This window comes from Streptomyces sp. NBC_00859 (assembly GCF_045161865.1).
Lineage (GTDB): Bacteria > Actinomycetota > Actinomycetes > Streptomycetales > Streptomycetaceae > Streptomyces.
The window spans coordinates 7206030-7263081 of sequence record NZ_CP108826.1; the positions used below are offsets into that span (position 1 = coordinate 7206030).

Annotated in this window: 53 protein-coding genes and 2 pseudogenes (1 of these 55 running past the window's edge); 32 read left to right on the forward strand and 23 right to left on the reverse strand. The window is 70.2% G+C overall.

Annotation, left to right across the window (positions count from 1 at the left end; translation table 11 throughout):
• Positions 1-118 precede the first annotated feature (118 nt).
• Entirely contained in the window at positions 119-1198 is a 1080-nt protein-coding gene (locus OG584_RS31745) for an NADH:flavin oxidoreductase/NADH oxidase (protein WP_405782974.1), read from the reverse strand.
• Positions 1199-1334: 136 nt separating this feature from the next.
• Between OG584_RS31745 and OG584_RS31750 the strand changes: the two genes are divergently transcribed.
• A complete protein-coding gene (locus tag OG584_RS31750) occupies positions 1335-1679 on the forward strand; it encodes an ArsR/SmtB family transcription factor (RefSeq protein WP_405782976.1) in 345 nt (114 codons plus the stop codon).
• Between the two features lie 13 nt (positions 1680-1692).
• On the opposite strand, the gene OG584_RS31755 is transcribed toward OG584_RS31750, so the two are convergent.
• The 4 genes from OG584_RS31755 to OG584_RS31770 all read right to left on the reverse strand — a co-directional run bounded on the left by OG584_RS31755 (position 1693) and on the right by OG584_RS31770 (position 5011).
• A complete protein-coding gene (locus tag OG584_RS31755; protein ID WP_405782977.1) occupies positions 1693-2307 on the reverse strand; it encodes a TetR/AcrR family transcriptional regulator in 615 nt (204 codons plus the stop codon).
• Between the two features lie 210 nt (positions 2308-2517).
• Positions 2518-3207, reverse strand: a complete 690-nt coding sequence (locus OG584_RS31760; protein ID WP_405784390.1) for an HAD family hydrolase — start codon at positions 3205-3207, stop codon at positions 2518-2520.
• A gap of 50 nt (positions 3208-3257) precedes the next feature.
• The gene (locus OG584_RS31765) at positions 3258-4193 is read right to left on the reverse strand and encodes a M56 family metallopeptidase (protein ID WP_405782979.1); all 936 of its coding nucleotides are present in this window, start codon (positions 4191-4193) and stop codon (positions 3258-3260) included.
• Positions 4194-4411: 218 nt separating this feature from the next.
• Entirely contained in the window at positions 4412-5011 is a 600-nt protein-coding gene (locus tag OG584_RS31770) for a DUF5134 domain-containing protein (RefSeq protein ID WP_405782981.1), read from the reverse strand.
• A 182-nt stretch (positions 5012-5193) separates the two neighbouring features.
• On the opposite strand from OG584_RS31770, the gene OG584_RS31775 reads away from it, so the two are divergent.
• Positions 5194-5760 carry a GNAT family N-acetyltransferase gene (locus tag OG584_RS31775; protein WP_405782983.1) on the forward strand — a complete coding sequence of 189 codons (567 nt, stop codon included), beginning with the start codon at positions 5194-5196 and terminating at the stop codon, positions 5758-5760.
• Positions 5761-5790: 30 nt separating this feature from the next.
• Here OG584_RS31775 and OG584_RS31780 read toward each other — a convergent pair whose 3' ends face one another.
• A complete protein-coding gene (locus OG584_RS31780; RefSeq protein ID WP_405784392.1) occupies positions 5791-6441 on the reverse strand; it encodes a glycerophosphodiester phosphodiesterase in 651 nt (216 codons plus the stop codon).
• A 439-nt stretch (positions 6442-6880) separates the two neighbouring features.
• On the opposite strand from OG584_RS31780, the gene OG584_RS31785 reads away from it, so the two are divergent.
• The 3 genes from OG584_RS31785 to OG584_RS31795 are packed head-to-tail and all read left to right on the forward strand — an operon-like array spanning position 6881 to position 10112.
• Positions 6881-8281, forward strand: coding sequence for a DUF6421 family protein (locus OG584_RS31785; protein WP_405782984.1), 1401 nt, complete (start codon positions 6881-6883; stop codon positions 8279-8281).
• Entirely contained in the window at positions 8278-9054 is a 777-nt protein-coding gene (locus OG584_RS31790; protein WP_405782985.1) for an SDR family NAD(P)-dependent oxidoreductase, read from the forward strand. The genes OG584_RS31785 and OG584_RS31790 overlap by 4 nt, the downstream gene beginning before the upstream one ends.
• Positions 9033-10112: a threonine aldolase family protein gene (locus OG584_RS31795; protein ID WP_405782986.1), complete on the forward strand. Its 1080-nt coding sequence runs from the start codon at positions 9033-9035 to the stop codon at positions 10110-10112. The genes OG584_RS31790 and OG584_RS31795 overlap by 22 nt, the downstream gene beginning before the upstream one ends.
• 201 nt (positions 10113-10313) lie before the next feature.
• On the opposite strand, the gene OG584_RS31800 is transcribed toward OG584_RS31795, so the two are convergent.
• On the reverse strand, positions 10314-11042 hold the full coding sequence (locus OG584_RS31800; RefSeq protein WP_405782988.1) for a lysophospholipid acyltransferase family protein: 729 nt from the start codon (positions 11040-11042) through the stop codon (positions 10314-10316).
• 333 nt (positions 11043-11375) lie between these two features.
• Here OG584_RS31800 and OG584_RS31805 point away from each other — a divergent pair, with 333 nt between their 5' ends.
• From OG584_RS31805 to OG584_RS31825, 5 genes are all read left to right on the forward strand, one after another.
• Positions 11376-11702, forward strand: coding sequence for a TlpA family protein disulfide reductase (locus OG584_RS31805; RefSeq protein WP_405782990.1), 327 nt, complete (start codon positions 11376-11378; stop codon positions 11700-11702).
• Between the two features lie 211 nt (positions 11703-11913).
• Entirely contained in the window at positions 11914-12471 is a 558-nt protein-coding gene (locus OG584_RS31810) for a flavin reductase family protein (RefSeq protein ID WP_405782992.1), read from the forward strand.
• A gap of 199 nt (positions 12472-12670) precedes the next feature.
• Positions 12671-13456 carry an electron transfer flavoprotein subunit beta/FixA family protein gene (locus tag OG584_RS31815; RefSeq protein ID WP_405782994.1) on the forward strand — a complete coding sequence of 262 codons (786 nt, stop codon included), beginning with the start codon at positions 12671-12673 and terminating at the stop codon, positions 13454-13456.
• Positions 13457-13531: 75 nt separating this feature from the next.
• Positions 13532-14494: an electron transfer flavoprotein subunit alpha/FixB family protein gene (locus OG584_RS31820; protein ID WP_405782996.1), complete on the forward strand. Its 963-nt coding sequence runs from the start codon at positions 13532-13534 to the stop codon at positions 14492-14494.
• A gap of 154 nt (positions 14495-14648) precedes the next feature.
• A complete protein-coding gene (locus tag OG584_RS31825) occupies positions 14649-15947 on the forward strand; it encodes a DUF6986 family protein (protein ID WP_405782998.1) in 1299 nt (432 codons plus the stop codon).
• A 105-nt stretch (positions 15948-16052) separates the two neighbouring features.
• Here OG584_RS31825 and OG584_RS31830 read toward each other — a convergent pair whose 3' ends face one another.
• Positions 16053-17135 (reverse strand): LacI family DNA-binding transcriptional regulator, encoded by a 1083-nt coding sequence (locus tag OG584_RS31830; protein ID WP_405783000.1) that lies wholly within the window; start codon positions 17133-17135, stop codon positions 16053-16055.
• Positions 17136-17219: 84 nt separating this feature from the next.
• On the opposite strand from OG584_RS31830, the gene OG584_RS31835 reads away from it, so the two are divergent.
• Positions 17220-18179, forward strand: coding sequence for an ROK family protein (locus OG584_RS31835; protein WP_405783002.1), 960 nt, complete (start codon positions 17220-17222; stop codon positions 18177-18179).
• Here the strand turns inward: OG584_RS31835 and OG584_RS31840 are convergent.
• Positions 18169-20199, reverse strand: a complete 2031-nt coding sequence (locus tag OG584_RS31840; protein ID WP_405783004.1) for an NPCBM/NEW2 domain-containing protein — start codon at positions 20197-20199, stop codon at positions 18169-18171. The two genes, OG584_RS31835 and OG584_RS31840, sit on opposite strands and share 11 nt — an antisense overlap.
• A 267-nt stretch (positions 20200-20466) precedes the next feature.
• Between OG584_RS31840 and OG584_RS31845 the strand changes: the two genes are divergently transcribed.
• From OG584_RS31845 to OG584_RS31865, 5 genes are all read left to right on the forward strand, one after another.
• A complete protein-coding gene (locus OG584_RS31845; RefSeq protein WP_405783005.1) occupies positions 20467-21753 on the forward strand; it encodes an ABC transporter substrate-binding protein in 1287 nt (428 codons plus the stop codon).
• 22 nt (positions 21754-21775) lie between these two features.
• Positions 21776-22690 carry a carbohydrate ABC transporter permease gene (locus OG584_RS31850; protein ID WP_405783007.1) on the forward strand — a complete coding sequence of 305 codons (915 nt, stop codon included), beginning with the start codon at positions 21776-21778 and terminating at the stop codon, positions 22688-22690.
• Complete coding sequence (locus OG584_RS31855; RefSeq protein WP_405783009.1) at positions 22687-23604, forward strand: carbohydrate ABC transporter permease; 918 nt, start codon at positions 22687-22689, stop codon at positions 23602-23604. Before OG584_RS31850 ends, OG584_RS31855 begins: the two co-directional genes overlap by 4 nt.
• Positions 23605-23765: 161 nt before the next feature.
• Positions 23766-25256, forward strand: a complete 1491-nt coding sequence (locus OG584_RS31860) for an FG-GAP-like repeat-containing protein (protein WP_405783011.1) — start codon at positions 23766-23768, stop codon at positions 25254-25256.
• Positions 25257-25460: 204 nt separating this feature from the next.
• Complete coding sequence (locus tag OG584_RS31865) at positions 25461-26498, forward strand: NUDIX domain-containing protein (RefSeq protein ID WP_405783012.1); 1038 nt, start codon at positions 25461-25463, stop codon at positions 26496-26498.
• Positions 26499-26506: 8 nt separating this feature from the next.
• On the opposite strand, the gene OG584_RS31870 is transcribed toward OG584_RS31865, so the two are convergent.
• Positions 26507-27871 (reverse strand): dipeptidase, encoded by a 1365-nt coding sequence (locus tag OG584_RS31870; RefSeq protein ID WP_405783014.1) that lies wholly within the window; start codon positions 27869-27871, stop codon positions 26507-26509.
• 168 nt (positions 27872-28039) lie between these two features.
• On the opposite strand from OG584_RS31870, the gene OG584_RS31875 reads away from it, so the two are divergent.
• Entirely contained in the window at positions 28040-29356 is a 1317-nt protein-coding gene (locus tag OG584_RS31875) for a geranylgeranyl reductase family protein (RefSeq protein WP_405783016.1), read from the forward strand.
• Positions 29357-29781: 425 nt separating this feature from the next.
• Here the strand turns inward: OG584_RS31875 and OG584_RS31880 are convergent, their stop codons facing one another.
• Entirely contained in the window at positions 29782-30375 is a 594-nt protein-coding gene (locus OG584_RS31880) for a TetR/AcrR family transcriptional regulator (protein WP_405783018.1), read from the reverse strand.
• 110 nt (positions 30376-30485) lie between these two features.
• On the reverse strand, positions 30486-31808 hold the full coding sequence (locus OG584_RS31885; protein WP_405783020.1) for an MFS transporter: 1323 nt from the start codon (positions 31806-31808) through the stop codon (positions 30486-30488).
• A gap of 430 nt (positions 31809-32238) precedes the next feature.
• Between OG584_RS31885 and OG584_RS31890 the strand changes: the two genes are divergently transcribed.
• Complete coding sequence (locus tag OG584_RS31890; RefSeq protein WP_405783022.1) at positions 32239-33537, forward strand: sensor histidine kinase; 1299 nt, start codon at positions 32239-32241, stop codon at positions 33535-33537.
• Entirely contained in the window at positions 33534-34199 is a 666-nt protein-coding gene (locus tag OG584_RS31895; RefSeq protein ID WP_405783024.1) for a response regulator, read from the forward strand. Before OG584_RS31890 ends, OG584_RS31895 begins: the two co-directional genes overlap by 4 nt.
• Before the next feature lie 64 nt (positions 34200-34263).
• Here OG584_RS31895 and OG584_RS31900 read toward each other — a convergent pair whose 3' ends face one another.
• Positions 34264-35001, reverse strand: a complete 738-nt coding sequence (locus tag OG584_RS31900) for a maleylpyruvate isomerase family mycothiol-dependent enzyme (RefSeq protein ID WP_405784393.1) — start codon at positions 34999-35001, stop codon at positions 34264-34266.
• Positions 35002-35031: 30 nt separating this feature from the next.
• Positions 35032-36258, reverse strand: coding sequence for an MFS transporter (locus OG584_RS31905; RefSeq protein ID WP_405783026.1), 1227 nt, complete (start codon positions 36256-36258; stop codon positions 35032-35034).
• Positions 36259-36346: 88 nt separating this feature from the next.
• On the opposite strand from OG584_RS31905, the gene OG584_RS31910 reads away from it, so the two are divergent.
• Positions 36347-37561, forward strand: coding sequence for an ROK family protein (locus tag OG584_RS31910; protein WP_405783028.1), 1215 nt, complete (start codon positions 36347-36349; stop codon positions 37559-37561).
• Between the two features lie 28 nt (positions 37562-37589).
• Here OG584_RS31910 and OG584_RS31915 read toward each other — a convergent pair whose 3' ends face one another.
• From OG584_RS31915 to OG584_RS31930, 4 genes are all read right to left on the reverse strand, one after another.
• A complete protein-coding gene (locus OG584_RS31915; RefSeq protein WP_405783030.1) occupies positions 37590-38501 on the reverse strand; it encodes a phosphotriesterase in 912 nt (303 codons plus the stop codon).
• On the reverse strand, positions 38495-39076 hold the full coding sequence (locus OG584_RS31920; RefSeq protein ID WP_405783032.1) for a DUF4865 family protein: 582 nt from the start codon (positions 39074-39076) through the stop codon (positions 38495-38497). The genes OG584_RS31915 and OG584_RS31920 overlap by 7 nt, the downstream gene beginning before the upstream one ends.
• 134 nt (positions 39077-39210) lie before the next feature.
• Positions 39211-39771, reverse strand: a complete 561-nt coding sequence (locus tag OG584_RS31925; protein WP_405783034.1) for a TetR/AcrR family transcriptional regulator — start codon at positions 39769-39771, stop codon at positions 39211-39213.
• 373 nt (positions 39772-40144) lie between these two features.
• Positions 40145-41377 (reverse strand): MFS transporter, encoded by a 1233-nt coding sequence (locus tag OG584_RS31930; RefSeq protein ID WP_405783036.1) that lies wholly within the window; start codon positions 41375-41377, stop codon positions 40145-40147.
• 206 nt (positions 41378-41583) lie between these two features.
• Between OG584_RS31930 and OG584_RS31935 the strand changes: the two genes are divergently transcribed.
• From OG584_RS31935 to OG584_RS31955, 5 genes and pseudogenes are all read left to right on the forward strand, one after another.
• Positions 41584-41937, forward strand: coding sequence for an ArsR/SmtB family transcription factor (locus OG584_RS31935; RefSeq protein WP_405783038.1), 354 nt, complete (start codon positions 41584-41586; stop codon positions 41935-41937).
• A 471-nt stretch (positions 41938-42408) separates the two neighbouring features.
• Positions 42409-44016 (forward strand): MFS transporter, encoded by a 1608-nt coding sequence (locus OG584_RS31940; RefSeq protein ID WP_405783039.1) that lies wholly within the window; start codon positions 42409-42411, stop codon positions 44014-44016.
• A gap of 257 nt (positions 44017-44273) precedes the next feature.
• Positions 44274-44462: a 4-oxalocrotonate tautomerase DmpI gene (gene dmpI / locus OG584_RS31945; RefSeq protein WP_405783041.1), complete on the forward strand. Its 189-nt coding sequence runs from the start codon at positions 44274-44276 to the stop codon at positions 44460-44462.
• Between the two features lie 669 nt (positions 44463-45131).
• Positions 45132-45773 carry a ScbR family autoregulator-binding transcription factor gene (locus tag OG584_RS31950; protein WP_405783042.1) on the forward strand — a complete coding sequence of 214 codons (642 nt, stop codon included), beginning with the start codon at positions 45132-45134 and terminating at the stop codon, positions 45771-45773.
• 455 nt (positions 45774-46228) lie between these two features.
• Positions 46229-46552 (forward strand): annotated as a pseudogene (locus OG584_RS31955) (transposase); the annotation flags it as partial.
• A 108-nt stretch (positions 46553-46660) separates the two neighbouring features.
• On the opposite strand, the gene OG584_RS31960 reads toward OG584_RS31955, so the two are convergent.
• Positions 46661-47815, reverse strand: a complete 1155-nt coding sequence (locus OG584_RS31960) for an IS701 family transposase (protein WP_405783044.1) — start codon at positions 47813-47815, stop codon at positions 46661-46663.
• Positions 47816-48035: 220 nt separating this feature from the next.
• Here OG584_RS31960 and OG584_RS31965 point away from each other — a divergent pair, with 220 nt between their 5' ends.
• From OG584_RS31965 to OG584_RS31975, 3 genes are all read left to right on the forward strand, one after another.
• The gene (locus OG584_RS31965; protein ID WP_405783045.1) at positions 48036-48632 is read left to right on the forward strand and encodes a TetR family transcriptional regulator; all 597 of its coding nucleotides are present in this window, start codon (positions 48036-48038) and stop codon (positions 48630-48632) included.
• A 150-nt stretch (positions 48633-48782) separates the two neighbouring features.
• Positions 48783-49466 (forward strand): sensor histidine kinase, encoded by a 684-nt coding sequence (locus OG584_RS31970; RefSeq protein ID WP_405783047.1) that lies wholly within the window; start codon positions 48783-48785, stop codon positions 49464-49466.
• Positions 49459-50136, forward strand: coding sequence for a response regulator (locus OG584_RS31975; RefSeq protein WP_405783049.1), 678 nt, complete (start codon positions 49459-49461; stop codon positions 50134-50136). The genes OG584_RS31970 and OG584_RS31975 overlap by 8 nt, the downstream gene beginning before the upstream one ends.
• Before the next feature lie 68 nt (positions 50137-50204).
• Here the strand turns inward: OG584_RS31975 and OG584_RS31980 are convergent, their stop codons facing one another.
• The gene (locus OG584_RS31980; protein ID WP_405783050.1) at positions 50205-51623 is read right to left on the reverse strand and encodes a PLP-dependent aminotransferase family protein; all 1419 of its coding nucleotides are present in this window, start codon (positions 51621-51623) and stop codon (positions 50205-50207) included.
• Positions 51624-51703: 80 nt separating this feature from the next.
• Between OG584_RS31980 and OG584_RS31985 the strand changes: the two genes are divergently transcribed.
• A complete protein-coding gene (locus OG584_RS31985) occupies positions 51704-52951 on the forward strand; it encodes an MFS transporter (protein ID WP_405783052.1) in 1248 nt (415 codons plus the stop codon).
• Positions 52952-53092: 141 nt separating this feature from the next.
• Positions 53093-53941: an NAD-dependent epimerase/dehydratase family protein gene (locus tag OG584_RS31990; protein ID WP_405783054.1), complete on the forward strand. Its 849-nt coding sequence runs from the start codon at positions 53093-53095 to the stop codon at positions 53939-53941.
• A 110-nt stretch (positions 53942-54051) separates the two neighbouring features.
• Here OG584_RS31990 and OG584_RS31995 read toward each other — a convergent pair.
• Positions 54052-54174 (reverse strand): annotated as a pseudogene (locus tag OG584_RS31995) (3-deoxy-7-phosphoheptulonate synthase); the annotation flags it as partial.
• Between the two features lie 244 nt (positions 54175-54418).
• Here OG584_RS31995 and OG584_RS32000 point away from each other — a divergent pair.
• Positions 54419-54709 carry an SHOCT domain-containing protein gene (locus OG584_RS32000; RefSeq protein WP_405783056.1) on the forward strand — a complete coding sequence of 97 codons (291 nt, stop codon included), beginning with the start codon at positions 54419-54421 and terminating at the stop codon, positions 54707-54709.
• Positions 54710-54768: 59 nt separating this feature from the next.
• Here OG584_RS32000 and OG584_RS32005 read toward each other — a convergent pair whose 3' ends face one another.
• Both OG584_RS32005 and OG584_RS32010 read right to left on the reverse strand, forming a co-directional pair.
• Positions 54769-55266, reverse strand: coding sequence for an ATP-binding protein (locus OG584_RS32005; RefSeq protein ID WP_405783057.1), 498 nt, complete (start codon positions 55264-55266; stop codon positions 54769-54771).
• 140 nt (positions 55267-55406) lie between these two features.
• Entirely contained in the window at positions 55407-55718 is a 312-nt protein-coding gene (locus tag OG584_RS32010; protein ID WP_405783058.1) for a hypothetical protein, read from the reverse strand.
• Between the two features lie 222 nt (positions 55719-55940).
• Here OG584_RS32010 and OG584_RS32015 point away from each other — a divergent pair, with 222 nt between their 5' ends.
• On the forward strand, positions 55941-57052 hold the 5' portion of the coding sequence (locus tag OG584_RS32015) for a PLP-dependent cysteine synthase family protein (protein WP_405783060.1). 22 nt of this gene lie beyond the right edge of the window; 1112 of the gene's 1134 nt are visible here — the first part of the coding sequence; its start codon is at positions 55941-55943; its stop codon lies off the right edge, out of view.

Sequence of the window (57052 nt, forward strand, 5' to 3'; positions counted from 1 at the left end):
GAACCGGGCCGTCCGGGTGAAACGGCAGACGGCCCCTCCCCGCAGGGGGAAGGGGCGTCGCTGCGCCGGCGCCGAAGCCGCCCGGCCCGGCAGGGTGCTGCCGCTGCCGGGCGGGCGTTCAGACGGAGCGGTGGTACTGCTCGGGTACGTGCACGTCGGCGCCGAGCTCACGCGCGGCGAGCCGGGCCCAGGAAGGGTTGCGCAGCAGTTCACGGCCGAGCAGTACCGCGTCCGCCTCGCCGTTGGCCAGGATCTTCTCGGCCTGCCCGACCTCGGTGATCAGGCCGACCGCGGCGACGGCCAGCGGTGTCTCTGCCTTGACCCGGGCGGCGAAGGGCACCTGGTAGCCGGGGCCGACCGGGATGCGGGCGCCTGCCGCGTTGCCGCCGGTCGACACGTTCAGCAGGTCGATGCCGTGCTCCGTGAGCAGCGGGGAGAGGCGCACCGTGTCGTCGGCCGTCCAGCCGCCCTCGTCCAGCCAGTCGGTGGCAGAGATCCGGAAGAAGAGAGGCAGCTCCTCGGGCCACACCGCCCGTACGGCGTCGACGACTTCGAGCGCGAAGCGGGTGCGGTTCTCGAAGGAACCGCCGTACTCGTCGGTGCGGTGGTTGCTGTGCGGCGAGAGGAACTCGTTCACGAGATAGCCGTGGGCGCCGTGGATCTCGGCGACCTGGAAACCGGCGTCGAGCGCACGCCTGGCGGCGTCGGCGAACTGGCCCACTATCTCCCGGATCTGAGCGGTGGTCAGCTCGTCGGGTACGTGCTCGCCCTCGGCGAAGGGCAGCGGGCTGGGGGCGACCGGCTGCCAGCCGCCCTGGTCGGCTCCGACCGGTCCGCCACCGTTCCAGGGGCGGTCCGTCGATGCCTTGCGGCCCGCGTGGGCGAGCTGGATGCCGGGGACCGTGCCCTGCCCCTTGAGGAAGTCCGTGATCCTGCGGAGCCCCTCCACCTGGGCGTCGTTCCAGATACCCAGGTCGGCTGGGCTGATCCGGCCCTCGGGGCTGACCCCGGTCGCCTCGACGATGATCAGTCCGGTGCCGCCGGCCGCGCGTGCGGCGTAGTGCGCGAAGTGCCAGTCATTGGCGACGCCGGTGCCGGGCCCCGCGGTGGCCGCCGAGTACTGGCACATGGGCGGCATCCACACGCGGTTGGGGAAGGTCAGTGACCGCAGGGTGTACGGCTCGAAAAGGGCGCTCACGACAGGCTCCATTCACAACGGCGTCGGGACTTCTCGTACGATACTCATCGTAGTACGGCGAATGTCAAACTACGATGGGTGTCGTACAATGGAGCCGTTCCCGAACCTGTCCGGGCCCGAATGAAGGAGAGCCGCCGTGGCGACCGCAACGAGCAGCCGTGCACTCGCTCATCCGGCGCGCGACGAGATCCGCCTGGACGGGGTGCTGCATGCGCTGGCCGACCCCATGCGGATGTGTGTGGTGCGCGAAATGGCCTCGGACGGCGGAGAGTTGTCCTGCTCGCGGTTTGTCCTTCCGGTGGCCAAGTCGACGACCACGCATCACTTCAGGGTGCTGCGCGAGAGCGGTGTGATCCGGCAGATCTACCGGGGCACCGCGAAGATGAATGTGCTGCGCAGGGACGACCTGGACGCGCTCTTCCCCGGTCTGCTGGACGGTATCCTCGCCGCGGCTGCTGCGGAGGCGGCGCGGCAGGAGTGAACGCCTGTGGCCGTCAGTGCGCCGGCTCGGCACCGTCGCCCGGCGGCACTCCCAGCTGCCAGTCGAGCCCGTACCGCTGGAAGAGTTCGGCCCGCAACCGTGCGTGCGGCATGGGCGCCCCGGGCAGCAGCTGCGCGAAGACGGTGCCCATGAGCTGGGCGCGCAGCAGCGGATAGGCGGTGTCGGGGTCGGCCGATCCGTACCGCACCACGGCGGAGCGCAGGACCCGGGCGAGCTGCTGCTGCTCGGGGCACTGTACGAACCCTTGCTCCTGGAGTATTCCGGCCATATGCGTCCGTATCAGCACGGGGTGGCCAATGGCGAGCCCCATGACGGCGTCGATCGCGCGGGCCAGCAGCTCCTTCCCGTCGTCGGTGCGGGGCTCGCGTTCCAGGGCCTCGGTGAGCGTGCGGTGCATCAGCCGGTGCACGGCGGACTGCAGCAGATACCGCTTGCCCGGAAAATAATATGAGACGAGGCCACGGGCGGATCCGGCGCGATCGGCGATGTCCGCCAGCGTCGTCGCCTCGTATCCGCGCTCACCGACAAGATCCACTGTGGCCTGCAGGAGTCGCTCGCGGGAACGCCGCCGCAACTCCTCATTGACCGATTGGCTGCGCGGGGACATGCTTACTCCTGCGTTGACTGGCTCTCAGCCAACTATAATCAGCGCATCCCGCGAAGGGCTCCGTCAGGGGTCCGCCTGCGGGCTTTCATCCGGACCGGGCGACGCGGGGGATCGTCCGGTCCGGATGTTTTGCTGGGTACGCTTCCATATTCTGACGATTCGGGGCGTTTGCCCGTTCGCGGGTTGAGCGGTTCCGGCAAGTGCGCTGCATCAGCCGGTGAGACCGAGAACCGGACGGAGCGCGTCCGGGCGCTCGGCGGCCGGGAGGTGGTCCACGAAATGGACCGCGCAGCCGAGATTCGCCGCGCCGGCGTCGGTGCGGCGGTCGTCGCCGACCATCAGCGTCTCGCGGGGATCCTGTCCGAGAGCCTCACAGGCGGCACCGAAGAGCCGCACATCGGGCTTCTGGACGCCGTACTCGTACGACAGGATGTACTCGTCCACGTACGGATCGGCCCCGTGGGCCCGGAACACCGGCCGAAGGTCCCAGCCGATGTTGCTCACCACTGCGACCCGGATCCCGCGGCCGTGCAGGGTGCTGAGCACCTCGGTCGTGTCCGGGTAGGGGGTCCAGGCGTCCGGTGTCATGTGGCGTGCGTAGAGAGCTTCGTGGAGCGCCGGATCGGGCAGCTCGACCTGGCGGGCGAGCCCGGTGAAGGCGGCGCGGTGGCCCGCGGCGCTCTCGTCGCGTGATGCCCACAGGCCGGCGAGCGAGGGCGGCACCCGGCGCGGCGCCGGCCCGCCGGGGAGTGCCCCCGACTCCGCCAACTCCGCCACGCGGAGTTCGAATTCCTCTGGAGCCAGCGTCACACCGGCCTCGTCGAGGGTGGCACGCAGCCATGTCGCGACAGACTCGATCCGGAAGAGCGTTCCGGAGAAGTCGAAGAGAACAGCCTTGATCGTCATGTGGGGGATCCTTTCGTATCCGGTCGCCGTTCCGTGCACCGCTGCTATCCGAGTGCGCGCAGTCCCGGGACGAACGCCACCAGCAGCGGGACGACCGGCACCAGCGAAGCGGCGGCGGTGAGCCGCATCCTGCGTCCGGCAGTGAGGCGGGGGGCCGCGCTCAGCAGCCGGTCGACGCGCTGTGGAAGCTCCGCGTCCGGTGTCGGGCAGGGCCCGAACACCCCGCGGTGTTCATTGAGTTGAACCAGCGCCAGCGCGATGGTCAGCCTGCCGAAGCGCCGCGACGCCACATCGTCGGCGGCCAGTTCCACGAGCCGGTGCATCTCGTTGCGGAAGGCGGCGAAGACCGGAATCTGCGGGAAACCCGCGGCCAGCGCGGCCGAGCAGTGCAGCAACCAGTCGTGGCGGGCCCGCGCGTGGCCCTGCTCATGGGCCAGTACCGCATCGAGCTGACGGCCTTTCAGTCCCCGGAGCGCTGCTGTGGTGATGACCAGTTGGGGCGCCGTTCCGGACAGCCACCAGGCGTCGGGGCGTTCGCCCTCCAGTACGACGAGACGCTCGCCACCCGGTTCCTCGCCCGGCAGTACGGGGGAACGCACCAGCAGTTCCCTGCGACTCTTCCGGCGTGCGGCCCGTGCGCGGCGGATCTCCCGGGTGAGCATGGCAGCCGTCCAGAGGCCACCGGCGGCCAGTACCGTCGCTGTGGCCGCCGACCACTGCGTGTACGCACCGAGGGCGTACGCCTCCACCACGGCGTGCGGGGCGGGCGCGAAGACGTTGCCCCGCACGAGTTGCCAGGCCGCTGCCGCGCTGAACGTCATGGCCAGCGCGAAGCACAGAAGTACGGCGGCCACCGCGCACTGCCACACCCACAGCGCCACCACGGGCTCCCGCTCGGGCCATTGTGCGCGCGCCAGAAGCCGGGGTGCCGCAACAGCAGCCACGGCTCCGAGTAGCAACAGCGCTAGGGAGACCACCATGGTCGTCAGTTTATGGAGTCCGCGTGTCGCCGGGGTATGGCCTGGCTCCGCAAGTGACGCAGGACACGGTCGGACTCTTCTGCCCCGCGCGGTGAAGACCTGGAGCGGCCGGGAGCCTGACGGGTGGCGGAGGAGGGGGCGCAGCGTCGCGGGGGCCGGTGAGGCGCCGAGACATGCAGACCTGAAGGGCACGGGCCGGAAGGCCCGAAGGGCACGGGTCAGAGAGTCAGGAGCATCGCGAACATGGCGATGCCCATGGCGAGTCGGCACGCGAGCGCCAGTTCCGGACGCGATCCCCAGCCGATGGGGCCGCCGGAGGCTCCGCCCGCCATACCGCCGCCCGCCACCGCGGCCGGTGCGGGGGCCAGGGTGGCGCCCGCGCGAAGGACGTACACGGCGTAGTAGGCGAGCAGCGCACCGGTGACCAGCGGCACCCCACCCGCCGAGTGCTCGGCGTGGTCCATGGCTCCGCCGTGCGCTCCGTCCCGGCTCATCCCCGGCCCCATCGTGAGCGCCATGTAGACCATGGCGAGGGAGCCGACCAGGTGGTGCAGATGCCGGGCGCTCGTGCGCGCCTGCCAGAGCGCCCGGAGGCCGCCTGCCGCGAAGACTGCGGCGAGGACCGTCCACCCCCACGCCGGAGGTACCACCACGGCGGCGGGCAGAGCCATGGCCGCCATTCCGAACCCCATCACGGCCTCGCTCCCGGCGGCCTTCCGCGCCTGCTGCGACGTGCTGCGCATCCTCAGCAGGCAGTAGGCGCCGGTAGCCGAGCCGAGTGCCACCAGTAACCAGCCGGACATCGCAGATCCGTGCACGGCGTGCCTCCCCGTTCGACGCGTCAGTCCCTCGGTCGACGCATCGATTCCCCAGCCGGGCGGAGCGCACGCGAGCGCAGGGGGGCACGGGGGAGCGCGTCGCGGGCGCGTTACTGTCTGGTCAGCACCGGCCGGACAGCTCCGGACCGCCCGGTACCGCCTCAGACGGGAGACACCGCCCCATGGACACCGCCCCCGACCGGCTCATCTTCAGGGACGCGGCAGAGACCGACGTACCTGCGCTCGTCGCATTGATCGAGTCGGCCTACCGCGGGGAGACCAGCCGGACCGGCTGGACCACGGAGGCGGACATCCTGGACGGCCGGCGCACGGACCCCGACGGAGTGCTCGCCGTCATCAGGGCGCCCGCCGGCCGGCTGATGGTGGTGGAGCGCGACGGTGAGCCGGTGGCCTGCTGTCAGCTGGAGCGCCGCGGCCACGCGGCCTACTTCGGCATGTTCGCGGTGAGTCCGGCCCTGCAGGGCGCCGGTATCGGCAAGCGGATCATCGCGGAGGCCGAACGCCGGGTGCACGCCGACTGGGGGGCCGACGAGATGCACATGACGGTCATATCGGTACGGGGTGACCTCATCGCCTGGTACGAGCGGCGTGGCTACCGCCGTACGGGGAGGATGTACCCCTTCCCGTACGGCGACGAGCGGTTCGGGATCCCGCTCCGCGACGACCTGCAGTTCGAACTCCTGGTCAAGCCGCTCCCGGCGGCGTCCCCGGGCGCGGGAACGGAGTAACGGGGGCCGGGGGCGAGCACTCGGGACCCCTCAGGCCGTGAACCGTCCGGAGCGCCGGATCTCCGGGTAGTCAGTGGTCGCTCCGTCCAGATCCAGCGCCCGGACGAGCCGCAGGTGCTCCTGTGTGTTCACCACCCAGCCGAGCACCTTCAGGCCTTCCGCGTGGGCCTGCTCGACGGTCTCCAGAGTCAGTCTGCGGATGTTCAGCGCCACCGTCGCCGCACCGACGGCCGTGGCGCGGGACACCACGTCGGCGCCCCAGCGGCTCGCGATGAGTACGGTCCGCACACCCGGCACGAGAGCGGCGATCTCGGCGACCGCCTCGTCGTGGAACGAGGAGACCTCCACTCGTCCCGCCAGGTCGCGGCGCAGCATCACTTCGGCGAGTGCCCGCGCCGCCGCGGCGTCCTTGATCTCGGCCTGGATCGGTGAGCCGATCGCGTCCAGGACCTCTTCGAAGACCGGGACACGCTCACCCTGGCCGGCGTCCAGCTCCCGCAGCTCGGCGAGCGTCCGGTCGGCGATCGCCCCCTTGCCGTCGGTCGTGCGGTCCACGTCGGTGTCGTGCATGACGACGAGTGCGCCGTCCTTGCTCAGGTGCAGGTCCAGCTCGATGGCGTCCATCCCCGCCTGTTCCGCGTGGCGGAAGGACCGCAGGGTGTTCTCCGGCTCGACGCCCATGACCCCGCGATGTCCGATGATGAGGAGACTCAAGGTTCTCTCGCTTCCGTCGACGGCGGCTTTCGCGTGGCATTGCTACCCACATGGCAGAGGCGCAGCCCAACGGCCCTGCTCCGTCCTCCGTCCGGACCGCGCGTGCCCACCGTACGGACCGGTCCGTACGGCGTCGGGCCCGGTGCCGGGCGGTGACGGCGCCGGGCGCCCGTGTCCAGCCGCGCGCGTGTGTGTTCGCGGACCCCTCGGCCCACATTTTCAGGCGGGGTTTTTCCGGGCCCCGTGGGGTGAAAGCGGCCCCGTGCCGGGCATACGACAGGAAGATTCGCTGCGATCAAGGGGGCTTGGCGGGACAATCTGCTGTACCCGCCCTTGAGCGGGCGATCCCCACCCGGATACGGTGTCCCAGCGGTTTGACGGCAATTTCTGCTGCGGAGGAAGTGACATGACGAAAATTCTTGTGCAGGACATGGTCGGCGGCGATATATCCGGCACCCGGCGCGTGGTCGAGCACCCGGCCTGGCCCGTGCTCAAGAACGCCGTCGAGGAGATCCGGCCCTGGCAGGCGAAGGACGGGTCCATCGACTTCGAAGCCGACGGAGCCCCTTCCCGCGCGGCCGTCGACGCCGCGTTCGCGCTCGTGACGGGCGCGATCGAGGAGCTGTCCCCGCTGCTGCCGCACGACGCCGCCTACCACAGGGCGCTCGTGTCCGACCTCCGCAAGTGGGCCGCCGACGGATTCGGCGTCCCGGACTTCCTGGACTCACTGCTCGCCTTCCACCCCGCCGATCTGCGCGCCGACGGTCTGCAGCACCTGGTCGTCTTCGCGATGTACACGCAGAACGGCAACCCGGACCGCAACCTCGAAGCGGTCGTGCTGCGGATGGTCTGGCCCGAGTGGCTCTCCGATCTGGAGGCCACGCGCTACGACAACCCGCTCTTCTGCGGCATCACCTTCGAGGACTTCACGTCCGGGTACGACACCAACTCCGCGGTGCTCTTCCCCGAGACGATCGCCGTCCGCGAGGCTCCCGACCGGTTCACCTGGGGCGGCATCTTCTGCGACCGCGAGGCTGCGCGCTTCCGGGCCGTCACCGAGGCCGCCGTGCGGGTGCTGCGGCTCGAACTGCCCGACGACATCCGGGAGATGGTCTCCGACCAGGAGCGCTGCCAGCAGGCGTTCGTGCTGTGGGACATGGTCCACGACCGCACCCACAGCCATGGGGACCTGCCGTTCGACCCCTTCATGATCAAGCAGCGTCAGCCGTTCTGGATGTACGGCCTCGAAGAGCTGCGCTGCGACCTGACCGCCTTCCGGGAGGCCGTGCGTCTGGAGGCCGACGGTTTCGGGCAGGGCCGCGACGTCCAGTACGCCGTCCTCTTCGACCGCATGTTCCGCTTCCCGGTGACCGGCGAGCGCGTACGCAACTACGACGGCCTCGGCGGCCAGCTGCTCTTCGCCTATCTGCACCAGCACGATGTGGTGCGCTGGACGGACAGCACGCTGAAGATCGACTGGGAGCGGGCCCCGGAGGTCACCAAGCAGCTCTGCGCGGAGATCGAGGACCTGTACCGGGCCGGTATCGACCGCCCGAAGCTGGTCCACTGGTTCGCCGCCTACGACCTGGTCTCCCGCTACCTCGCCCCGCACCCGGGGTCGCGCTGGGCCAAGGGCCCGGACGCCCTGGATCTGAGCCAGCCGCCGCGTAAACTTGTGGATGACGTGCTTCCGGACGAGTTTCCGCTGAGCATGTTCTATGAGGCGCTCGCGAAGAAGCTCAAGAACGTGGTCGCCTCGACCAAGGGCATCACCGCGGCGGGCGCCCCCGAGCGAGAAGCCGCATGAGCGCTCGCACGCAGGAGGCGAAGACGATGAACAAGGGATCGTTGGACGGAGCTGTGGTCGCCGTGGCCGGGGCCGCGGGCCCGGCGGGCCGCGCGGCACTGCTCAGGCTCGCCGAGGCCGGGGCGACCGTGGTCGGCGCCGATGCCGACGTGGCACGCCTCGCCGAGGCGGTGGACGCGGCGCGCTATGCGCACGGCGGTGCCACCGTGACCGGCGAGACGGTGGACCTGCTCGACCTGGAGGCCACCCGGGCCTGGGCAGACCGGACGGAGGCCGAGTTCGGCCGCGTCGACGGTCTGGTGCATCTGGTGGGCGGATGGCGCGGCAGCGCCACCTTCCCGGAGACCGACATCGCCGACTGGAACCTGCTGGAGAAGCTGCTGGTCCGTACCGTGCAGCACACCTCGCTGGCTTTCCACGACGTGCTGCTGCGCAGCGACCGGGGCCGCTACGTCCTGGTCAGTGCGGCCGGGGCCTCCAAGCCCACCGCGGGCAACGCCGCCTACGCGGCGTCGAAAGCCGCGGCGGAGGCCTGGACGCTCGCACTCGGCGACGCCTTCCGCAAGGCGGGCGGTGAGGAGGGCCCGCAGACGGCCGCTTCCGTACTGGTGATCAAGGCCCTGGTGCACGACGCGATGCGCGCCGAGCGGCCCAATGCGAAGTTCTCGGGCTTCACCGACGTCGCGCAGCTGGCCGAGGCCATCGCCGGCGTCTGGGACAAGCCCGCCGGAGACGTGAACGGAAAGCGCCTGTGGCTGACACCCGCCCCGTGAAGACCGATGCCGTACGCCACCACGATCCGCAGGTGCGCGGCTTCGCCAGTGACAACTACGCCGGAGCGCACCCGGAGATACTGGCCGCCCTCGCCGTCGCCAACGGCGGGCACCAGATCGCGTACGGCGAGGACGCGTACACCGACCACCTGCAGCGGCTGATCCACAGCCACTTCGGCCAGAGCGCCGAGGCGTTCCCGGTCTTCAACGGCACCGGGGCCAACGTCGTGGCGCTCCAGGCACTCACCGACCGGTGGGGCGCCGTCGTCGCGGCCGAGTCGGCGCACATCAACGTGGACGAGGGCGGTGCACCGGAACGGGTCGCCGGGCTGAAGCTGCTCACCGTCCCCACGCCCGACGGCAAGCTCACGCCCGAGCTGATCGACCGCCAGGCGTTCGGCTGGGACGACGAACACCGGGCGATGCCGCAGGTCGTGTCGATCACCCAGAACACCGAACTCGGCACGGTCTACACGCCCGGGGAGATCCGGGCGATCTGCGAGCACGCCCACGGACACGGGATGAAGGTCCATCTCGACGGTGCCCGGATAGCCAACGCGGCGGCGTCGCTCGACGTACCGATGCGTGCCTTCACCAACGCGGTGGGCGTCGACATCCTCTCCTTCGGGGGCACCAAGAACGGCATGCTCTTCGGTGAGGCCGTCGTGGTGCTGAACCCCGACGCCGTACGGCAGATGAAGCATGTGCGGAAGATGTCGATGCAGCTCCCGTCCAAGATGCGCTTCGTGTCCGTGCAGCTGGAGGCCCTGCTCACCCGCGATCTGTGGCTGCGCAGTGCCCGGCACGCCAACACCATGGCTCAGCGCCTGGCCGCGGGGGTGCGCGATACGGACGGGGTCGAGATCCTGCACGACGTCCAGGCCAACGCGGTGTTCGCACGCCTGCCGCACGACGTCAGCGAGCGACTGCAGAAGCGCTACCGCTTCTACTTCTGGGACGAGCCGGCCGGTGACGTGCGCTGGATGTGCTCCTTCGACACGACGGAGGAGGACGTGGACGGCTTCCTGCTGGCCCTGAAGGAAGAGCTGGCCCGCTGAGCGGCCCGTTCTGCCGGCCGCGGCACGCATCCGCCGCGCCGGGGCTGTGCCCACAACCTTCTGCTGCCGACGGGTCGACCCGGTATTCCACGGTCTGAGCGGAGCAGCAACGGGCGTCCAGGAAGACGGCCCGCACGAGGCCCCGCACCTGCCCGGAGAGACGTTTCAGCTTCAGCCGGGCAGGAACGGGGCTTCCGGGTGTCAGCCGGCTCCGGCTTCGCGTACCTGCGCGGGAGTCGGCGCGGTCCCGCCGAGGTGGGCCGGGATCCACCAGGTGTCCGCCGCGTTCTTCGGGCGTACCGGATAGGCGCGCTGCGCCGCTTCCAGCAGTTCCTGCATGCGCTCGCGGAGCCTGCGCGTGATCGCGCCCGCGTACTCGTCGGTGGGCGCGTCCATGGGCTCGCCCACCCGGACCGTCACCGGGATGTGGCTGCGCTTGAGGTTGCGCGGCCTTCCCTTGGTCCACAGTCGCTGAGTGCCCCAGAGCGCCATCGGGATCAGCGGCACGCCGGCGTCCTGGGCCAGCCGTGCGGCGCCGGACTTGAAGCTCTTGAGCGTGAAGGACTCCGAGATGGTGGCCTCGGGGAAAACTCCGATGATCTCGCCGGACCGCAGTGCCGTGAGAGCGTGCCGGTAGGCGGCCTCACCCTGCTTCCGGTCCACCGGAATGTGCTTCATGCCACGCATCAGCGGCCCGGAGATCTTGTGGCGGAAGACCGACTCCTTCGCCATGAAGCGCACCAGGCGCTTCTGCGGGAGAGCGGCCAGACCGTCGAAGATGAAGTCCAGATAGCCGATGTGATTGCTGACGAGCACGGCCCCGCCCGAGCGCGGGATGTTCTCGGAACCCTGAGTATCGATCTTGAGGTCGAGCGCCTTGAAAAGCCCCCGGGCGGCGCCGATGACCGGTCGATAGACGAGTTCTGCCATCTGGAGAAGACCCTTCTGTGCCCGGGGACGTGCCCCCCGGCGGAAGTTACGCTGCCGTAGGTTTTCGGCATGGGCAGATCGTGCCCCATGCCGACCAGAGTAGCCACCCCTGGTGGCGCGGGACCGGGAGATTCTCGTCACGTCGTGCGTAAACCGACCGCACCGCTCCCGAGCAGCCCATACGCCGCTCGGAGAGCGTCCGGCGCGGCCGGGTGCGCGGCGGCCGCGGGAATCATCCCGGCCGCTGGGGCGCTGCACACGGACGGAAGAGCGGCGTGGCGGGTGGCGGTACGTGCGGCCGGGCCTGCGGCGGTTGAGCGAGGGGAGTGCGACGTGCACGGGCGCGACGGTGAAAGGCGGCTCGGCGCCGCGGAGTTGGGTGAGGAGCTGGGGGAGCGGGCGACACTCGTCCAGTTCTCCAGCGCCTTCTGCCGGCCCTGCAGGGCCACCTGGCGGACGCTGCAGGATGTGGCCGCCATGGTGGAGGGCGTCACTCATGTCGACATCGACGCCGAAGCCCGGCTCGCGCTCGTACGGGAGCTGGGAATCGTCAGCACCCCCACTGTGCTGGTGCTCGACGCGGGGGGCCGGATCGTCCGCCGAGCGGCGGGGCAGCCGCGCAGGGCCGACGTCATCGCGGCCCTGGGACAGGCGGTCTGACTGCCCGTGAGTGATCTCCCACATTCCGGAACGCCCTTGACTGGACATCCCCCGAATCGTCAACCTGACGCTATGTGGCAGCTCTCTCCTCCTGACGGCCGGCGCCTCCACCGCAGGGTCCATGTGGACCTCGCCAGGAACGCCAGCGCGCGGTGTCCGGGTGCCTGAACACCCCGGGCCCTGTTCGTTCACACCGCAGAAGGACACCACGATGACGCCACCCACGACACCGACGACCCGGACCAGGACGACTGGGACCGACACCGCGGCCGGGGCGGATCTCGCGGCCGACCCGCTCGCCGCCCCCGCCCTGCTCCGCTCCGCCTTCCGCCGCCACGCTGCCGGTGTCGCGGTGATCACCGCGGCCGGGGAGGGGCCGGTGGGCTTCACCGCCACCTCGGTCAGCTCCGTCGCCGCCGAGCCGCCGCTGATCTCCTTCGGAGTCGGGACCGGTTCGTCGAGCTGGCCGGTGGTGGCCACGGCGGAACACATCGGTGTGCACATACTCGGCGAGCATCAGCAGGAGCTCGCCGCCACTTTCGCGCGCAGCGGCGCCGACCGGTTCGCCGCGCCCACCGGCTGGCGCGCCGGTCCCGAGGGCGTGCCGCTGCTGGACGGCGTACTGGCCTGGCTGGTCTGCCGGGTGGTGGCACGCGTCCCTGCCGGGGACCACCGCATAGTGATCGCCGAGGTCGTCACCGGTGACCCGGCCGGCGCCGGCCGGCCGCTGCTCTACCACCAGGGGCGCTTCAACGCGCTGCGGGACTGAGGATCTCCCGGAATCCCGGTTACGGAGCGTTGCTCACGTCACAGTTCAAAGCGCTTGCTCAGCGGGTACATTCTGGATGTACTGACGAGTAATATTTCGTTGGGGGCGTCGGAACCCCCAACCGGAAATCGCCCCATCAGGCGCCTATGCTGCGAGCAACAAGGCAGCCCGGAAAAGACGATGCAGTAGGAGAGCCGGCGTGAGCTTGAGGATCGTTGTCTGTGTGAAGTACGTGCCCGATGCCACTGGTGACCGGCATTTCGCCGATGACCTGACGCTGGACCGTGATGATGTCGACGGGCTGCTGTCGGAGCTCGACGAGTACGCGGTGGAGCAGGCGCTCCAGATCGCGGGCGAGGCCGACGACGCGGAGATCACTGTCCTCACGGTCGGTCCGGAGGACGCGAAGGACGCGCTGCGCAAGGCGCTCTCGATGGGCGCCGACAAGGCGGTCCATGTCGAGGACGACGATCTGCACGGCACCGACGTGATGGGCACGTCACTGGTCCTCGCGAAGGCCATCGAGAAGACCGGGTACGACCTGGTCGTCTGCGGTATGGCCTCGACCGACGGCACCATGGGCGTACTCCCGGCGCTCCTCGCGGAGCGCCTGGGCGTCCCGCAGGTCACGCTGCTGTCGGAAGTGTCGGTCGACGGCACCACGGTCAAGGGCCGCCGTGACGGCGACACCGCCAGCGAGCAGCTGGAGGCATCGCTGCCGGCCGTCGTGTCCGTGACGGACCAGTCGGGCGAGGCCCGCTACCCGTCCTTCAAGGGCATCATGGCCGCCAAGAAGAAGCCGGTGGAGTCGCTGGATCTTGGGGACCTGGACCTCGAGGCGGACGCCGTCGGCCTGGAGGGCGCCTGGACCAAGGTCGACTCCGCGGCGCAGCGCCCGCCCCGTACCGCCGGGACGATCGTCAAGGACGAGGGCGAGGGCGGCAAGCAGCTCGCGGAGTTCCTCGCGGGCCAGAAGTTCATCTGAGGCTCCCCGAGCCTCCCGACCGCCCAGGTCCCCCGACCTCCCTCAGTTTCTTCGCATGCGCAGGAGAGCAATCCCATGGCTGAAGTTCTCGTCTATGTCGACCACCTCGACGGTGCCGTCCGCAAGCCCACCCTGGAGCTTCTGACGCTGGCCCGCCGGATCGGTGACCCGGTGGCGGTCGCGCTGGGTGCCGGTGCCCAGGACACCGCGGCCGCTCTCGCGGAGCACGGAGCGGTGAAGGTCCTCACCGCCGACGCCCCCGAGTTCGCCGACTACCTCGTCGTCCCGAAGGTCGACGCCCTGCAGGCCGCCCATGACGCGGTGTCCCCGGCCGCGGTACTGGTGCCGTCCTCCGCCGAGGGCAAGGAGATCGCCGCGCGCCTCGCGGTGCGTATCGGCTCCGGCATCATCACCGACGCCACCGATCTGGAGGCCGGTGCGGACGGTCCGGTCGCCACGCAGTCCGCGTTCGCCGCGTCGTTCACCACCAAGTCCCGCGTCTCCCGCGGCACCCCGGTCATCACCGTCAAGCCGAACTCGGCGCCGGTCGAGGCCGCCCCGGCTGCGGGCACCGTCGAGGCGCTGTCGGTGTCCTTCGGCGAGAACTCGACGGGCACCAAGGTCGTCTCGCGCACACCGCGTGAGTCGACCGGCCGCCCGGACCTGACCGAGGCCGCGATCGTGGTGTCCGGTGGCCGCGGGGTCAACGGTGCGGAGAACTTCCACCTCATCGAGGCTCTCGCCGACTCCCTCGGCGCCGCTGTCGGCGCCTCCCGCGCCGCCGTCGACGCCGGCTGGTACCCGCACTCCAACCAGGTCGGCCAGACCGGCAAGTCCGTCTCGCCGCAGCTCTACATCGCCAACGGCATCTCCGGCGCCATCCAGCACCGCGCAGGCATGCAGACGTCGAAGACCATCGTCGCCGTCAACAAGGACGCCGAGGCCCCCATCTTCGACCTCGTCGACTACGGCATCGTCGGCGACCTCTTCCAGGTCGTCCCGCAGCTCACCGAAGAGGTCACCGCTCGCAAGGGCTGACCTGCTTCTTCTCGACGGCCGGGGGCCGCGCGGCGATACCTGCCGCGCGGCCCCCGGCTGTTTCGGCCAACCATTGACGCAGGTCATGACCGCCCGTTAACTTCGCTATGCGGATTGTTGATTCCGTGAAGCGGAAAATAGGAGGGTGTGAAGGATGGGTCAGCAGGAGAAGGTGGCAACGAGCCTCGCCGGTGCTGTCAGCGAGGACATCAGCGCTTCCCTGGTCGCGGTCGACGAGGAGCTGGCGAGCCGCTACCCGGGGGACCCCGGCACCCGCCAGCCCGTCCACACCGTGTACGTCCCCGGTGATGTGTTCGACGTCGGCACCATCCGTTCCTGGGGTGACCAGGCGCTGGCCTCCCTCGACACCCATGCTCCCGACGCCGCGACCCTCGCCGCGGTGCTCGGCATCGGGGAGGAGCTCGCCGGGCCCGTCCACGACAGGGTGCGGGCCAAGCTGGAGCGCGAGCCCGTCGAGGATCTGCGCATCGACTTCGAGGACGGTTACGGCCCCCGCCCCGACGCGGAGGAGGACGAGGCGGCCGCCCGCGCCGCCCGGCTCGTCTCCGCCGCGTACGCGGACGGCACCGCCGCCCCGTACATGGGCATCCGCATGAAGTGCATGGAGGCCGCGGTACGCGACCGGGGCATCCGCACCACCGACATCTTCCTCACGGGTCTGATGCAGGCGGGCGGGCTGCCCGACGGGCTCGTCCTGACACTGCCGAAGGTGACCTACCCCGAGCAGGTCACCGCCTTCGTACGTCTCCTCGAAGCCTTCGAGAAGGCCCACAGCCTGCCGGCGGGCCGGATCGGCTTCGAGATCCAGATCGAGACCAGCCAGTCCATCCTCGCCTCCGACGGCACGGCGGCCGTCGCCAGGATGATCGGCGCGGCCGAGGGCCGGGCCACCGGGCTGCACTACGGGACCTTCGACTACAGCGCCTGTGTCGGTGTCAGCGCCGCACACCAGGCCAGCGACCACCCGGCAGCCGACCACGCCAAGGCCGTCATGCAGGTCGCGGCGGCCGGCACCGGTGTACGGGTGTCGGACGGCTCGACCAACGTCCTGCCGATCGGCTCGACCGAGCACGTGCACGAGGCCTGGAGGCTCCACTACGGCCTCACCCGCCGCGCCCTGGCCCGCGCCTACTACCAGGGCTGGGACATGCACCCGGCCCATCTGCCGACCCGCTACGCGGCCGTTTACGCCTTCTACCGCGAGGGCCTGGAGCCGGCCGCTGCCCGGCTCGCCGCCTACGTGGCCAAGGCCGGCGGTGACGTCATGGACGAGCCGGCGACAGCCAAGGCCCTCAGCGGATATCTCCTGCGCGGCCTCGACTGCGGCGCGCTCGACGACGCCGAGGTCAGCCGGCTCACCGGCCTGACCCGCACCGACATGGAGGGCTTCGCGGGCCCGCGACGCGCCGACCTGACCGTGACGGCGCCCTGACGGGACCGTCGCACGAGCGGGCCGGTCTCCGGTTCCGCCGCCATGGTGCCCGACAGCGCTGCCCCCGCCGGACCGGCGGGGGCAGCGCTGTGACGGGGCCGGAGGTTACGCGGGCGGAATCTCGCCCGAGCCGCGCGCGATCAGCCGGGTCGGAAGCACCTTCTGCGAGGGCGCGTCGTTCGCTCCGTCCAGCCGGCGGAAGAGCGTCTCGGCCGCCGTACGCCCCAGTGCGGCCGAGTCCTGCGCGATCACCGTGATCCCCAGCAGATCGGCCAGCTCGATGTCGTCGAACCCGACGAGAGCCACCGGCTGTTCACGTTCGGCCAGGACGCGCACGGCCGTCACGGTCACACGGTTGTTGCCCGCGAAGATCGCGGTGACCGGCGACGGTCCGTCCAGCAGCGTCTCCACCGCCGCGCGCACCCGCTCCGCCTCCGTGACCCCGAGCGAGACCCAGGCGTCGTCCACGTCGAGCCCCCCGTCGGACATCGCCGCGTGGTAGCCGCGCAGACGCTCGGTCGCCGTGTGGATGCGGGGCTGGTCACCGACGAACCCGATCCTCCGGTGGCCCCCCGCGATCAGATGCGCGACACCGTCCCGGGCGCCGCCGAAGTTGTCCGAGAACACCATGTCCGCGTCGATCTTCCCGGCCGGGCGGTCCACGAAGACGGTGGCGACCCCGGCGGCGATCTCCGGCTCCAGATACCGGTGGTCGTCCCCGGCGGGAATCACGATCAGCCCGTCCACCCTGCGCGCGCAGAGCGCGAGGACCAGCTCCTGCTCCCGCTCGGGGTCCTCGGCACTCGACCCGTTGATGAGCAGCGCGCCGTGGGCGCGGGCCACCTCTTCCACGGCGCGGTTCAGCGGCCCGTAGAAGGGGTCGGCGAGGTCTTCGAGGACCAGGCCGATGCTCGCGGTGCGGCCCTTGCGCAGCACGCGAGCGCTGTCGTTGCGGCGGAACCCGAGGGCCTCGATGGCCTCCTGCACCCGGCGCTCGGTGTCCGGCGTGACTCCCGCCTCGCCGTTCACCACCCGCGACACTGTCTTGAGACCGACTCCGGCGCGCGCGGCGACGTCCTTCATCGTCGGCCGGTTGCCGTAGCGGGGCTCGGAGTGGCTGGCGGTCTGGGCCACGGTGCGGTGTCCTGTCGTCGGCTGGCGGTGTGGTGAGAGATGCCTGACGAGCATAGGGCCTGGACAACGTTGTCAGGTGAATGGAGACTGACCACATACACTCCTCATCACCCCTTGTCACCTGGAGATCCGACAGCAATGCACAACCACCTCGTAGCCGCGCTGGACATCGGCGGCACAAAGATCGCCGGCGCGCTGGTGGACGGCAGGGGGCGGATCCTCGTACGCACGCAGGCTCCGACACCCGCCACGGAGGACGGTGACACGGTGATGGGCGCCGTCGAGACCGTGCTCGCCGGGCTGGCAGCCGACCCCCGGTGGGAGCGTGCGACCGCGGTCGGGATCGGCAGCGCCGGGCCCGTGGACGCGTCGGCCGGCACGGTCAGTCCGGTCAATGTGCCGGGCTGGCGCGACTACCCGCTCGTCGACCGGGTGCGCGGTGCGGCGGGCGGTCTGCCCGTCACGCTCGTCGGGGACGGTGTCGCCATGACAGCGGCCGAGCACTGGCAGGGCGCGGCCCGCGGATACGACAACGCCCTGTGCATGGTCGTGTCGACCGGAGTGGGCGGCGGCCTGGTGCTGGGCGGCACCCTGCGGCCCGGCCCCAGCGGCAACGCCGGACACATCGGCCACATCAGTGTGGACCTGGACGGAGACGCCTGCCCGTGCGGTTCGCGCGGCTGCGTCGAACGCATCGCCAGCGGCCCGAACATCGCGCGCAGGGCCCTGGCCGACGGCTGGCTCCCCGGCCCGGACGGTGACACCACGGCTGCCGCGGTCGCCGCGTCGGCGCGCGCGGGCGACAGGATCGCGACCGCGTCCTTCGAGCGCGCGGCCCAGGCACTCGCCGCCGGGATCGCCGCGACCGCGACCCTGGTCGAGATCGAGATCGCGGTGATCGGCGGCGGAGTCGCGGGCGCGGGCGATGTGCTGTTCGATCCGCTGCGCCGTGCGCTGCGGGACTACGCCACGCTCTCCTTCGTGCAGCAGCTGAAGGTGGCTCCCGCTCTCATGGGCAACGACGCGGGTCTCGTCGGAGCTGCGGCCGCCGCCTCGCTCGGCGATCCGGACGGGGCGGCGGCGGGCGTCAGCAGCTGAGCCGGATCCCGGCCCAGTCGGCGTGGTCGGAGTCGTTTCCGTCCCCGCCGTCGGTGACCACGAGCCGTACCGTCCGGGCTCCGCTCACATCGGCCGAGAGCGGCTGCGCAGGCATGTCGTTGGTGAGGACGCCGGTCGACGCCGCTTTCCTGCCGTCGGCCCAGATCTCGAAGGTGACCGTCCCGTTGGCGGCCTTCTCGTCATCCAGACCCACCTGCGCACTCACCTCGGAGCAGGCACCGCCCGTGTAGTACTCGACCGCGCTGGGCGCATGCACCCCGAGGCCCTTGGCGTACACCGTCCCGCCGATCGTGAGCGGCTTCCCGTCGCCCGCCTGGTCCTCGCCGTTACTGGTGTCCTTCTCCACCGGACCCCAGCCGTTGGCGGACGACAGCGTCGGCAGATCACTGAGATACGGGCTGCCGGCCGGCGGTGCGACGACGACGTGAACGGGGACGGGCTGCTGGGACCGGATGCGTTCTCCGGTGGCCGAGCGGTATGCCGAGGCCAGTTCGAGCTCGTAGGCGCCCGCAGCGGTCCCCGGGGGAGCGGTGAGCTGCCAGGAGGTGCTCAGCGACTTCCCGGTCGGCACAGCGGGCGCGGAGGGCCTGGACAGGGGCTTCACGGTCCAGCCCGCCGGGCCGGTGAGTGAGGCGGCCACCTGGAGGGCCGGTACGCGGCCGAGGTCGGTGACGGTGGTGGTCACCGGGGCGGCCTTCCCGGCCTCGGCCAGCAGCGGGCCGCTGATACCGGTGTCGACGGCCGAGGGGTACCTGGCCCACGCGCGGTCGGCGGCGACACGCAGCAGCACCGTGCCGTGCGCCGGAACGGTGGCCGAGAGAGCTCCCGCTGTGCTGTAGGTCCTGTGCTGCCACAGGTCCCGCTCGGTGTACGCGGCCGCCTTCGGCAGACCCGCCGCGCTCGCCGTGGTCGAGATGCGCTGCGGGCTGTCCGATTCGTTGAAGAGCGCCACGGCGCGGCTGCCGTCCTTCATCTCCTTGGCGACCACCCAGCGCCCGCCGTCGGACGAGAGGACGGTGCCCTGTTTGCCGAGCGGGTCCTGGTCGACGGCGATGACCTCCTTGTTGGTCACGATGTCGTAGGTCGCGTCCGACGCCTTGCGCAGATCCGTGCCGATCAGCAGCGGCGCCGCCATGACCGACCACATCGAGAAGTGTGTGCGGTACTCGGTTCCGGTCATCCCGCCGTTGCCGACCTCCAGCATGTCCGGGTCGTTCCAGTGGCCGGGACCGGCAGCCGCGGCGAGCGGCAGGTTCTGCTTGATGATCGACAGCATCGAAGCCCAGTTGTCGCTGATGTCACCGGTCGTACGCCAGAGGTTCCCGACGTCACCGGCCCACTCCCAGGGCTTGTTGGAGCCCCACTCGCAGATGCTGTAGACGATCGGGCGGCCGGTGGCGGCGAGTGCGTCGCGCATGGCCGTGTAGCGCTTCACCGCGTCCACGCCCTGGTTGTTGCAGTTGTCGTACTTGAGGTAGTCGACGCCCCAGTCGGCGAACTGCCGGGCGTCACTGGCCTCGTGGCCCAGGGCGCCGGGCAGCCCCGTGCTGTCGCACGTCCTGGTGCCCGCGCTCGTGTAGATGCCGAGCTTCAGCCCCTTGGAGTGGACGTAGTCGGCAACGGCTTTGATGCCGTGCGGAAAACGCACCGGATCGGGCACCAGCTTCCCGTCGGCGTCCCGCTGGGGCAGCGCCCAGCAGTCGTCGAGGTTCACGTACTGGTATCCGGCGGCCTTGAGTCCCTTGTTCACGAAGATGTCGGCGATGCCCTCGACCATCGCCTCGTTGAAGTCCGCGCCGCAGTGCGTGGAGTTCCAGTTGTTGAAACCCATCGGAGGTGTGAGCGCCAGACCGTTGTCGGCCTTCGGCGTCACGGCGCCCGGTGTGCCGCTCGCGACGGCGGGCGAGGCGAGTCCGCCGGCGCAGAGCAGTGCGGTGACCAGTGCTCCGAGGACTCTTCGACGTATGGGACGGGAGTTGCTGGGGGGAAGGTGACGCATGGTGACGCTCCTCCGTCTGTGCCCGTGATCGGATGTCTTCATGTACGTGTCATGTCGAGCGTTTACGGTAGGGCTTGTTCGAGTCTGTTGGAAGAGGCGCGGTAACGGTTGTTCGATATCTCGCTAAAACCCTTGACGAGCACGTCACTTGGGAGTGAGATCCAATCCTCGCGTTCGGTTGTGTTGAGTTTCACCCTGGAGGAGGGGGACATGGCGCAGTCTTCGTACAACGGTTCAGTCGTGCCTGGAAGTGTGGCTGGACATCGGATGTCCCGCCGGAATCTGCTGCGCGGCGCGGCGGTCGGAGCCGGCGCTGTGGCGCTGCCTTCGCTCCTGGCCGCCTGCAGCAGCGGACCCGGAGGCGATGGGAAGACCATCAAACTGGGGTCCAACTCGTCGGACGCTGTGCCGGAGAAGGCCTTCGCCTCGGCCTTCTCCGCGTACGAGAAGCAGTCCGGCCGGACGATCAAGGTCAATACGGTCGACCACAACAGTTTCCAGGAGAACATCAACCGCTATCTGCAGAGCGACCCGGACGAAGTCTTCATGTGGTTCGCCGGGAACCGTATGCAGTACTTCGCCAAGAAGGGTCTGCTGTACGACATCAGCGACCTCTGGCAGGACTACAAGGGATTCACTCCCGCTCTGAAGGCCCAGTCGACGGGCGCGGACGGAAAGCAGTACTTCACCCCGTACTACTACTACCCGTGGGCGGTCTTCCACCGGAAGAGCGTCTTCACCAAGTACGGCTACGAAGCCCCGAAGACGCTCGACGAGTACATCGCGCTCGCCAAGCAGATGCAGAAGGACAAGCTCGTCCCCATCGGCTTCTGCGACAAGGACGGGTGGCCCGCCATGGGCACCTTCGACTACATCAACATGCGGACCAACGGTTACGACTTCCACAAGTCTCTGATGGCGGGCGAGGAGGCGTGGACCGACAAGCGGGTCAAGGATGTCTTCGACACCTGGCGGCGCCTCCTCCCGTACTGCCAGAAGGGCGCCAACGGCCGTACCTGGCAGGAGACGGGGCAGAGCCTCCAGAAGCGCGAGATCGGCATGGTGGTCCTCGGGATGCCGCACCCGGGCCAGCAGTTCCCCGCCGCTGAGCGGTCCGACATCGATTTCTTCGCCTTTCCCGAGATCAATCCGGAGCACGGCCAGGACGCCGTCGAGGCGCCCATCGACGGATTCCTGCTGGCGAAGAAGTCCAAGGAACTGAAGAACAAGAAGTCCATGGAGAGCGCGAAGGACCTGCTCAAGTGGCTGGCCACGCCCAAGGCGGAGGACATCTACCTGGCCGGTGACCCCAACAACATCGCGGTCAACAGCGGAGCGGATCTGACGAAGTACACCGCGCTGCAGAAGAAGTCGGCGGAGCTGATTTCCGGGGCGAAGCAGATCTCGCAGTTCATGGACCGCGACACCCGCCCGGACTTCGCGTCGACGGTGATGATCCCGGCCATCCAGAAGTTCATATCCACTCCGAACGATGTCGACGGACTGTGCAACGACATCGAGCGCCAGAAGAAGACCATCTTCGCTTCCGAGTGATCAGCCCCCTGGAGTACAGACCGTGGCGCTCAACACCGCGCGGCGCTCCCCACGACGAGGCCGCCGCCGTTTCACCCGGCGCGACCTCGTCGTTCTCGGGCTGCTGCTGGGCATACCCGTCCTACTCGATGTCGCCATCGTGTGGGGGCCGACCCTCGCTTCCGTGGTGCTCTCCTTCACCAGCTGGGACGGTGTCGGACCCATCAAGTGGGTGGGGACGCAGAACTACTCGAACCTCTTCTCCAATTACCCGCCGTTCTGGCCCGCCGTCCGGCACAACCTGCTGTGGCTCGGCTTCCTCGGCTTCGTCGCCGTGCCGTTCGGGCTGCTGCTCGCCGTACTGATCGACCGGGGTGTGCGCTTCAGCCGCTTCTACCAGTCGACGCTGTACATGCCGGTGGTGCTCTCGCTCGCCGTCGTCGGCTTCATCGCGCAGCTGATCTTCTCCCGGGACCAGGGTGTGCTGAACGCCCTCATCGGCAACACCAAGAACCCCACCGACTGGCTCGGCGACCCGGACCTCAACATCTGGATGATCCTGCTGGCCGCCGCCTGGCGGCACACCGGATACGTGATGATCCTCTATCTGGCCGGGCTGAAGGCCGTGGACCCCTCGCTCAAGGAGGCGGCGGCCATCGACGGCGCGAGCGAGGCGCAGACCTTCTTCCGCGTGGTCTTCCCGACCCTGCGGCCGGTCAACGTCATCGTGGGTGTCATCACCGTCATCGAGTCGTTGCGCGCCTTCGACATCGTCTACGCGGTCAACCACGGCCGCAACGGCCTGGAAGTGCTCTCGGTGCTCGTCACCGACAACATCATCGGCGAGGCCAGCAGGATCGGCTTCGGCTCGGCCATCGCCGTGGTGCTGCTGGCCGTGTCCATGGGCTTCGTCGTGACGTATCTGGTGCAGGAGATCCGAGGAGAGAAGTCCCGATGACCGTCGACACCGCTCCGCCGCCCACCGCGGTCCCGGCGTCCGCTCCCGCCGCCCGCCGTCGGGGAACACGCCCCGGCCGGATCGGCGTGCACGTCTTCCTGATGGGCGTCTCGATCGCCTTCCTCGCGCCCCTGCTCCTCGCGGTCTACGCCTCCCTCAGGCCGTACGACGAGACGTCCAAGTACGGCTACTTCTCCCTGCCGAGGCATCTGTCCCTCCACTACTACAAGCAGGCCTTCAGCGACTCCGGGATGACGAAGTACTTCGTCAACACCCTGATCATCGCCGTGCCCGGGGTCATCGTCACGCTCTTCCTCGCGTCGTTCGTGGCCTTCGCCGTCTCCCGGCTGAAGATGCGCGGCGGCATCGTCCTGCTGATGCTCTTCACCGCGGGCAACCTGCTTCCGCAACAGGTCATCGTCACCCCGCTGTACGTCCTGTTCAACCGCATCCCGCTGCCGTACTGGATGTCCGACTCGATGACGATGTTCGACTCGTACTGGGCCGTCATCCTGGTCCAGATCGGATTCCAGATCGGCTTCTGCGTCTTCGTCCTGGCCAACTTCATGCGGACGCTGCCGCAGGAGATCCTGGAGGCGGCGATCGTCGACGGCGCCGGCGTCTGGACCCAGTTCTGGCGCATCACCGTCCCGCTCTGCCGCCCCGCGATCGCGGCGCTGTGCACCCTTGAGTTCACCTGGATGTACAACGACTTCCTGTGGGCGCTGGTCTTCATGTCCGACGGGGACAAACTGCCCATCACCTCGGCGCTGAACAACCTCCGGGGGCAGTTCTTCACGGACTACAACCTGCTGGCGGCCGGCTCGGTGATCGTGGCGCTGCCCACGCTGGTGGTGTTCCTGCTGCTGCAGCGTCACTTCATCGCGGGGCTGACGCTCGGGTCCACCAAGTGACCCTCCCGCAAACGCGGTTACGGGGGAGGTGACGCCGATGCACGTGACGGGCAGGTGCGGAGCAGTCGGGCTGGAGCCCGGCGAAGTGTTGGCGGGTGCAACCATTCGCGGTTCTCGTGTGTCAAGGAGGACGAAGCAGTTACCAAAAGATCGGAGTTCGTGTGCCTTCCCGAGCCCTGGGCGCAGGTGTGGCAATCGCCGTAGCCGTGGTGTCCGCCGCGGTCGCCATACCCGCAGCCCAAGCCGTGTCCCCTTCGTCCACAGGGGCCGCGCATTCCGCAGCGGCCGCCGGAACCGCCAAGAAGGCGGACTTCAACGGTGACGGCTACGCCGACACGGCCTTCGCCGCGCCGTCCGCCACCGTCGGCGGCAAGCAGGGCGCCGGATACGTCGGAGTGATGTACGGCTCCAAGTCCGGTGTGAACCTGGCCTCCAAGCAGGTCATCAGTCAGAACTCCGAAGGGGTCCCGGACTCGGCCGAGTCCGGCGACGCGTTCGGCAGCGCCGTTGCCTCCGCCGACCTGGACGGCGACGGCTACACGGATCTCGTCGTCGGCGCCGCGAACGAGGACGCGGGCGTCGGAAAGCTCGGCACGCTCACCGTGATCTGGGGGAGTCCCACAGGTCTGTCGGGCGGCGCAGTGCTGGGCCAGGGTGACACCGATACCGGAGCCATGGGCGACAAGCTGGCCGTCGGGGACTTCAACGGCGACGGCGGCCAGGACGTGGTGACCGTCGCGGGCGATCAGCACCTGCGTGTGTTCTCCGGTCCGTTCGCGCGGGACGGGTCGGCAAAGAGCACGTCGGTCATCCGCGACACCGAGGACACCCGCTACCTCGACATCGCTGCCGGCGACGTGACGGGCGACGGCGTCACCGACCTGGTCGGCACGGTCAACGACGGTGACGAGTACGACGCCCGCCGGGTGCGCTTCCTGCCCGGGACCGCGAAAGGCCTCGGCACGCCCAGGATCGTCGAGGACGCCAAGGGCAACTGGGTCCAGGGCGGCGAGCACGTCACCGCGGGTGATGTGAACCACGACGGCTACGCCGACATCGTTGTCGGACGCCCGGTCGAGGGCCACGACAGCGACGTCGACCTGCCGCTCGCCAAGGGCGGCATGATCATGTACATCCCGGGCGGTGCGTCCGGGCCCCAGGGGACGAAGGCCAAGGCCTTCAGCCAGGACAGCGCGGGCGTCCCCGGCGTGTCCGAGGTGGGCGACAGGTTCGGCGAGGCGGTCTCCGTCGGTGACACCGACGGAGACGGTTACGGCGACATCGCGATCGGCGTCCCGGGCGAGTCCGTCGGCACCAAGGCGCAGGCCGGACAGGCGATCGTCCTGCGCGGCAGCGCGGCTGGACCCACCGCCACCGGTTCGAAGGGGTTCACCCAGGACACGGCGGGCATCGGCGGCGGCGCCGAGCCCAAGGACGCCTTCGGCGGGGCGACCTCGCTGATGGACGCCAACGCCGACGGCCGGGCCGAACTCGTGATCGGCGCCCCCGGCGAGAACAGCAACGCGGGGTCCGTCTGGGCCCTGCCGGGCAGCGCCTCGGGCGCGACCGCCACCGGTTCGATCACCTTCGGCGCCGGCACGCTCGGTACGGACCCGACGAACGCCAAGCTGGGGTCGTCCTTCAACCGCTGACATACAGGCAGCACCCGCTGCCGGCACGAGCTGCCCGGGGCACCGCGCCCCGGGCAGCTCCGTTCTCCGCCGCACCAGGACCGAACTGGGTTCTCCCGTCTGTTCCGTCCGGAATCGCCCTGCTGAGGCACCATGCCGCCGGACCGGGTTTCCGTGGCAGGGTGTTGCGGGCAAGCCACTGGGGGCTAGGGATGAGGGGGAACCGTGATTGTCTGGATCAACGGTGCGTTCAGTGCGGGCAAGACGAGCACCGCGCGAGAACTGATCGACCTGATCCCGAACAGCACCTTCTACGACCCCGAAGTGCTCGGAGGGGCGCTGCGGCACCTGCTGCCGCAGAAGCGACTGGCCGAAGTGGGCGACTACCAGGACCTGCCGGTCTGGCGGCGCATGGTGGTCGACACGGCGGCCGCGCTCCTCGCCGACACGGGCGGGGTACTCGTGGTGCCGATGACGCTGCTGAGGCAGGAGTACCGCGATGAGATCTTCGGCGGGCTCGCATCACGCAGGATCCCCGTCTGTCATGTGCTGCTGACAACCGAGGAAACGATCCTGCGCGAACGGATCGCCGCCCGTGAGGATCTGCCCGACGACCCGGAGCACAGCGAACGGGTGCGCCAGTGGTCCTACGAGCACATCGAGCCGTACCGGACAGCTCTCGGCTGGCTCACCGCCGACGCCCACACGGTCGACAACACCGGGCTGACCCCGGCGGCGACCGCGCGGCAGATCGCGGAGGCGCTGCGTTCCGGGTCGGCCGGGAACTGCGAGATCGTCCAGACCCCGGAGCCCACGGCCGAGACGCTCGCCTCGGGTGTCCTGCTCTTCGACGAGCAGGACAGGGTGCTGCTCGTCGACCCGACGTACAAGCCGGGCTGGGAGTTCCCCGGCGGGGTGGTGGAGAGCGGCGAGGCCCCGGCCCGCGCGGGCATACGCGAGGTCGCTGAGGAGATCGGAATACACCTCGGCCATGTGCCCACACTGCTGGTGGTCGACTGGGAGCCGCCGAGGCCGCCGGGCTACGGCGGTCTGCGGCTCCTCTTCGACGGCGGGCGCCTCGACAGCGAGCAGGCCGGCCGGCTGCTGCTGCCGGGCTCGGAACTGCGCGGCTGGCGGTTCGTCAGTGAACAGGAAGCCGCGGATCTGCTGCCGCCCGACCGGTACCAGCGCCTGCGCTGGGCACTGCGCGCCCGGGAGCGCAGTGCCGTGCTCAACCTGGAGGCGGGTGTGCCGGTCGGCTGACGGCCGGCCTACGCCTTCTTCGACCGTGCGTAGTTGACGAGGAAGTGCGCCTCGGCCACCGAGAGCCGCTCCAGTTCCTCCGGCGACACACTCTCGTTGACGGCGTGGATCTGCGCCTCGGGCTCGCTCAGTCCGATCAGCAGGATCTCCGCCTCCGGGTAGAGCGTGGCCAGGGTGTTGCAGAGCGGGATCGACCCGCCCATGCCCGCCGACTGCATCTCCTCGCCCGGGTACGCGACGCGCATCGCCTCGGCCATCGACGCGTACGCGGGACTGCTGGTGTCGGCACGGAACGGCTGGCCCTGCCCGACCTGTTCCACCGAGACGCGTGCGCCCCACGGGGTGTGCGCCTTCAGATGCGCGGTCAGCAGGGCGGTCGCGTCGGCGGCATCGGTGCCCGGCGGCACCCGCAGACTCACCTGGGCCCGCGCGCTCGCCTGCACCGACGGCGTCGAGCCCACGACGGCAGGGCAGTCGATGCCGATGACGGTCACGGCGGGGCGCGCCCAGACGCGGTCCGCGACCGTCCCGGTCCCGATCAGCCCTACGCCGTCGAGCACCTTCGCGTCCTGGCGGAACTCGTCCTGCGGGTACTGGAGGCCGTCCCACGCGGCATCCGCCGGCAGGCCGTCGACCGTCGTCGAACCGTCCTCGGCGCGCAGCGAGTCCAGCAGCCGGATCATCGCGGCGAGCGCGTCGGGCGCGGCGCCGCCGAACTGACCGGAGTGGAGGTTCCCTTCGAGGGTGTCCAGCTGAACCCTGAGCATCGTCATCCCGCGCAGTGTGGCGGTGACCGTCGGCAGACCGACGCGGAAGTTCCCGGTGTCGCCGATGACGACGGCGTCTGCGGTGAGGAGTCCGGGGTGCGCCTGCGCGTACCGCTCGAGACCGCCGGTGCCCTGTTCCTCCGAACCCTCGGCGATCACCTTGACGGAGACGGGGACGCCCCCGTTCGCCCGCAGGGCGCGCAGCGCCAGCAGGTGCATGATGAATCCGCCCTTGCAGTCCGCGGCCCCGCGCCCGTACCAGCGGCCGTTCCGCTCCGTCAGCTCGAACGGCGGGGACAGCCAGGCGTCCTCGTCGAGCGGCGGCTGCACGTCGTAGTGCGCGTAGAGCAGCACGGTTGGCGCGCCTTCGGGACCCGGCAGCAGGCCGTAGACCGACTGGGTTCCGTCGGGGGTGTCGAGGAGCGAGACGTCCTGGAACCCCTCGGCGCGCAGTGCCGCGGCGACCCAGTCGGCCGCGCCCTCGCACTCGCTCCTGGGGAAGACGGCCGGATCCGCGACCGACTGGAAGGCCACCAGCTCGGTCAGCTCCGCCTGTGCGCGGGGCATCAGCGAGGAGACGGTCTCGGCAATCGGATCAGCGGACATGGGCACGCTCCTCGTGGGTGCGACGTTGAAGTACGTGTGAGTGTGTGCACACACACGCGTTCGTTTGCGGGCTGACCGATCCTCCCACAGCGGGATCGGCCGGCGCCGCGCCGTAGTATGCCGTCGACAAGCACGGGCCACCGGTCGGATCAGGAGCAGCAGCACATCGTGAGCAGCGAGAACGCAGACGCGGGCACGGAGCACGACCGGCCGGTATGGGATGTGGTGGTGGTCGGCGCGGGCCCTGCCGGGGCCTCGGCGGCGTACGCCGCGGCGGTGGCGGGACGGAGAGTCCTGCTTCTGGAGAAGGCCGAGTTGCCGCGCTACAAGACATGCGGCGGGGGCATCATCGGCCCCTCGCGCGACTCCCTGCCGCCGGGATTCGAACTGCCGCTCCGCGACCGGGTGTACGCGGTGACGTTCTCGATGAACGGCAAGCTGACCAGGACCCGCCGGTCCAGGCAGATGCTCTTCGGGCTCGTCAACCGCCCCGAGTTCGATCAGGGGCTGGTCGAGGAGGCGCAGAAGGCGGGTGCCGAGGTCCGCACGGGTGCGGCCGTCGTACGGGTCGAGCAGCACGGATCCGCCGTGCCCGACCGGCGCACGGTGGCGGTCGTCCTCTCCGGCGGCGAGACCGTGCTGGCACGCGCGGTCGTCGGTGCCGACGGCAGTGCCAGCCGCATAGGGGCCCATGTCGGAGTGAAGATGGACCAGGTGGACCTCGGTCTGGAGGCTGAGATCCCGGTGCCCCCGACGGTCGCCGAGGACTGGGCGGGGCGGGTGCTCATCGACTGGGGCCCCATTCCGGGGAGTTACGCCTGGGTGTTCCCCAAGGGCGACACGCTCACCGTCGGCGTGATCTCGGCGCGGGGCGAGGGTGCGGCCACCAAGCGGTATCTGGAGGACTTCATCGCCCGGCAGGGCCTCGCCGGTTTCGAGCCGTCCGTGTCGTCCGGGCATCTCACCCGGTGCCGCAGCGACGACTCACCGCTCTCCCGCGGCAGGGTGCTGGTGTGCGGTGACGCCGCCGGGCTGCTGGAGCCGTGGACGCGTGAGGGCATCTCGTTCGCCCTGCGCTCGGGCCGGCTGGCCGGTGAGTGGGCGGTCAGGGTCTCCGAGGCCCACGACGCGGTGGACGCCCGCCGCCAGGCGCTGAACTACGCCTTCGCCATCAAGGCCGGTCTCGGCGTGGAGATGGCGGTCGGGCGCCGGATGCTCAAGGTGTTCGAGCGCCGCCCGGTCATGCTGCACGCGGTGATCACCGGTTTCCGGCCCGCCTGGAAGGCGTTCGCGGGCATCACCCGTGGTTCGACGTCCCTGGGTGAGCTGGTGCGTACGCACCCGCTGGCACAGCGTGCGCTCGGTGTCCTGGACCGCAAGGAGCTCGGCAGGGCTGCGGCCAAGGAGCCGGCCCCCGGCACGGACGACGAGGCTGCCGAGGACAGCGGCGAGGACGCGGGCAAGCAGGTCAGCCCGGTCGACTAGATGTGATCGGTTCCAAGGGGCCGGCGGTCGCAGGCGGTCAGTGGGCACAGGACTGGCTGTCCTGTGTGGTTGTTGTGCCACACGGTCGGCGCGCGAGGATGCGCCGCACGACGCGGGCGACGGCACCGCCGGGCGTGTGACCGCGGTGCTGTTCGACTCCGTCTCCGCACACTGACGTCGGACGCCCTCGTCCCATGCGTGCAGCCGGCCTCCCGGAACCGCTCGTCGCGTGGTGCTGCGTCGGGAAACCAGCGGACAGACGTCGGCCGAGCGGGCTGCGGGGCACCGTCAGCGGATCGGGCCCGACCGGAGCCGGCGGCCCCGTGTACTGACCCCGCGCCGCTCCACCGACGCCGCGTCAGCAACCCTGGCGCACTGTGTGGTTCGCGCTCGCGGCCCCGGCCCCCGTGCGTGGCGGGCGCCGTTCACGCCTCGGCGGATGCGCCCGTCGCCGCCGCGATCAGAGCGGTCGCCGCCGCGCGGGAGGCCGCGGCGACGGTCGAGTCGTGGTCCATCAGGGCGGAGATGCCTGCGCCGTCGTAGAGGAGTTGGAGCTGGCGGCCCAGGGTGTCGGGGTCGGCGGCGCCGGCCTCGGCGGCGAGGCGGGTGAAGAGTTCGCGCATCCAGCCGCGGAAGGCGTCCGCCGCTTCCTGGACCAGCCCGCCGGGGCTGGCCTCGGCGCCGGCGCGGATGAAGGCGCAGCCGTGGAAGTCGGGCCGGTCGAACTGCTGCCCCTGGGACTCGAAGACCGCCAGCATCTGCTCTCGGGGCGTGTCTCGCTCGGCGACGGCCCGGGTGATCCGGTCGGCGGTGCCGGCGTGCCGGGTGTCGAGGTACGCCCGGACGAGCTGCTCCTTGCCGCCGAAGGTGTTGTACAGCGACGCCTTGGCCACGCCCGCGTGCTCGATGACCCGGTCGATCCCGACGCTCTGCACACCCTCGGCGTAGAACAGCTCGTTCGCGGCGGCGAGCAGGCGCTCACGCGCCGACGGCTTCGCGGCGCTCCGGACATTCGCCATGACGGCCACTCCTTCAGACAGATCTGTCTACATTATGCCCCGGCCGAGTCCCCGCCGAGTCCCCGTCGAGTCCCCGCCGAGTCCCGGCCGGTGCCTGGCCGGGGCCACCCTCAGGCATTGCCGCCGACCCGCTCACCCGGCAGGACCGCGGCCCCGTCCCGGCCGCCGCGCCCCAGCCCGAACAGCGCGAACGCAGCGAGGACGATCACGGCGACGCCGTACTCCTGGGCGGTGGCCGTCAGTCCGCCCGCGTGTACGACGAGGAACCCGGCGATCACAGCCGGCACCCCCATGCCCAGGTAGGAGACGACGAAGAGCAGCGACAGCACCCCGGAACTCTCGTGCGGCCGGGCGAGCGGCATCACCGTTCGGATGCCGCCCTGGAATCCGCTGCCGAAGCCGACGCCCGCGATGGCGGTGCCGACGAAGAAGCCGGTGGGGGAGGAGCCGCGGATCGAGACGAGGGTGAGGGACACCCCGGCGATCAGCGCGAGTATGCCGGTGAGCATCACCGTCCGGGCCGCCGCCTTCCGCAGGACCAGCACCGAGACGGCGGCCACCCCGGCGAGTACGAACAGGCTCAGCCCGCCGAGGACTTCGGACCTGGAACCCGTCAACTTCCGTGTCAGGGAAGGGCCGAGCGACCCGTACAGCCCGGCCAGCGCCCAGACGGCGAACAGCACCGGCGCGGCCACCAGCATCGGGCGGCGTACGGGGCGCGGCAGCTTGATCTCCGGCGCCAGGCCGGCCAGCGCCCCCGGCTTTCGGGTCACCGTTTCCGCCATCAGTGCGACGGCGACGGCCTGGAGGACGAAGACCGTCAGCAGCCCGAGGTAGATCAGATGCGTGGGGGCGGGCAGGAACTGGACGACAACGCCGGAAACCAGCGCGCCGGTCGCCGTGCCGATGCCCGGGACGACCGCGTTGGTGATCGTGCCGCGCGGCCGGTCGATGTCCATCATCCCCGCCCCGATCGCGCCGAGCGCTGCACCGGTCGACAGCCCCTGGACGATCCGGGCGACCATCAGCCCCGACACGCCGTCGGCGGTGGCGAACACGACCATCGAAATGGCCTGTGCCGTCAGCGCGGCCAGCAGTACCGGCCGCCTGCCGACGTGGTCGGAGAGCTTGCCCAGGGTGAGCAGCCCGAGCAGGACGGCCACCGCGTAGACGCCGAAGACCACGGTGGTGGTGATCGGGTCGAAGCCCCATTCGGCCTGGTAGACCGCATAGAGCGGGGTCGGCGCGCTGGAGGCCGCCAGGAACGAGATGGTGATCGAGGCGAGTACGTACAGCGCGACGTTCGGCGGCAGCCGCCGGCCTCGCGCGGATACGGCAGCGGAGTCGGATCCGGAAGCAGATCCGGCGTGGGCAGGCGCCGCATGCGAGGTGCGCGCCGGTTTGGACACCGGGACGACCGGGAGATTCGTCATGACCATTCCCGTCGAAGTGTGAGTAGACCTGTCTGTGCAGTCGTAATCGTGAATCAGACTAGACAGACAGGTCTACTCAGGTCAAGTGGTGGAGGCGAGCGTCGCTCGGAGCGGGCTCACGGCTCACGGCGGCCTTCGGGCCTGCGGGGCCGGGCCTGCCGCTCCGAAGCCCTTCAGTTCTGTCCGGGCGGCCGGCGCCGTGCCCACGAGTGACGCCGAGTACGGGGTGCGCCGAGTACGCGTTACTGTGCCGGCCACAGCCGGCCCTCCCGTCTCCCGGGGACCGCGCTGCACCTGGTGTGCACCATCCGGCCCTCGCAGGCCCGCGGTCGGGCACGCCGTCTCGACGCCGTCTACTCCGCCGGGAGTAGACGTGACCGCCACGCCGGGCTGACGCCCAGCACGCCTGCGCCGGTCTAGCGTTGTCCGCATGGATGAGCCCGGCACGGACGAGCGACGCGGACACGCGAGGGGCAGGCCGCCGTGGGCGCCTGGCGTGTCCGGAGCGTGGCAGCCGCCGCGGGACGGGCGGCACGCGGACCGGCTGCCCTGGCGCTCCACGCTGGTCGTCACCGTCATCGTCCTGGTGGGGACTGTCTTCGCCGCCCACGGGCAGGCCGGCACCCGCGCCCCGCTCGATGTCCTGGCCCTGTTGCTGCTGCTGGCCGGGCAGGCATTCCTGCTGCTCCGCCTCAAGTACCCGGTCCTCACCGCCTTCGCGACGGCGGCCTGCGCGATGGTCTATCTGGGCGCCGGGTACCCGTACGGCCCGGTTTTCTTCACTGTTGCCGTCGGCTGCTTCGGAGCCATCGTCGCCGGCCACCGCTATGCGGCCTGGTCCGCGGTCGCCATGCTCTGGGCGGGGCATGTCCTGGCCGCCCACTGGCTCTACCGGTGGCTGCCGCCCACCGGTGACCACGCCGCTCCCTGGGGGCAGGAACTGGTGGTCACCGCCTGGGTGGTGGCGATCCTCGCGGCCTCCGAGCTCGCCCGGGTCCGGCGCGAGCAGTGGGCCCGCGAACGTTCCGAACGCCGGGCCGCCGAGCAGCGCCGCGCCGACGAGGAACGGCTGAGCATCGCCCGTGAACTCCACGACGTACTCGCCCACAGCATTTCCGTCATCAACGTGCAGTCCGGCGTCGGTCTCGCACTGCTGGACTCCGATCCGGAGCAGGCGCGTACCGCTCTGACCACGATCAAGGCAGCGAGCAAGGAGGCGCTGGGGGAGGTGCGTCAGGTGCTGGACACCCTGCGCGCGCCGGGCGCGGCGCCAAGGGCGCCGGCCCCCGGGCTCGGCCTGCTCGACGAACTCGTCGAGCAGGCGTCCGCCACAGGTCTCACGGTGGAGACAGCGACCGAGGGCGTACGGAGGGAGCTGGCCCCCGGCGCCGACCTCGCCGCCTTCCGCATCGTTCAGGAGGCGTTGACCAACGTGGTGCGCCACTCCGGTTCCCGTACCGCCCGTGTCACCCTGGCCTACGCCCCGCACCGGCTCCTCCTGCGGATCGACGACGAGGGCCCGCCCACTCATGAGGGCGCGGGAGGAAGCGGCAGCGGTCTGGTGGGCATGCGCGAGCGGGCAGCCGCTCTGGGCGGCACGATCGACGCGGGCCCGCGCCCCGGTGGCGGTTTCCGGGTCGAGGCCGGCATCCCGTTCACCGGCAGGGCATCCACGTCAGGCGTCGGCCCGGCCGCCGGACCGGCCGAGGCAACGAAGGAGTCACCGTGATCCGTGTCCTGCTCGCCGACGACCAGTCCCTGGTCAGAGCCGGATTCCGGGCCCTGCTCGGAGCCCAGCCCGACATCGCGGTGGCCGGTGAGGCCGCCGACGGGAACGAGGCACTGGAGCTGGTGCGGGAGCTGCGGCCGGACGTCGTGCTGATGGACATCCGGATGCCGGTGCTCGACGGCCTCGCCGCCACCCGCAGGATCACCGGGGACCCTGAGCTCGACGGGGTCAAGGTGGTCATGCTCACCACCTTCGAACTCGACGAGTATGTCTTCGAGGCGATCCGCTCCGGTGCCTCCGGGTTCCTGGTCAAGGACACCGAGCCGGAGGAACTGCTGCGTGCGGTACGTGCCGTGGTCGACGGCGACGCGCTGCTGTCGCCGGGGGTGACGCGCAGACTCATCGCCGAGTTCGCCGCGCGCTCCAAGGAACCCGCCACGGCCATCGGGCTCGGCGGGCTCACCGAACGTGAGAGGGAGGTGATGGCCCTGGTCGGTATCGGCCTTTCCAACGACGAAATCGCTCGCAGGCTCGTGGTCAGCCCCCTCACGGCCAAGACCCACGTCAGTCGCGCCATGGTGAAACTCGGTGCACGCGACCGGGCCCAGCTGGTGGTGCTGGCATACGAGTCCGGGCTGGTGCGGCCGGGCTGGCTGGGCTGAGCGGGCAACGGGGCGAGGGGGCGCAAGGAGGCGGAGCCGCGCAGGCAGGCCGTGCGGTGGGGGATCAGGTGATCGCGGAGGTCTCCCGCCAGAGCCGGGCCAGGGCCACGTCGCCCGTGACGGATACGGCGGAGAGGGGGCGGCGGTTCCAGAGTGTGGCGTAGAGCAGGGCGGCGTCCCCGCTCAGCTCGCAGTCGGCGGGCCCGCTGCCGGTGCTCTCGGCCCGGGGTGGTTCCGTCGAGAGGTGGACGGTCCAGGCGGCCCCTGTGTCCGTGGTCCGTACCCGGAGCGCTTTCGCCTCCTCCGTACGCACCTTGCTCCTGGACGTCGCGTGGAACGCGCACAGCAGCTCGTCGATGCCGTCCGCCGCGAACTCCGGGCTCGGCGGGCCCGGTTCGGCGCCGAGTGCCGTGTCGGCGTCCATCCGGTGAATGGTGGTCTCGTGGGCCTGGCGCCGTGCCCAGAACGCGAGCGGGGAAGCCCCGGGCAGAAACGTCCAGCAGTCCAGATCGTCCGGCGCGGTCGTCAGCGCCGTCACCAGCGCATGGTGCCCATCCCTGAACCAGTCGACGAGTGCGTCCCCGTCGAGAGCGGGCCCGGAACCGGCCGGGCGGAAGCGGGTGTGTCCCTCCGTGACGAAGGCCGTCGCCCAGCGGTGCACCGCGCCCGTGTGCCGGAGCAGGTCCCGTACGTGCCAGCCGGGGCAGGTGGGCACCGTGGCCCCGGTGCCTGCCCCCGCGGCTGCGGTGGCGAGCAGACGGCCCTCCCGGTCGAGGGCCTGGATGAGTGCGGCGGTCGGCAGGGGCTCCATGCGGGCGATTGTGCCAGGAGCTCAAGCGGTCTCGGGGGCCGACGCGTTGCGGGTGGCGTAGCCGATCAGGGCGGCGACCGCGGCGAGCATCGCCACCGTCGTGAGGGCGGCCGGCAGCGACAGCCAGTCCGCGACGAAGCCGATCACGGGCGGGCCGATGAGCATGCCGCCGTAGCCCAGCGTGGACGCGGTGGCGACCCCGCCGGGGCCCGCGAGCGCGCCTGCGCGGGCGATTGCCACCGGAAAGCTGTTGGCCAGGCCCATCCCCGCCACCGCGAAGCCGGCCAGCGCCGGCCAGACCGTGGGCGCGAGCGCTCCGAGCAGCAGGCCGGCGGCCGCCACGGTGGCGCCTCCGACGAGTACGCGGGTCTGGCCGAAACGCTCCAGGAGCGCGGTGCCGGTCAGCCGGCCGACCGTCATGGCCAGGGCGAAGAGCGAGTACGCGGCTGCCGCGACCCCCGGATGCGCGTGCAGGTCCTGCTTCAGGTGGAGGGCGCTCCAGTCGGCCATCGCACCTTCGCCGTACGAGGTGCACAGGGCGATCGTCCCGAAGACCAGGACCAGTCGGCGGCTGTGGCTGTCGAGGCGGCGCGGCGCCGAGTCCCGGGCCGCGGTCCGCGGCCCGGCCGGGACCGGATGACGCAGCAGTTCACGTCCGGCTACGCAGGTCACCACCAGTCCGACGACGGTCAGGCCGAGCAGATGGGAAGCCGCCGATATCCGGCCCGCGACGAGCCCGCCCACGCCGGCCCCGACCATGCCGCCGAGACTGAACGCGGCGTGGAAGCTGGACATCACCGGGCGGCGCAGCGCGGCGACCAGGTCCACTGCCGCGCTGTTCATCGCCACGTTGAGCCCGCCGTACCCGGCGCCGAAGACCAGCAGGACCAGGCCGAGTGTGAGCGCCGAATGCGTCTGAGGCGGCAGCGCGATACTCAGCGAGAGGAGAGCCCCGCAGGCAACGGTGACCGGATGGCTGCCGAAGCGCCGGCACAGCCGCCCCGTGAGCATCATCGTGATCACTCCCCCCGCGGACACCCCCAGCAGGGCCAGGCCGAGGGCGCTCGCCGAAGCGCCCGTCTGCTGTTTGACCGCGGGAATGCGGACCACCCAGCCGGCGAACAGGAAGCCGTCCAGGGCGAAGAAGACCGTGAGGGTTACCCGCAGGCGGAGCAGGGAGGGGATGACGTCGTCTCCGCGGCGCTTGTCGCCCGGAAGAGCCGTCCCGACTTTGTTTAGATTCGGCACAAAAGAAGCATAGGTGGAGGGGAGGCCGGTCGACAAGGGTGGTACCGGATCGTCTTGCACCGCCCGGGATCATGGGAGACTCGCCCCCATGAACGGCAAGGTGACGACCAACCGGACGAAACTGGAGCGCGGCCGCAGCGCGCTGGGCCCGGCTCTGGAGCTGGTCCACACGGGCCGGGCGCCCACCCGCGCCGTGCTCACCGCGGAGTTGGGCGTCACCCGCGCCACCGCCGGCGCGGTCGCAGCCGAGCTCGAATCGCTCGGACTGATCCAGGTCGACTCACGCCCCGGCGCCGCCGCCGGCTCCCAGGGCAGGCCCTCGCACCGGCTGTCGGTCAAGAGCGGCGGACCCGTCGTACTCGCCGCCCAGGTACACGCGGACGGTTTCCGCGCCGCGCTCGTCGGGCTCGGCGGACGGGCCGTCGCCACCTCGCCCGGCTGTGTCACGGTCTCCGCCGACCCCGCCCAGGTACTCGGCGCAGTGGTCGACGAAGGGTCCGCACTGCTGCGCGACACGGGCCTGCGCTGCGTCGGGGCGGGGCTCGCGGTGCCCTCGGCCGTCGCCGAGCCGGAGGGCACCGCACTCAACCCGCTGCACCTGGCGTGGCCGGCGGGGGCCCCGGTCCGCGACATCTTCGCCGACAGGGTGCGCGCGGCAGGCATCACCGGCCCCGCCTTCACCGGCAACGACGTCAACCTCGCGGCGCTCGCCGAGCACCGTCACGGAGCGGGCAGGGGCGCACAGCACCTGCTCTGCGTGGCCACCGGACACCGTGGTGTCGGTGGCGCCCTGGTCCTCGACGGCCGTCTGCACACCGGCAGTTCCGGACTCGCCCTGGAGGTCGGGCACGTCACGGTCAACCCGGAGGGCCGCGCCTGCTACTGCGGGAGCCGGGGCTGCCTCGACGTCGAGACCGACCCGCTCGCCTTCCTGACCGCTGCCGGACGGACCCCGGGCCCCGAGGGCTCGCTGCTCCAGCAGTCCCGCGACATTCTCCGTACGGAGTACGGCGACCCGGGGGTGCGGATCGCCGCACAGGAGATCGTCGACCGCCTCGGGCTCGGCCTGGCAGGCCTCGTGAACATCCTCAACCCGGACCGGATCATCCTCGGCGGTCTCCACCGCGAGCTGCTCGACGCGGACCCGGAGCGGCTGCGCGCTGTCGTCGCCGATCGCAGTCTGTGGGGACGCAGCGGCGGGGTGCCTATCCTGCCGTGCACGCTGGACCACAACAGCCTGGTGGGGGCGGCGGAACTGGCCTGGCAGCCGGTCCTCGACGACCCGCTCTCCATCGTCGGCTGAGGCCGGCGGACCGCCACCCACCCCGTACTCAGCCCTTCGCGCCCTTGGTGTGCGGCGCGAGTGCGAACGCGCGGGCCGGGTTCAAGGTGAAGATCTGCTCCAACAGGTCTTCGCCCAGGGTGAGTCGAAGCCGCGAGCGGAGCGGCCCGAGGAGATGGGGCATCCCGGGGGTGCCGGGCGTCGTCGTGTCCCCGCCCAGCAGCAGGCGGTCGGCGTACCCGGCGTCCGCCAGTGAGAGCAGCAGTTCGGGAAGCCGCCAGTCGGTGGCGTGGTTCGTCCGTGAAGGCCCGTCGAACGCGAGGAACGCCCCGGCCTCCGCCGCCTCGTGATGCATGACGGAGTCGGGGCACCGGCCGAGATGGCCGAGGAGCACGCTGCACGGCGGCACTTCCAACTCACCGCACAGCAGGTCCAGTACGTCCGTCGCGCCCGTTCCGAGTTCCAGGTGTACGGCGATGGGCGCGCCTGTGCGGTGGTGGGCCGACGCCGCGGCCCGCATGGTCTGCACGGCGTGTGCGTCCAGGCCGTGAAAACTCCCCGCAACCTTGATCAGCCCGGCCCGCACGCCGGTGTCCCGGATCCCCTCCGTCAGCTCGGAGACGAAGAGCTCGTCAGCCGTCCCCATGATCCTGGTCAGCAGCTCCGCCGGATAGTGGACCGCCTGATGGAGCCCTGTGGCTGCCACCAGATGGGCGCCGCTCGCGCGGGCGAGCGCCTCCAGTGCTGCCGGCTCACGCCCCATTCCGTGCGGTGTCCACTGCACCACCGACCGCCCACCGAGGCGCAGGAACGCCCGCAGCGCCTGCTCCGCCCTTGCCGGATCGTTCAGTTCCTGACCGGGCAGCAGAGGGCTGCGGATGAAGAGATGGTCGTGCGCGTCGGTCGTTCCCAGCTCGGTGGCCGGGATGTCGCCGAGCACGGTGCGGACGACGGTCACCACTGCTTGCCCCTCCCCAGTCCGGAACGGTCGGATTCCGACAGGTGCAGCACATCGAACCGGTCGCCCACCGCCTTGGGGGAATCGTCCGCCCACAGGGAGAAGTGGACCAGCTCCCAGTGGCGCGGATCGACGGCGAGGGCGGCGCACACGACTCCGTCGAGCCGGGCGAAGCGCGCCGTTCGTGCCACGGCCTCCTCGACGGCCGACGGCAGATCGGTTCCGGGTGGCAGCGGCTGTCTCCGCCGGACAGCGGTGCGTGGCAGGGCTGTTGACGCCGCTCCCTCCTCATGGGCGAGACCCGTCCAGTGCTGCACATCGGGCCGCCCGAAGTCGTCGACGATGCCTTGGAACCCTGGCCCCCAGAGGAACGCGTTCATCCCCGCGGGGGCGCTCCAGAGATAGAACGGGGCGTACTGGTTCACCGGGGAGTGCGGGCCGCGCTCGCGGATGAGATAGGCCTTCAGCCCGAGTCCGGGGAAACCGTCGAGCAGGTGCCCGCGGGTTGCCACGCGATTGCGGATGATGCTCATGTCGTAGTCGGCGGGCAAGGTGATCTCGTACTGCATCGCGTGCATGACGTGCTCCTGGGTCAGGACGGGACATGAGGACGCGGGTGCGGGGCGGCGGGACGTGGGTGCGGTAACTCCTCGGTGGGAACGATGCGGCGGGTCCGGGGGAGCCGCCGCGCCCCGGTCGGGCGGGCCGGGGATCAGGCCGCAGGGGCGAGGAGCGCGAGCAGTCCGCCGACCGCGCCGTCGAACGCCGCGGGTGAGCCGGACGCGCGGGCCAGCACATATCCGCCCTGCACGGTCGCGACGACCGTGGCTGCGACCTGGGCGGGGTCGAGTGCCCCGTTGAACTCCCCGTGCTCCTGTCCCTCCTGGACGATGGCGGCGAGCCGCCCGTGCAGCCAGTCGAGAGTCTCGCCGAGCGGAGCGCGCAGCTCGTCGCTGGCGATGATGTCCGGATCCATGGTCAGCCCCCCGACCGGACAGCCGCGCAGCACGTCACGCTCGCGCAGCAGATAGGCGGAGATCCGCTCGTACGCCGAACCGTCGCCCCCCAGCGCGGCCTCCGCCGAGGTGCGCAGCTCCCCGGCCGTACGGCGGATGGCAGCCAGCGCCAGATCGGGCTTGCCGGCGAAGTGGTGGTACATGCTGCCCTGCCCGGCCCCTGCGTGCTGCTGGATGGCTCGCGGGCTGGTGCCCACGTAGCCGCGCTCCCACAGCAGCTCGCGGGTGGATTCGATCAGCCGCTCCGGAGTGCTCATGAGAGCAATGTACATACCAGTAGGTACAGAGTCCAGTTGATCCGGAGAGGGCGGGGTGATCCGGCGATCGGCGGTTCTCGGGTCGCTGGGTACTGCTGTCAGAGCTTGTGGTCGAGTGAGACGTGTCGCGGCGGTAGCCGGAACCGGCCGGTCGGGGGAGACGGAGCCCGACACGTGCGTCACCTTCTCGTGTGGGGCCGTGCGGCGGCGGTGTTCCGTCACGCCCTTCCCGCGCTGTTCGTGCGTACCGGTGCCCCGGAACGGGCGCACCGGTACCGAGGCGTAAAGGAATCAGGACCGAGGGGGCCCGAAGGCCCCTCGATCCTGTCGGTCCTGATTCATCCAATGGCCGGTTCCCTGCCCGGTCGCACTCCTACTGAACGCCGGACCCAATCGTTTCCGCCTGGGGTGCGGCGGCGACCGAATGAGGTGCGGCGTCAGTCGGAACCCCCACGGGTGCCACGGGCCGGCGGCTCAGTGAGCCACCTCCTGCCGCGACGACGAGGGCGGCGAGGGCGAGGCCGGCACCGACCCACAGCGGGGAGACGAATCCGAACCCGGCTGCGATGGTGAGCCCGCCGATCCAGGCTCCGAGAGCGTTGCCGACGTTGAACGCGGCCACGTTGGCGCCGGACGCCATGGTGGGCGCGTCGTCGGCGTACTTCATGATCCGGACCATCAGGCCGGGCGCCGCCGCGAGGCCGATGGTGCCCATCAGGAGCAGCGAGATGATCGTGGCGACCTTGTTCTCCGCCGTGAGGGCGAAGACCGCCAGGAGGACGGTGAGGAGCGCCATGATGCCGATCAGTGTGGCGTTGAGGGACTTGTCGGCGGCCTTGCCGCCGATGAAGTTCCCGATGAACGTTCCCACCCCGAACACGACAAGCAGCCACGGCACGGTGCTGGTGGCGAACCCGCTGACATCGGTGAGCGTGAAGGCGATGTAGGTATACGCGCCGATCACGGCGCCGAAGGCGAGGACGCTGAGCGCCAGCGACACCCAGACCTGACCGCGCCGGAAGACGGCGAGTTCGCCGCGCAGGCTGGTCTGCCCGGCCGACGTGGTCTGCGGCACCAGGACCTGAATGCCGATCAGCGTGATGACGCCGATGACCGTGATGGCCCAGAACGTGGAGCGCCAGCCGAACTGCTGGCCGACGAAGGTGCCCAGAGGCACACCCAGCACGTTGGCGGCGGTCAGGCCGCCGAACATGAGCGCGATGGCGCTGCCCTTCTTGTCCTCGGCGACCATGTCGGAGGCGACGACCGCACCGATACCGAAGAACGCTCCGTGGCACAGGGCCGCGACGATCCGGCCGGCCATGAGCAGCTCGTAGGTCGGCGCGACAGCGGAGATCAGGTTGCCCACGATGAACAGCACCATGAGGCCGACCAGGGACTTCTTGCGGTCGAAGCGGGCGATCGCCGCGGTCAGCGCGAGGGCGCCGATCGCGACGCTCAGCGCATACCCGGACACCAGGTATCCGGCCGCCGCTTCAGAGACATGGAAATTGTCCGCCACCTCGGGCAGCAGACCTACGATCCCGAACTCGGTGAGGCCGATACCGAAGCCCCCGAGTGCCAGGGCAATGAGCCCGACAGGCATGTGAAAGTCCTTCGTTGTAGTGGCATGCGGTACGGGACCGTGCCGTGCCGCGTCTGACAAGAGCAGAACAAATCGAAGTATCGCAGTATTACGATGTGATGTGTCAAGTCGCTTGCGCCGCCCGCGGTGGACGGCGGGCGATGGCGTAACGTATCGCCTGTCCTCGATGCGTAGGAATCGATCCTGCGCCCGTCCGAGAAGGCCCCATGACGACACACGAAACGTCCATGACGGAGAGCGCCGCGGCCCTCGTTGAGCCCCTCAAGGCGCTCGCTCACCCCGTGCGGCTCCAGGTGCTGCAGTGGCTGCGCGTCCCCGAGGAGCACTTCCCCGTCAACGAAGTCGGCGTCTGCGTCAGCCACATCCAGGCAAAGACCGGACTGGCACAGTCCACCGTCTCCGCCTACATGGCCGTACTCGAACGCGCGGGCCTCGTCCGCTCCGCGCGTGTCGGGAAGTGGACCCACTACCGACGCGACGAGGAGCGCATCGCCCGGCTCATCGAGCAGATCGGGCGGGACATCGGGGACATCGACCTGGTGGAACCCGCTCACCCCTGAACCGCGGGCCACGGTGCGCCGCCGGCCTGCGCCGCGAAGTTGCGGGCTGGCGGTCACGTCTGTGCGCCGCGGCAGCTCCAGCAGCCGGGGCCGGAGCACTGTGGCACGGGACTGCCCGGAGTGGCTTCGCTCCGCGTCGAGGATCCGTACGGGCACGTCCTGTTGGAGCAGTTCGCATGCCAGGACCAGCCCGACGGGGGCCGGCGCCGACGACGACTACGGGTTCGTTCATGGAAAGGGCATCCCTTCGCTGCTGCCGCAGGGGCGTATCCGCCTGCCGCTTCACCGGCACGCTAATTCCCCGCAATCGCTCTCTCGGCAGTTGTACGGCGCAAGAGCCGCGCCGGTGTTCCGAAGGAACGCGCTGTGTTTCTTTCGGAACACCGGGGGAGTACCGCGTAGGTGGGATTTAAATCCCCTGGCCCGTCGCATAGCTTTTCCGGCAGGTATTCGCGACGGACAAGGATGGAAATGAACGAGACGCCGGCAAGAAAACGGAATCCCGTCATAGGTCTCATCATCGTGGTGGTTGCATCGTTCCTGCTGCCGATCACGCTGACGGGTTCGTCGATCGCCATGCCGGGTGTAGCCGGTGACTTCCACAACTCCCTCCCGGCCGGCCAGTGGATCGTCAACGCCTACGACCTGACGTTCGCGAGCTTCATGCTGGCCAGCGGTTCGTTCTCGGACCGCTTCGGCCGTCGGCGGATTTTTCTCCTCGGAAGTATCGGCTTCGCGCTCGCCTCGTACGTCTCCGCGCTGGCATCCGGCATCGTCATGCTCGATGTGACGCGGGCGGTCGCGGGCCTGGCGGCGGCGATGGTGCTCACCTCCGGCAGTGCGCTGCTCGCCCAGCTCTTCGACGGCCCGGCGCGCACGAAGGCGTTCGGCCTCTTCGGCACTGCGGTCGGAGTCGGCCTGGCCTTCGGCCCGTTCGTGGCGGGTGCGCTGTCCACCGCGTTGGGCTGGCGTGCGATCTTCCTGGTCCCGGCCATCGTCTCCACGGTCGTGGTGTTCCTGACCGGTTTCCTGCCGGAGTCGTCCGACCCGGAGGCGACCACGGTCGACTGGGGCGGGGTCATCACCTTCAGCGGCGCCCTCGCCACACTCATCTACGCGCTCCTCGAAGGCCCGGAACTCGGCTGGTCCTCGCCGCTGATCATTGCGTCCTACGTCGCCTGTGTGGCGCTGCTCGCCGCTTTCGTGGTCGTCGAACAGCGCCAGGAGCGCCCCATGTTCGACCTCAGCCTCTTCCGCCGGCCGCAGTTCGTCTCGCTCTGCGTCGCGGTGGTGGCGATCGTCCTGGGCACGACTCCGCTGCTGGTGTACCTGCCCAGCTACCTGACCGCGGTCAACGGCCAGTCCACCATGCACGTGGGCATGGACCTGATGATGCTCACCGTGCCCACAGTGATTTTCCCGATGATCACCGGCTACCTGCTCCGCTGGATTCCGGTACGCCACATGGTGACCGCGTCGACCGGGTTCATCGCGGTCGGCGTGGCCGGGCTGACCGTGCTGCACCCAGGTATCAGCAACTGGGCCGCGCTCGGGCCGTACTCCCTGGTCGGCATCGGCGTGGGGGTGTCGTTCGGCGTCATGGACGGCGCAGCCGTCTCCAGCGTGACGCCGGAGCGGGCAGGTATGGCCGCCGGCATGTTCAACACCATGCGCCTGGCCGGCGAGGCCATTTCGATCGCCGTCGTGGGAAGCCTGCTCGTCACCTTCACCCGCAGCCGTCTGGACGGCAGACTCGACGGCTTCCCCGGGCCGTACGGGCACCAGCCGCAGGCGCTCGCCGACGCGCTGAACCAGGGTCAGCTCTCCGGTCCCGCCGGCACGGTCCCCGAGGCCTCGCGCGCGGCCTTCAAGGCCGTGGCCGCGAACGGCTACACCGGCGGACTGCATGCCGCGCTGTGGGCGATGGCGGCCTTCGTGGCCGCCGCCACCGTACTGGTCGCCGTGGTCGGCGCCCGCCGCACGGCGCGGGTGGAGACGACCGTGGCAGTCCTTCCCGAGGACGTGGCCGAGGATGTCACCCAGGCTGACGAGCGGATTCCCGCCGGCGCGCTGCGCTAGTGCGCCTCGGGAGCGTCAACACCGGGGCCCACGACACCCGGAGGCAGCCACGAACACCGTGGCCGGCGCCCCATGCCGCCCGGCTTGTCCGCGCCCGCCACGATGTTCCTTTAGAAACACGGTGCAGGTACCTAAGGGCCATTCATCTTGCACACATCCGTACGGAACTCATAGCGTCGTATTCACACCGAAGCCGGTTCGGCGAACCAAAGCAAACACGGACCGGTGTTCCCCGTTACTCAATCCAGGAGCATGAGATGCCCGTTGTGACTGTTCTGCAGGGTCCCCGTGATGTCGAGCAGAAGCGTGAGCTGGTCACGCGTATCACAGACGCTTTCGTCGACGCCTACAAGATTCCGGCCGAGGCCGTGCAGGTCTGGGTCACTGAGGTGCCGACCGACAGCTGGGGCACCGCCGGTAAACTCACCGCCGACTCCGTCAAGTAGTTCACGAACAGTTCTGTCAGCCGGTGGTGCGCTCAGTGGAGCGGCCACCGGCTTGTCCATGAGGTGTGAGAAGTCCGGGGCCGGGCGGGCGTTCAGTTCTTCGTCATACTCAGCCGTTTTGTTCTGACGTGGGCCGCACGTCCCGGTGACACGGCGACTGCTTTCCGGCGGCGTGCTGCCACGCTGTCTCCGGTGAACCTGGCCGAGGCCCGGCATGCGGGGGAAGTCCCGCCCGTACGGGGGAGACGGACATCTTCGCGTTGCCCCGATCGCTTGGCGCATCGGCTCGGCGCCGAGCAGGAGGTCGTGGAAGGGCTTCGGACGGTGCGTCCTTGTGCACGTACTCGCAAGGAACCAAATCGCCCGAGAGTTGCCTCTCGTCCGTGTGCTGGGCCCCGCTGGGCACACCACAACTCGCGAACGCTGTGTGGATCCCGGCCATGGCGTGGGTCGTGGCTTGACTCACTCCATGCCTGGACATAAAGAGTGCTCGCTTTTCAGATGTCATGAATGGGTCAAGGATTGACCATGGGGCAGTCGATTTCGCTTCCCTGGGTGGTGCAAAATAGGCGATAATCGGCCAAGTTGCACGCGTCATTTGCAGTTTGCAGTGCCATTTGAGGGCGAAGCTTCCTGTTAACATAGAGAACGTTCTATTAAGGAGACGTGATGGCGCGTCCAAAGCAGGAACGGGCTGTGCAGACCCGTGAAACAATCCTTCGTGCGGCAGCCGAGGTCTTCGACGAGCACGGCTTCTTCGGGGCGAGCGTCAGCCGCATTCTCGAACGTGCGGGAGTCACCGCCGGGGCGATGTACTTCCACTTCGAGTCGAAGGAGGGACTGGCCCGCGCGGTGATGAATGCTCAGCCGTCCACGATCGTCCCGCTGGCGGAGACCGACGGGCTGCAACGGGTGGTCGACCTCACCATGATCTGGTCGCAGCAACTGCAGCAGAACACGATGCTGCGCGCAGGCGTCCGTCTCTCCACGGATCAGTCCGACTTCTCCGCCGTGGACGCGTCCACGGCCTACCGGAACTGGACTCAGATCCTGGAGGAGTCTCTTCGCGTCGCATCCGACAAGGGGGAGCTGCAGGTCGGTGTGGACGCTCACGAGTTGGCGGAGTTCATCGTGGAGCACTGCTCGGGAATGCAGATTTTCGCGGCTGCGGTGAGCGGCCGTTCCCGGGAGGACCTGACCGAACGCACCGTACGCATGTGGCGGGTTCTGCTGCCCGGGACCGCTGTCCCTGCCGTCGTGGCCCGTACGGAGGTCAGTCCGCAACGCGCGCAGGTCGCCGCCCACCTTTGACGGTAATGGGCACGGGGGCCGGTGGCTTCATCGGTCGCCCTGCGGTCCGCGTCGCGGGCAACCGGCATTTTCGTCCCGTGCCGCACCGCAGGCCTGTGGCCGGATGGCGGTGAGCCCACCGGCGACAGGTATGACCACTCAGGTATCGAAGGATGCGGCCGCCGAGAAGATGAGCGACCGCCCCGGACATTTCGACGGGCTCCGCGGTGCGCGGCTGCGGGGGTTCGGCGTGGAGTGCCTCTCCACGCCCGGGGAATGTGTCCGAACCATGCGCTGACCACTTCGGTCCGTCCGTACGGTGCCGGGCGCGACGGCGTTGGTGCGGATGTCCTGAGCGGCGTATTCGGCTGCGGCCGCTTTGGTGAGACCCGCGGAGCGCAGCTCGGGCGGCGCCGCTGGGTTCTGTCCGGTGGATCATGTGATCGCCTCGCGCGGCCCATTGTGTTGGTCATGGGGCCGACTCTCAGGGGCACACCGACTGGAGCACGGTGAGCGTGGATTCCACCTCGTTCCGGGCCCACCAGCACGCTGCCGGTGCACCGCGCGGAACACCCCGTCTACCGAAATGGCGATCGACGCCCTGGCGGCATCGCCCCGACGAGGGACTCGGCAGGTCCCGTGGCGGTCTGACTTCCAAGATCCACCTGGCCGGTGAGGGCGGCCGCCGTCCACTGGCCTTCCTGGTGACGCCGGGTCAGCGGGGCGACAGCCCGCAGCTGGTACCGGTCCTCGAACGGATCCGGGTCAGAGCCCCGGCGGTGCATCCGCGCACCCGCCCGACCACCTGGGGTGGGCCGGTACTCGTCTGCGTAGAGACATCTGGCGTGCTCCGTCAGGGTTCTGTGCATGGCCTTGAGCCTGTGCCGCCATGATCCGCCGGGCAGAATTTAGTCCTGACAGGCCAGGCGGCTGTAGGCGTATGCGGCGGAGACGAGGGTCATGTGATGGTGCCAGCCGGGGAAGGACCGGCCTTCGAGGTCGAACAGCCCGAAATCCTCCAGTCGGCGCACGGCCGTGGCGCTTGAGGCCGTGCACTCGGTGAGGGGGAGCAACTCGTCGACGCGGCGGTGCGGAAGGTCGGTCAGCCACACCCGTGGCACCCGCCCGCCCGCCGGCCGGACCTCGGTGAAGAGCCGGCAGGTGCGCGAGGGGCCGGGGACGCCGGGCAGCCGGACCAGGCTGGTCGTGATGTGTGCGGGGCGCAGCCGGCCGGAGCGGGCGGCGGTGCGCAGGGCGTGCCCGCCCGAGTGCAGCAGTTCCAGGGCGCCTGCTGTGCGGGAGGCAAACCCGCCGGCGGGGGTGACCGGCAGCGAGCCCGGCACCGTGAGGAGAAAGTGGCGTCCCCGCCTGCTCAGACCGGCGACGAGCGGGGTCGCGTCCTCCACGAACGTGCTCAGGTCCGCGACCACCGGGGCGGCGGCCGGGCCGGTGCCGACGGCGAGCCGGTCGGTCATGTCGAGCACCTGCGCCCAGGCGGGGCGGGGGAGAACATCGTCGGGGACCCGGGCGCGACGGCGCAGCGCGACGTCCTCGGCCCACGGCCCCGGCAGCATCAGCTGCCAGTCGACCGGCACGTCCAGCTGTCCGGTGGACAGGAACAGGGCAAGGCCCAGCTGGCAGCTGACGGGCCGTCCGCCGGCCGGGCCGGTGCGCCGGTGCACTCCCACCGAGTGGCTGCCCCGCTTGGGCAGCATCACCGGGGCGGCCGTCCAGGCCGTGGGCGCGGCCCGCCGGACGCTCCAGCGGGTCAGTGCGCTGCGGGCCGGAGCCCATGCCCATGGGCTGACATTGACGAACTGCTGCAACGACTGTGCGGCGGTGGGGGATTCGGAGACGGCCGATGCCAGCCTGCGCACCGACTTGCGGCCCTCTGCGGCCAGCAGTCCCCGGAGGTAGGTGAGGGCCCAGTGACGCTGGTCGGCCCTCGGCAGATGCCCGAACAGTTCCTCGGCGAACGAGGCGATCTGCTGCGGGGGCCCTGTCGTTCCGGGTACGGCCATGACGATGTCCTCCCACTTACCGCCGATGATGGCGTCCCTCACCCGCCCAACAATACAGAACGCTCACTTTCGTTTTAGCGGGGTGTGGTGTCGCTCGGCTCGCAGTGGAGGGGGGAGGTGTCACGGCACGCCCGGCATGTCCCTTTCGATCCCCCGCGCATCTTCGGCAAGTCGGCGTTGCCGCCGGGGTGTCCGCCCCCACACGCTGACTACTTCCGGCCGGACGTCCGACCGGTGCTGTATGTGAACGAGGAGAGTACGCATGGTGATTCAGGAGAGGGCGGCGCGCACGCGAGGGGCCCTCGTCCGGGCAGCCGCCGAGGAGATCGACCGCAACGGCTACGAAGGTGCCGCACTGGCCCGGATCTGCAAGAGGGCGGAAGTATCCATGGGGGCTCTGACCTTCCATTTCGCCTCCAAGGACAAACTTGCGGACGCCGTCGGCGACCGGGGGCGCCAACTGACTCACGACCTGGTGGACCGGCAGCTCTCCAGCCGCGCATCCGCTCTGTGCTCCGTGGTCGACCTGACCTCCGGGATTGCCGGGCTCCTGGAGCAGGACGTGATCGTGCGGTCTGCGGCCCGGCTCGCCCGGGAGTGCCCGGATGCCGTCGGCTGCTGGACGCAGGTCTGGCTCCCCGCAGTGCGCATGTTGCTCGAACAGGCTTACCGGGAAGGCGAGTTGGGCGAGGCGGGCGGCCCTGAGGCCGTCGCTGACCTGGCTGTACATCTGATGGCGGGCGCCGAGGCGCACATCCGTACCGCTGCTGCGGTACGGGGCGCTCCGTCCGAGAGTGCCGCCGCTCGGCTGGTCCGGATCTGGCAGCTGGCCCTGCGCGGGGTCTCCGCGGCGAAGTAGCTCACCCATTTTCCTTTCCCTTTACCGATGCGGACTCTTCTGACGTAGAAAACATAGCGAGCATTCCGTATGGTTCCCGTTGTGGGTCGCCGGACATGAACGGGCTGGGGCCGGACGCGAGTCCAACTCCCGCTATCTGTCGACGGCTTCGTGACTGGACCAACGAAGAAAGGCAGGACCGCTGTGCCGCACATCGACGCCGGACCCGAGGCAGCTGCACGCAGTCTGCTGGCCCGCGAGGTTCACGACCGGATCGGCACCGGACTGGCCCTGGCGCTGCGGCGCCTGGACCTGCTGGAGATGACAGCCGAGGGGCTGGGACCGGCCGAGCGGGGCCGGGTCGCCGACGTCAGGACGGCCCTGCTGGACACCCTCGGAGTGGCCAGGGAGGTCGCCACAGGGCTGCGCCGGCCACCGGCCGCCCGGCCCGGACTGGAGAGGTCGCTGACGGGTTTCCTGGAGTCCATGGCGCCCTGCGCTCCCTACGTGCAGGTGCGCGTCGACGGCGACGACAGCTGGATTCCGGCGCAGATCGCCGATGAGGTGTTCGTCATCGTCCGCGAGTCCCTGCGCAATGTCCTGGCCCACGCCGGAGCCCGCCATGCCAGGGCCCGTATCGTGATCGCCCCGCACGAGGTCCACGCCCAGGTCGTCGACGACGGCGTCGGGTTCGACCCGGCCGCGGTCCACGGGCTGGGACGGACGAACGGCCTGCTCGGCATGGAGGAGCGGGCCCGCGCGCTCGCGGGCACCGCGAGCATCTCTTCCGCCCCGGGCCGGGGCACCAGGGTCGCCGTCTGGATCCCGATCAAGGAGAGCAGCATCCATGGCTGAGGACAGGATCCGCATTCTGGTCGCCGACGACCACACGCTGCTGCGCCAGGCGCTGTGCGAAATGCTCGAAATCGAGCCGGACTTCGAGGTCGTCGCGCAGGCCGGCGACGCCCAGGAGGCGATCGGCCAGGCGGCTCAGCTGCGTCCCGACGTCGCACTGCTCGATGTCCAGATGCCCCACAACGAGGACCCGGTGGCCACCGTCCGCCGGTTGCTGCAGCGCCAGCCCGAGCTGCGCATCATCATCGTGAGCATGGACGACCACCCTGTTTTGGTGAGGCAGCTGCTGGATCTGGGCGTCTGCGGATATCTGCACAAGAGCACCAGTTGCCAGACCCTGGCGGCCGCCATACGCGAGCGCGCCGACACAGGGAGGCGCGTCGTCACCGTCTCGCTGCCTCCGGGCGGACTGCACCCGGTGCACCCCGGCCCCGGTGGGCCACAGCGGCTCTCGGAGCGGGAGACCGAAGTGCTCGCCCTGGTCGCTGTCGCACTGAGCAACCGCCAGATCGGCGCCCGCCTGGGCATCACCGAAGGTACCGTCAAGCGCCATCTGCGGAAGATCTTCGACAAGCTCGACGCGGTCTCCCGGCTGGACGCGGTCAACAAGGGGATCGCCCTATCGCTGATCCGGCCGCAGAACAACCGCACCGCGCCGCTGGCGAGTTGAGTGGTGTGAGGCCCGGCCGGACCGCTCCGGGCCGCGGTCCGCGGCGACCTGACCCGGACACGGCCCCCTCACGCCGCCCGCCCCAGCACCCCCCGTACCGTCCGCACCAGCGCCTCCACCGCACCCGCGTAGGCATGGGGGGCAGGCGTCGCGTAGCCAACGATCAGCGATGTGGCTCCCGCCTCCCGTTCCCCGCGTGTGTAGTCCCCCAAGGTCTGCACACGGATGGAGGCCGCCTGAAGTGCCGCGGTGATGTGCGCTTCCGACGGGCCGGGCGGCAGCTCGACCATCGCGTGTAGCCCCGCCGCGATCCCCGTCACCCGGGCCCGCGGCAGCGCCGTCCCGACCGCCGCCACCAGGTCGTCCCTCCGCCGCCGGTAGACGTGGCGCATCGTACGCAGATGGCTGTCGTACGCTCCCGACCCGATCAGGTGGGCGAGGGCGAGCTGGTCCATCGGCCCGGTCTGCCGGTCCGCCAGCCGCTTGGCCTCGACGAGCGGCTCGAGCAGGGCCGGCGGGCACGCGATCCAGCCCAGCCGGACCGCCGGGCCCAGCGACTTGCTCGTCGTGCCCAGATAGGCGACCTGGTGCGGCAGCCGCGGCTGCAGGGCACCCACCGGACGGCGGTCGTAGCGGAACTCGCCGTCGTAGTCGTCCTCCACGACCCAGGCCCCGCGCCCGCCGGCCCAGGCCAGCAGCTCGGCCCGGCGCCCAGGCGACATCCCCACCCCCAGGGGGAACTGGTGGGCCGGGGTGCACACCGCCGCCCCCGCGCCGGACCGTTCGAGGTCCCCGACACACAGTCCCTGCGCGTCGACCGCCACGTCCGCCACCGCCATCCGGGGCCTGACGATCGAGACATGGTCGCCCACCGCCGGATTCTCCATCCCCGCTGTACGGACGCCCAGTTCGGCCAGTACGCCGGCGAGCAGCCCAAGCCCCTGGGTGTAGCCGGAGCACACCACCAGGTGCGAGGGGTCCACGCGCACCCCGCGGACCCGCCCGAGATACCCGGCCAGCGCGCTGCGCAACTCCGGCCGACCGCGCGGATCCCCGTACCCGAAGGCCTCCGCCGGTGCCTCATGCACGGCGTGGCGCACGGCCCTGGCCCACTCCACGCGCGGGAAGGAGGACACGTCCGGCCGCCCCGGGCTCAGGTCGTGGCGGGGCACGGGCACGGCGACCGGATCCGGCGCGGCCACCGGCACCACGCTGGCCGCCGCTCCGTCCGCCACTCGGGTGCCCGCCTTCGTGCGCGCCACCAGCCAGCCCTCTGCGGTCAGTTGCTCGTAGGCCTGGCTGACCGTGCCACGGGACAGGCCCAGCTCCGCCGCGAGGTCCCGGGTGGACGGCAGCCGGACGCCGGCGACCAGCCTGCCGTCCCTGATCGCGGCCCGCAGCCCGTCCTCGACAGCCCGGCGCCTGCCCCCGCGCGGCGCCACATCGATCAACAGGTCGAGCCTGGACCCCATGGACTGCCCGGACACCACGCCATCCATATTTGGTCCAATCCAAGGCAGCTTTTTTGGTTCAGAGTTCTGGACTGATTATTGCCTAGCCTTCCTGCATGAGCATCCGTCAACCCCTCGGGGACACCAGACAGCCCGATCCGGGAACGGCAGCCGCGCCGGGCTCCGGCATCCCCCGTTCGCTCGTGCTGCTCCTCGCGGTGGCGTGCGGACTGATCGTGGCCAACAACTACTACGCGCAGCCGCTCCTGCCGGACTTCACCCGGAGTCTGCACATCTCCTCCTCCACCGCGGGCCTGGCCGTCACCCTCAACCAGCTCGGCTACGCCGCCGGCCTGGTACTCCTGGTCCCGCTCGGCGATCTGCTCGCCCGGCGCAGCGTCGTCACCGTGATGCTCACCGTCGACGCACTGGCACTCGCGGGCGCGGCGGCCGCGCCGAACGCGTTCACCCTGATCGCCGTCCTCACCGTCGTCGGCATCACCGGGTCCGCCATCAACATCCTCATACCGGCGGCGGCCACACTCGCCGCGGACGACCAGCGCGGCCGGGTGGTCGGTACCCTCATGACCGGCCTGCTGCTCGGCATCCTGCTGGCACGCACCGTCGCCGGCACGGTCGACCAGGCCGTCGGATGGCGCTGGGTGTACGGGCTGGCCGCCGTGGTCATCGCCGTACTCGCGGTGGCCCTGCGGCTTCGGATGCCCGACGTGCCCGCCACCCGCGGCGCCCGCTACGGGCGGCTCCTCGCCTCGGTCGGCTCCCTGGTGCGCACCGAGCCCTTCCTGCGGCGCCGGATGGCGATCGGCGCGATCGGCTTCTGCTGCTTCCAACTCCTGTGGACCGCACTGCCGTTCATGCTCAGCAGCGCTCCGCACCACTACTCCGCGGCCGCGATCGGCCTGTTCGGGCTCCTCGGCGCGGCCGGCGCGGCCTGCGCACAGCCCGCCGGCCGACTGCAGGACAAGGGCGTCGCCCACGCCGCGACCGGCGTCCTGCTGCTCGTCGTCGGGGCCGCCTGGGCCCTGACGGCCGGTGGCGGCAACCTCGTCCTGCTCATCGCGGGCATCCTGGTCCTCGACATCGGCGTCCAGGGCGTCCACGTACTCAACCAGGCGCGGATCTACGGCTACCCGGCCCGGATCAGGTCCCGGGTGACCACTGCCTACATGACCTCCTACTTCCTCGGCGGCTCGGTGGGCGGGGCGCTCGGCGTGAGCCTGTACACGGCGGCGGGCTGGGGCGGTGTGTGCGCCGCGGGCGGCGTCCTGACCGCCGCCGCGCTGCTGCTCTGGCTGACCGAACGCCACCGGACGCCCGCGGGGACGGCCGCCCCGCCCCCGTGAAAGCCCATGCCCCTGCGAAACCCCGTGCCCCGTGCATCCGGTACCTGGCGTACCTTCCGGCCCCCGGCCCTGTCGCGGAGCCTTCGACCACGCGCGATCCCGCGCGACCACCCACCCCATGACCTCTCGGGAAGTCAACTGATGCGCATCTTCGTCGCCGGTGCCACCGGCGCTATCGGCCGCCACCTCGTCCCTCTGCTCGTCCAGGACGGCCATGACGTCGTCGGAGCCACCCGGACCCCGGAGGGAGTCGAGAGGCTGCACGCCATGGGCGCCCAGGGTGTGCTCCTCGACGTCCTCGACGCCGAGGGCGTCGTCCGGGCCGTCACCGAGCACAGGCCGGACGCCGTGATGCACCAGCTGACCTCACTCGCGGCCGGAAGCCCAGCCGACAACGCCCGGATCCGCATCGAAGGCACGCGCAACCTGGTGGACGCCGCCAAACGGGCGGACGTGTCGAGGATTGTCGCGCAGTCCATCTCCTGGGCCTACAGGCCGGACACCGGACCGGCCGGGGAGCACAACCCGCTCGACGTGAACGCCGCCTTGCCGCGCGCCACCACCATCGGTGGTATCCAGGCCCTGGAGAGCGCCGTTGCGGAACTGCCCCGGCATGTCGTGCTGCGCTACGGCACCCTCTACGGCCCCGGCACCTGGTTCGCACCCGGCGGTCTGATGGCCGCGAAGCTGGCCGTCGGCCAGCTGCCGGCCAACGACGGAGTCTCCTCGTTCGTGCACGTCCAGGACGCGGCACAGGCCGCCGTCCTGGCCCTGAAGTGGCCGAACGGACCGGTGAACATCGTCGACGACGAGCCCGCCCCGGCCCACGCGTGGGTCCCGGTGCTGGCCCAGGCGCTGGGTTCCCCGTCCCCCGGGGTGTCGTCCGGCGGTGCCGGCTGGGAGAGGGGAGCGGACAATTCCCTTGCCCGGTCACGTGGCTGGCAGCCCGAACACCCCAGCTGGCGCACCGGATTCGGCGCGCAGGGCTGACCGCCGCGAGCGCTCCTGGGGGAGCCGTGTCCGGGCTCCCCCAGTGGCGTACCCACGCACCGGCCCTGTCCGGGTCCGCCCTCGCCCATCAACTCGCCTATGAGGAGAGCAGGTTCGAGCGCCTGCGTGTCATTGAGCCGTGGATCGCAGACGGTCCCGTACCGCCGGTGCAGATCACCAGCCCTCACCCCACCGCCCACGCGCTCCGTCCCCCGCTCGCCGGAGAGCCGCATACGTCAGCCCAGTACACGCAGTCGCAGTTCTTGGTGTCGACGGCCTCGCCCAGGACCTGCACTGAGCGCAGGAAGCACTTCTCCACTGCCGCCGGGGTCCGCCGCTCCGGGGGAGCAGCCCGCGAAGGCCCTTCGTACTCCCGTCGGCGCAGTCGTGGAGCCACCGGCCGTACGACGCCGTGGGGCGCCCGCGGAGGGAGGCTCGGTGTCAGCAGGGCCAATCCGACCGAGGAGATGAACCGAGATGAACACGCTCGCTTTCGCAGGGCCCGGACCGTGGATCCTGCTCCTCCCGATCTTCTGGGCGGCCGTCGTCCTCACGGTCGTCACCGTCCTGCGCCGCACGGTGTGGCGCGGCAGACGGGGGCCGTGGCAGGGACCCGCCTCGACGCGCTCCGTGCAGGGCGGGCACGCACCGCTCGCGATTCTCGGCCGCAGGTTCGCCTCCGGCGAGATCGAAGAGGAGGAGTACTGGCGCCGGCTGTCCGTCCTGGAGGAGCAGTTCGGTCCCATGTCCGGGAACGGGCCTCGCTGACCCGTCACCGTGCCGTGGGGCGCGTTCCGCGGTGCACCCCACGGCTGTGCGGCGTCCGCTCAGCCCACCAGGGCGGACTGAGCCGCTGGACGGTCGTCGGCGAACGGTCCGGATGTCGTCGCCCCGTACACCGGGGCGCGATGGGCGAGAGGGGTGGCGGGCGGAGTGGCGGGCAGGGTGAACCACACGATCTTCCCTGTCACCCCCTGCGGCCGTACGCCCCAGCTCTCGCTGACAGCGGCGATCATCGAGAGGCCACGCCCGCAGGTGGCGAACTGCTCGGCGTCGCGGACCAGGGGCATTCGGGGGTCGTGGTCATGGACGGAGACGGTGAGCCGGTCGAGAAGGAGATCCATCTCGACGGTGCACAGTTTGTCCGGCTGGGCATGCCGGTGGACGTTGGTCAGCAATTCGGTGACGCCCAGCGCTGCTTGGTCGATCAGAGGATCGAGATGCCAGTAGCGCAGCTGCGCCGATACGATTCTGCGGACTTGCCCGATACGTGATGGCAGGGCTTGAAGTTCTACTGCGCAATGCCTGGTTGGCTGGGTGATCACGGCTGCGACTCCCCGAATGAGGTCCGGAAGAAGACGAAGTGGCCCGGCGGGGAGCTGGTCTCATTGTGACCGCCGGTAAACCGTTAGTGATGTGAGACCAGCGTCACCCAGGGGTTGCGCCTTCGCAACTCGCGTTCGCGTCAGTGCCTGCTGTCTCCGTGTACCGCGTCCAGGAATCCGGCGACGGACCGGGAGCTGTCGAGAGGCATGTTCCGCTGGCCCATGGTCAGCCGGTAACGCGTTCCGTTTACGGTCGCGACCATGCGGCCGACCTTGGCGAACCACGGTTTTCCCGCGCTGACTGTGGTCAGCGGGGCGCTGTCGATCTCCCGCCCGCTACTGGTGAGCAGGGCCAGCCTGCCGTCCTTGATCAGTACCTGTCCGGCCCGAGTGAGCGAGCGGGTCCACCGCTCGATCCGTACGCCCGTCGCAGTGAACTCAGCCTCTGACATGGCTCTCCCCGCCCTCTTCCGATCGGTCCCCTCCGGGAAGTGTGCCGGGGTGCGGGCCTGCGCACCAGCCCACGGAGCGCAACCGGGCCGTATTGGCCTGTGCTGGTGTGTGCCCGGTTCCCACAAGTCAGCCCTATGGGGGGTCAAAGTGAACGTTTGTGCAGGTGGGGCGGGTATGGTCACGAATGTAGACCGGAGTGGAAGCCATGAGGGGCGGCGCACGTGAGCAAGAGCGAACTGGGACCGGAAGGCGGAGCCGCGCCGACCGCCGATGTGGATCGTACCGATCCGGAGTACCGGGCTTGGCTCAAAGAAGCCGTCCGCAAGGTCCAGGCCGACGCCAACCGGTCCGCTGACACGCATCTGCTGATGTTCCCGCTCCCCGAGGAGTGGGGCATCGACCTCTATCTCAAGGACGAGTCCACCCACCCCACGGGCAGCCTGAAGCACCGGCTCGCCCGCTCGCTCTTCCTCTACGGGCTCTGCAACGGGTGGATCCGGCCCGGAAAGCCGGTCATCGAGGCGTCCAGCGGTTCGACAGCGGTGTCCGAGGCGTACTTCGCCAAGCTCATCGGCGTGCCCTTCATCGCCGTCATGCCGCGCACCACCAGCCCCGAGAAGTGCCGGCTGATCGAGTTCCACGGGGGGCAGTGCCACTTCGTGGACGACTCCCGGAGGATGTACGAGGAGGCGGGCTCCCTCGCCGCATCGACGGGCGGCCACTACATCGACCAGTTCACGTACGCGGAACGGGCCACGGACTGGCGCGGCAACAACAACATCGCCGAATCCATCTACCAGCAGCTGAGGCTGGAGCGGTATCCGGAGCCCGCCTGGATCGTCGCGACCGCAGGGACGGGCGGTACATCGGCGACGATCGCCCGCTATGTGCACTACATGCAGCACGACACCCGCATCTGTGTCCCCGATCCGGAGAACTCCTGTTTCTTCGACGGCTGGACCCGCAGCGACCCTTCGGCGACCAGTGACTGCGGCTCGCGGATCGAGGGCATCGGCAGGCCCCGGATGGAGCCGAGCTTCGTGCCGGGCGCCATCGACCGGATGATGAAGGTGCCGGACGCGGCGAGCGTCGCCGCCATCCGCGCCCTCGACCGCGTCGTCGGCCGCAAGGCAGGCGGATCGACGGGCACGGGGCTGTGGAGCGCGCTGAAGATCGTCGCCGAGATGGTGGCGGAGGGGCGCACGGGCAGTGTGGTCACGCTGCTCTGCGATCCGGGGGACCGCTACCTGGACAAGTACTACTCCGACAGCTGGCTGGAGGAGCAGGGCCTCGACATCTCGCCGTACACCGCAGCCATCGAGCGGCTGCTGGT

Coding starts and splice junctions, on each gene's coding strand:
- OG584_RS31790 (WP_405782985.1), top strand. CDS start 8,278: ATGAGCGCTCGCACGCAGGAGGCGAAGACGATGAACAAGGGATCGTTG.
- OG584_RS31765 (WP_405782979.1), bottom strand. CDS start 4,193: ATGGTGGTCTCCCTAGCGCTGTTGCTACTCGGAGCCGTGGCTGCTGTT.
- OG584_RS31885 (WP_405783020.1), bottom strand. CDS start 31,808: ATGACGAATCTCCCGGTCGTCCCGGTGTCCAAACCGGCGCGCACCTCG.
- OG584_RS31975 (WP_405783049.1), top strand. CDS start 49,459: ATGGCTGAGGACAGGATCCGCATTCTGGTCGCCGACGACCACACGCTG.
- OG584_RS31950 (WP_405783042.1), top strand. CDS start 45,132: ATGGCGCGTCCAAAGCAGGAACGGGCTGTGCAGACCCGTGAAACAATC.
- OG584_RS31820 (WP_405782996.1), top strand. CDS start 13,532: ATGGCTGAAGTTCTCGTCTATGTCGACCACCTCGACGGTGCCGTCCGC.
- OG584_RS31825 (WP_405782998.1), top strand. CDS start 14,649: ATGGGTCAGCAGGAGAAGGTGGCAACGAGCCTCGCCGGTGCTGTCAGC.
- OG584_RS31780 (WP_405784392.1), bottom strand. CDS start 6,441: ATGGGCGTCGAGCCGGAGAACACCCTGCGGTCCTTCCGCCACGCGGAA.
- OG584_RS32010 (WP_405783058.1), bottom strand. CDS start 55,718: ATGTCAGAGGCTGAGTTCACTGCGACGGGCGTACGGATCGAGCGGTGG.
- OG584_RS31920 (WP_405783032.1), bottom strand. CDS start 39,076: ATGCACGCGATGCAGTACGAGATCACCTTGCCCGCCGACTACGACATG.
- OG584_RS31775 (WP_405782983.1), top strand. CDS start 5,194: ATGGACACCGCCCCCGACCGGCTCATCTTCAGGGACGCGGCAGAGACC.
- OG584_RS31785 (WP_405782984.1), top strand. CDS start 6,881: ATGACGAAAATTCTTGTGCAGGACATGGTCGGCGGCGATATATCCGGC.
- OG584_RS31855 (WP_405783009.1), top strand. CDS start 22,687: ATGACCGTCGACACCGCTCCGCCGCCCACCGCGGTCCCGGCGTCCGCT.
- dmpI (WP_405783041.1), top strand. CDS start 44,274: ATGCCCGTTGTGACTGTTCTGCAGGGTCCCCGTGATGTCGAGCAGAAG.
- OG584_RS31940 (WP_405783039.1), top strand. CDS start 42,409: ATGAACGAGACGCCGGCAAGAAAACGGAATCCCGTCATAGGTCTCATC.
- OG584_RS31835 (WP_405783002.1), top strand. CDS start 17,220: ATGCACAACCACCTCGTAGCCGCGCTGGACATCGGCGGCACAAAGATC.
- OG584_RS31925 (WP_405783034.1), bottom strand. CDS start 39,771: ATGAGCACTCCGGAGCGGCTGATCGAATCCACCCGCGAGCTGCTGTGG.
- OG584_RS31985 (WP_405783052.1), top strand. CDS start 51,704: ATGAGCATCCGTCAACCCCTCGGGGACACCAGACAGCCCGATCCGGGA.
- OG584_RS31930 (WP_405783036.1), bottom strand. CDS start 41,377: ATGCCTGTCGGGCTCATTGCCCTGGCACTCGGGGGCTTCGGTATCGGC.
- OG584_RS31910 (WP_405783028.1), top strand. CDS start 36,347: ATGAACGGCAAGGTGACGACCAACCGGACGAAACTGGAGCGCGGCCGC.
- OG584_RS31840 (WP_405783004.1), bottom strand. CDS start 20,199: ATGCGTCACCTTCCCCCCAGCAACTCCCGTCCCATACGTCGAAGAGTC.
- OG584_RS31830 (WP_405783000.1), bottom strand. CDS start 17,135: ATGCTCGTCAGGCATCTCTCACCACACCGCCAGCCGACGACAGGACAC.
- OG584_RS31965 (WP_405783045.1), top strand. CDS start 48,036: ATGGTGATTCAGGAGAGGGCGGCGCGCACGCGAGGGGCCCTCGTCCGG.
- OG584_RS31755 (WP_405782977.1), bottom strand. CDS start 2,307: ATGTCCCCGCGCAGCCAATCGGTCAATGAGGAGTTGCGGCGGCGTTCC.
- OG584_RS31870 (WP_405783014.1), bottom strand. CDS start 27,871: ATGTCCGCTGATCCGATTGCCGAGACCGTCTCCTCGCTGATGCCCCGC.
- OG584_RS31935 (WP_405783038.1), top strand. CDS start 41,584: ATGACGACACACGAAACGTCCATGACGGAGAGCGCCGCGGCCCTCGTT.
- OG584_RS31880 (WP_405783018.1), bottom strand. CDS start 30,375: ATGGCGAATGTCCGGAGCGCCGCGAAGCCGTCGGCGCGTGAGCGCCTG.
- OG584_RS31890 (WP_405783022.1), top strand. CDS start 32,239: ATGGATGAGCCCGGCACGGACGAGCGACGCGGACACGCGAGGGGCAGG.
- OG584_RS31800 (WP_405782988.1), bottom strand. CDS start 11,042: ATGGCAGAACTCGTCTATCGACCGGTCATCGGCGCCGCCCGGGGGCTT.
- OG584_RS31845 (WP_405783005.1), top strand. CDS start 20,467: ATGTCCCGCCGGAATCTGCTGCGCGGCGCGGCGGTCGGAGCCGGCGCT.
- OG584_RS31810 (WP_405782992.1), top strand. CDS start 11,914: ATGACGCCACCCACGACACCGACGACCCGGACCAGGACGACTGGGACC.
- OG584_RS31990 (WP_405783054.1), top strand. CDS start 53,093: ATGCGCATCTTCGTCGCCGGTGCCACCGGCGCTATCGGCCGCCACCTC.
- OG584_RS32000 (WP_405783056.1), top strand. CDS start 54,419: ATGAACACGCTCGCTTTCGCAGGGCCCGGACCGTGGATCCTGCTCCTC.